Source organism: Streptantibioticus cattleyicolor NRRL 8057 = DSM 46488 (assembly GCF_000240165.1).
In the GTDB taxonomy this organism is placed as follows: Bacteria; Actinomycetota; Actinomycetes; order Streptomycetales; family Streptomycetaceae; genus Streptantibioticus; species Streptantibioticus cattleyicolor.
The window spans coordinates 1,180,558-1,235,697 of record NC_017585.1; the positions used below are offsets into that span (position 1 = coordinate 1,180,558).

General features: G+C 74.3%; 54 protein-coding genes (2 of these 54 cut by a window edge). 27 read left to right on the forward strand and 27 right to left on the reverse strand.

All coding sequences use genetic code 11. The features are described from left to right. The 3 genes from SCATT_RS32925 to SCATT_RS32935 form a co-directional block, all read right to left on the reverse strand. On the reverse strand, nucleotides 1-105 hold the beginning of the coding sequence (locus tag SCATT_RS32925; protein WP_014151021.1) for an amidohydrolase family protein. The gene continues 672 nt to the left of window position 1, outside the view; the window shows 105 of its 777 coding nt (coding positions 1-105); it begins with the start codon at nucleotides 103-105; the stop codon falls past the left edge of the window. Further along, entirely contained in the window at nucleotides 102-1,094 is a 993-nt protein-coding gene (locus SCATT_RS32930; RefSeq protein ID WP_014151020.1) for a DMT family transporter, read from the reverse strand. Before SCATT_RS32930 ends, SCATT_RS32925 begins: the two co-directional genes overlap by 4 nt. Nucleotides 1,095-1,271: 177 nt before the next feature. Continuing rightward, on the reverse strand, nucleotides 1,272-1,763 hold the full coding sequence (locus SCATT_RS32935; protein ID WP_014151019.1) for a YbaK/EbsC family protein: 492 nt from the start codon (nucleotides 1,761-1,763) through the stop codon (nucleotides 1,272-1,274). A 292-nt stretch (nucleotides 1,764-2,055) separates the two neighbouring features. Between SCATT_RS32935 and SCATT_RS32940 the strand changes: the two genes are divergently transcribed. Next, nucleotides 2,056-3,960: a fluorothreonine transaldolase gene (locus SCATT_RS32940; protein ID WP_014151017.1), complete on the forward strand. Its 1,905-nt coding sequence runs from the start codon at nucleotides 2,056-2,058 to the stop codon at nucleotides 3,958-3,960. On the opposite strand, the gene SCATT_RS32945 is transcribed toward SCATT_RS32940, so the two are convergent. Next, complete coding sequence (locus tag SCATT_RS32945; RefSeq protein ID WP_231904897.1) at nucleotides 3,950-4,270, reverse strand: nuclear transport factor 2 family protein; 321 nt, start codon at nucleotides 4,268-4,270, stop codon at nucleotides 3,950-3,952. The two genes, SCATT_RS32940 and SCATT_RS32945, sit on opposite strands and share 11 nt — an antisense overlap. A gap of 159 nt (nucleotides 4,271-4,429) precedes the next feature. Here SCATT_RS32945 and SCATT_RS32950 point away from each other — a divergent pair, with 159 nt between their 5' ends. Genes SCATT_RS32950 through SCATT_RS32960 form a run of 3 tightly spaced genes read left to right on the forward strand, consistent with a single transcriptional unit; the run spans nucleotide 4,430 to nucleotide 6,552 of the window. After that, a complete protein-coding gene (locus SCATT_RS32950; RefSeq protein WP_014151015.1) occupies nucleotides 4,430-4,930 on the forward strand; it encodes a Fur family transcriptional regulator in 501 nt (166 codons plus the stop codon). Further along, a complete protein-coding gene (locus tag SCATT_RS32955) occupies nucleotides 4,911-6,077 on the forward strand; it encodes a VIT1/CCC1 transporter family protein (RefSeq protein WP_014151014.1) in 1,167 nt (388 codons plus the stop codon). Before SCATT_RS32950 ends, SCATT_RS32955 begins: the two co-directional genes overlap by 20 nt. 1 nt (nucleotide 6,078) lies before the next feature. Then, nucleotides 6,079-6,552, forward strand: coding sequence for an AAA family ATPase (locus SCATT_RS32960; RefSeq protein ID WP_014151013.1), 474 nt, complete (start codon nucleotides 6,079-6,081; stop codon nucleotides 6,550-6,552). A 4-nt stretch (nucleotides 6,553-6,556) separates the two neighbouring features. On the opposite strand, the gene thiI is transcribed toward SCATT_RS32960, so the two are convergent. Together thiI and SCATT_RS32970 are read right to left on the reverse strand one after the other, a co-directional pair. Next, nucleotides 6,557-7,756 carry a tRNA uracil 4-sulfurtransferase ThiI gene (gene thiI, locus SCATT_RS32965; protein WP_014151012.1) on the reverse strand — a complete coding sequence of 400 codons (1,200 nt, stop codon included), beginning with the start codon at nucleotides 7,754-7,756 and terminating at the stop codon, nucleotides 6,557-6,559. Nucleotides 7,757-7,824: 68 nt separating this feature from the next. Beyond that, the gene (locus SCATT_RS32970) at nucleotides 7,825-8,289 is read right to left on the reverse strand and encodes an ATP-binding protein (protein WP_106433078.1); all 465 of its coding nucleotides are present in this window, start codon (nucleotides 8,287-8,289) and stop codon (nucleotides 7,825-7,827) included. Nucleotides 8,290-8,869: 580 nt separating this feature from the next. On the opposite strand from SCATT_RS32970, the gene SCATT_RS32975 reads away from it, so the two are divergent. Continuing rightward, a complete protein-coding gene (locus tag SCATT_RS32975; protein WP_014151010.1) occupies nucleotides 8,870-9,292 on the forward strand; it encodes a cysteine/serine endopeptidase inhibitor in 423 nt (140 codons plus the stop codon). Nucleotides 9,293-9,728: 436 nt separating this feature from the next. Here the strand turns inward: SCATT_RS32975 and SCATT_RS32980 are convergent, their stop codons facing one another. Beyond that, the gene (locus SCATT_RS32980; protein ID WP_014151008.1) at nucleotides 9,729-10,424 is read right to left on the reverse strand and encodes a response regulator; all 696 of its coding nucleotides are present in this window, start codon (nucleotides 10,422-10,424) and stop codon (nucleotides 9,729-9,731) included. 347 nt (nucleotides 10,425-10,771) lie between these two features. Between SCATT_RS32980 and SCATT_RS40495 the strand changes: the two genes are divergently transcribed. Then, nucleotides 10,772-11,758, forward strand: coding sequence for a helix-turn-helix domain-containing protein (locus SCATT_RS40495; protein WP_265736672.1), 987 nt, complete (start codon nucleotides 10,772-10,774; stop codon nucleotides 11,756-11,758). Nucleotides 11,759-11,966: 208 nt separating this feature from the next. On the opposite strand, the gene SCATT_RS40500 is transcribed toward SCATT_RS40495, so the two are convergent. The 6 genes from SCATT_RS40500 to SCATT_RS33015 all read right to left on the reverse strand — a co-directional run bounded on the left by SCATT_RS40500 (nucleotide 11,967) and on the right by SCATT_RS33015 (nucleotide 20,186). Then, nucleotides 11,967-13,619 carry a serine/threonine-protein kinase gene (locus SCATT_RS40500; RefSeq protein WP_014627007.1) on the reverse strand — a complete coding sequence of 551 codons (1,653 nt, stop codon included), beginning with the start codon at nucleotides 13,617-13,619 and terminating at the stop codon, nucleotides 11,967-11,969. A gap of 46 nt (nucleotides 13,620-13,665) precedes the next feature. Beyond that, nucleotides 13,666-13,947: a hypothetical protein gene (locus SCATT_RS32995; protein WP_014151005.1), complete on the reverse strand. Its 282-nt coding sequence runs from the start codon at nucleotides 13,945-13,947 to the stop codon at nucleotides 13,666-13,668. Nucleotides 13,948-13,995: 48 nt separating this feature from the next. Next, complete coding sequence (locus SCATT_RS33000; RefSeq protein ID WP_014151004.1) at nucleotides 13,996-14,178, reverse strand: hypothetical protein; 183 nt, start codon at nucleotides 14,176-14,178, stop codon at nucleotides 13,996-13,998. A 41-nt stretch (nucleotides 14,179-14,219) separates the two neighbouring features. Continuing rightward, the gene (locus SCATT_RS33005; protein WP_014151003.1) at nucleotides 14,220-15,548 is read right to left on the reverse strand and encodes a hypothetical protein; all 1,329 of its coding nucleotides are present in this window, start codon (nucleotides 15,546-15,548) and stop codon (nucleotides 14,220-14,222) included. Nucleotides 15,549-15,563: 15 nt separating this feature from the next. Further along, complete coding sequence (locus SCATT_RS33010; protein WP_014151002.1) at nucleotides 15,564-15,851, reverse strand: hypothetical protein; 288 nt, start codon at nucleotides 15,849-15,851, stop codon at nucleotides 15,564-15,566. 117 nt (nucleotides 15,852-15,968) lie between these two features. Next, nucleotides 15,969-20,186, reverse strand: a complete 4,218-nt coding sequence (locus tag SCATT_RS33015) for an FtsK/SpoIIIE domain-containing protein (RefSeq protein WP_014151001.1) — start codon at nucleotides 20,184-20,186, stop codon at nucleotides 15,969-15,971. 248 nt (nucleotides 20,187-20,434) lie between these two features. Here SCATT_RS33015 and SCATT_RS33020 point away from each other — a divergent pair, with 248 nt between their 5' ends. Beyond that, nucleotides 20,435-20,668, forward strand: coding sequence for a hypothetical protein (locus SCATT_RS33020; protein WP_014151000.1), 234 nt, complete (start codon nucleotides 20,435-20,437; stop codon nucleotides 20,666-20,668). 12 nt (nucleotides 20,669-20,680) lie between these two features. Here SCATT_RS33020 and SCATT_RS33025 read toward each other — a convergent pair whose 3' ends face one another. Next, on the reverse strand, nucleotides 20,681-21,877 hold the full coding sequence (locus tag SCATT_RS33025) for a glycosyltransferase (RefSeq protein WP_014150999.1): 1,197 nt from the start codon (nucleotides 21,875-21,877) through the stop codon (nucleotides 20,681-20,683). A gap of 322 nt (nucleotides 21,878-22,199) precedes the next feature. On the opposite strand from SCATT_RS33025, the gene SCATT_RS33030 reads away from it, so the two are divergent. Continuing rightward, entirely contained in the window at nucleotides 22,200-22,718 is a 519-nt protein-coding gene (locus SCATT_RS33030; RefSeq protein ID WP_231904981.1) for a TetR/AcrR family transcriptional regulator, read from the forward strand. A gap of 120 nt (nucleotides 22,719-22,838) precedes the next feature. Beyond that, entirely contained in the window at nucleotides 22,839-23,198 is a 360-nt protein-coding gene (locus SCATT_RS33035) for a 5-carboxymethyl-2-hydroxymuconate Delta-isomerase (protein WP_014150997.1), read from the forward strand. A 61-nt stretch (nucleotides 23,199-23,259) separates the two neighbouring features. On the opposite strand, the gene SCATT_RS33040 is transcribed toward SCATT_RS33035, so the two are convergent. Further along, on the reverse strand, nucleotides 23,260-24,246 hold the full coding sequence (locus SCATT_RS33040; RefSeq protein ID WP_014150996.1) for an aldo/keto reductase: 987 nt from the start codon (nucleotides 24,244-24,246) through the stop codon (nucleotides 23,260-23,262). Nucleotides 24,247-24,357: 111 nt separating this feature from the next. Between SCATT_RS33040 and SCATT_RS33045 the strand changes: the two genes are divergently transcribed. Both SCATT_RS33045 and SCATT_RS33050 read left to right on the forward strand, forming a co-directional pair. After that, nucleotides 24,358-25,260, forward strand: a complete 903-nt coding sequence (locus SCATT_RS33045; RefSeq protein ID WP_014150995.1) for a LysR family transcriptional regulator — start codon at nucleotides 24,358-24,360, stop codon at nucleotides 25,258-25,260. A gap of 151 nt (nucleotides 25,261-25,411) precedes the next feature. Next, nucleotides 25,412-25,780, forward strand: coding sequence for a hypothetical protein (locus SCATT_RS33050; protein WP_014150994.1), 369 nt, complete (start codon nucleotides 25,412-25,414; stop codon nucleotides 25,778-25,780). 234 nt (nucleotides 25,781-26,014) lie between these two features. Here SCATT_RS33050 and SCATT_RS40505 read toward each other — a convergent pair whose 3' ends face one another. The 3 genes from SCATT_RS40505 to SCATT_RS33065 all read right to left on the reverse strand — a co-directional run bounded on the left by SCATT_RS40505 (nucleotide 26,015) and on the right by SCATT_RS33065 (nucleotide 32,826). Beyond that, complete coding sequence (locus SCATT_RS40505; protein WP_014150993.1) at nucleotides 26,015-28,912, reverse strand: helix-turn-helix transcriptional regulator; 2,898 nt, start codon at nucleotides 28,910-28,912, stop codon at nucleotides 26,015-26,017. A 210-nt stretch (nucleotides 28,913-29,122) separates the two neighbouring features. Then, a complete protein-coding gene (locus tag SCATT_RS33060) occupies nucleotides 29,123-30,520 on the reverse strand; it encodes a M1 family metallopeptidase (protein ID WP_407696554.1) in 1,398 nt (465 codons plus the stop codon). Nucleotides 30,521-30,654: 134 nt separating this feature from the next. Further along, nucleotides 30,655-32,826 (reverse strand): M4 family metallopeptidase, encoded by a 2,172-nt coding sequence (locus SCATT_RS33065; protein WP_014150991.1) that lies wholly within the window; start codon nucleotides 32,824-32,826, stop codon nucleotides 30,655-30,657. A 259-nt stretch (nucleotides 32,827-33,085) separates the two neighbouring features. Between SCATT_RS33065 and SCATT_RS35730 the strand changes: the two genes are divergently transcribed. After that, nucleotides 33,086-33,403 (forward strand): hypothetical protein, encoded by a 318-nt coding sequence (locus SCATT_RS35730; RefSeq protein ID WP_014150990.1) that lies wholly within the window; start codon nucleotides 33,086-33,088, stop codon nucleotides 33,401-33,403. A gap of 41 nt (nucleotides 33,404-33,444) precedes the next feature. On the opposite strand, the gene SCATT_RS33075 is transcribed toward SCATT_RS35730, so the two are convergent. Further along, nucleotides 33,445-34,014, reverse strand: coding sequence for a hemerythrin domain-containing protein (locus SCATT_RS33075; RefSeq protein ID WP_014150989.1), 570 nt, complete (start codon nucleotides 34,012-34,014; stop codon nucleotides 33,445-33,447). A 215-nt stretch (nucleotides 34,015-34,229) separates the two neighbouring features. Between SCATT_RS33075 and SCATT_RS33080 the strand changes: the two genes are divergently transcribed. Then, nucleotides 34,230-35,213, forward strand: a complete 984-nt coding sequence (locus SCATT_RS33080; RefSeq protein WP_014150988.1) for an alpha/beta fold hydrolase — start codon at nucleotides 34,230-34,232, stop codon at nucleotides 35,211-35,213. 276 nt (nucleotides 35,214-35,489) lie between these two features. Next, on the forward strand, nucleotides 35,490-37,028 hold the full coding sequence (locus SCATT_RS33085; protein ID WP_014150987.1) for a DEAD/DEAH box helicase: 1,539 nt from the start codon (nucleotides 35,490-35,492) through the stop codon (nucleotides 37,026-37,028). Between the two features lie 64 nt (nucleotides 37,029-37,092). Here the strand turns inward: SCATT_RS33085 and SCATT_RS33090 are convergent, their stop codons facing one another. Further along, entirely contained in the window at nucleotides 37,093-37,296 is a 204-nt protein-coding gene (locus tag SCATT_RS33090; protein WP_014150986.1) for a cold-shock protein, read from the reverse strand. Nucleotides 37,297-37,579: 283 nt separating this feature from the next. Between SCATT_RS33090 and SCATT_RS33095 the strand changes: the two genes are divergently transcribed. The 7 genes from SCATT_RS33095 (at nucleotide 37,580) to SCATT_RS33125 (ending at nucleotide 44,166) form a co-directional block, all read left to right on the forward strand. After that, nucleotides 37,580-38,104, forward strand: a complete 525-nt coding sequence (locus SCATT_RS33095; protein WP_014150985.1) for a PadR family transcriptional regulator — start codon at nucleotides 37,580-37,582, stop codon at nucleotides 38,102-38,104. Continuing rightward, nucleotides 38,101-38,787: an ABC transporter ATP-binding protein gene (locus tag SCATT_RS33100; RefSeq protein ID WP_014150984.1), complete on the forward strand. Its 687-nt coding sequence runs from the start codon at nucleotides 38,101-38,103 to the stop codon at nucleotides 38,785-38,787. Before SCATT_RS33095 ends, SCATT_RS33100 begins: the two co-directional genes overlap by 4 nt. Further along, the gene (locus SCATT_RS33105; RefSeq protein WP_014150983.1) at nucleotides 38,784-41,168 is read left to right on the forward strand and encodes an ABC transporter permease; all 2,385 of its coding nucleotides are present in this window, start codon (nucleotides 38,784-38,786) and stop codon (nucleotides 41,166-41,168) included. Before SCATT_RS33100 ends, SCATT_RS33105 begins: the two co-directional genes overlap by 4 nt. 105 nt (nucleotides 41,169-41,273) lie before the next feature. Further along, entirely contained in the window at nucleotides 41,274-42,689 is a 1,416-nt protein-coding gene (locus SCATT_RS33110; RefSeq protein WP_014150982.1) for an amidase, read from the forward strand. 75 nt (nucleotides 42,690-42,764) lie between these two features. Next, nucleotides 42,765-42,944, forward strand: coding sequence for a hypothetical protein (locus tag SCATT_RS33115; protein WP_014150981.1), 180 nt, complete (start codon nucleotides 42,765-42,767; stop codon nucleotides 42,942-42,944). Nucleotides 42,945-42,946: 2 nt separating this feature from the next. Further along, nucleotides 42,947-43,291: a VOC family protein gene (locus SCATT_RS33120; RefSeq protein ID WP_014150980.1), complete on the forward strand. Its 345-nt coding sequence runs from the start codon at nucleotides 42,947-42,949 to the stop codon at nucleotides 43,289-43,291. Between the two features lie 17 nt (nucleotides 43,292-43,308). Then, a complete protein-coding gene (locus tag SCATT_RS33125; RefSeq protein ID WP_014150979.1) occupies nucleotides 43,309-44,166 on the forward strand; it encodes a class I SAM-dependent methyltransferase in 858 nt (285 codons plus the stop codon). 13 nt (nucleotides 44,167-44,179) lie between these two features. Here SCATT_RS33125 and SCATT_RS33130 read toward each other — a convergent pair whose 3' ends face one another. After that, entirely contained in the window at nucleotides 44,180-45,010 is an 831-nt protein-coding gene (locus SCATT_RS33130) for an alpha/beta fold hydrolase (RefSeq protein ID WP_014150978.1), read from the reverse strand. 213 nt (nucleotides 45,011-45,223) lie between these two features. Between SCATT_RS33130 and SCATT_RS33135 the strand changes: the two genes are divergently transcribed. Beyond that, nucleotides 45,224-46,426 (forward strand): IS110 family RNA-guided transposase, encoded by a 1,203-nt coding sequence (locus tag SCATT_RS33135; RefSeq protein WP_014142124.1) that lies wholly within the window; start codon nucleotides 45,224-45,226, stop codon nucleotides 46,424-46,426. 249 nt (nucleotides 46,427-46,675) lie between these two features. Beyond that, nucleotides 46,676-47,911 (forward strand): IS110 family RNA-guided transposase, encoded by a 1,236-nt coding sequence (locus SCATT_RS33140; RefSeq protein WP_014142125.1) that lies wholly within the window; start codon nucleotides 46,676-46,678, stop codon nucleotides 47,909-47,911. On the opposite strand, the gene SCATT_RS33145 is transcribed toward SCATT_RS33140, so the two are convergent. Beyond that, on the reverse strand, nucleotides 47,878-48,519 hold the full coding sequence (locus SCATT_RS33145; protein ID WP_014150975.1) for a TetR/AcrR family transcriptional regulator: 642 nt from the start codon (nucleotides 48,517-48,519) through the stop codon (nucleotides 47,878-47,880). The two genes, SCATT_RS33140 and SCATT_RS33145, sit on opposite strands and share 34 nt — an antisense overlap. A 64-nt stretch (nucleotides 48,520-48,583) precedes the next feature. Beyond that, entirely contained in the window at nucleotides 48,584-49,138 is a 555-nt protein-coding gene (locus tag SCATT_RS33150; RefSeq protein ID WP_014150974.1) for a DUF488 domain-containing protein, read from the reverse strand. Nucleotides 49,139-49,287: 149 nt separating this feature from the next. Between SCATT_RS33150 and SCATT_RS33155 the strand changes: the two genes are divergently transcribed. Then, nucleotides 49,288-49,926: a maltokinase N-terminal cap-like domain-containing protein gene (locus SCATT_RS33155; protein WP_014150973.1), complete on the forward strand. Its 639-nt coding sequence runs from the start codon at nucleotides 49,288-49,290 to the stop codon at nucleotides 49,924-49,926. A 7-nt stretch (nucleotides 49,927-49,933) separates the two neighbouring features. Here the strand turns inward: SCATT_RS33155 and SCATT_RS33160 are convergent, their stop codons facing one another. Beyond that, complete coding sequence (locus tag SCATT_RS33160; protein ID WP_014150972.1) at nucleotides 49,934-50,671, reverse strand: MDR/zinc-dependent alcohol dehydrogenase-like family protein; 738 nt, start codon at nucleotides 50,669-50,671, stop codon at nucleotides 49,934-49,936. Between the two features lie 234 nt (nucleotides 50,672-50,905). Continuing rightward, nucleotides 50,906-52,399: an MFS transporter gene (locus tag SCATT_RS33165; RefSeq protein ID WP_014150971.1), complete on the reverse strand. Its 1,494-nt coding sequence runs from the start codon at nucleotides 52,397-52,399 to the stop codon at nucleotides 50,906-50,908. Nucleotides 52,400-52,609: 210 nt separating this feature from the next. Between SCATT_RS33165 and SCATT_RS33170 the strand changes: the two genes are divergently transcribed. Both SCATT_RS33170 and SCATT_RS33175 read left to right on the forward strand, forming a co-directional pair. Further along, nucleotides 52,610-53,017, forward strand: a complete 408-nt coding sequence (locus SCATT_RS33170) for a 5-carboxymethyl-2-hydroxymuconate Delta-isomerase (RefSeq protein WP_014150970.1) — start codon at nucleotides 52,610-52,612, stop codon at nucleotides 53,015-53,017. A 59-nt stretch (nucleotides 53,018-53,076) separates the two neighbouring features. Continuing rightward, nucleotides 53,077-53,331: a hypothetical protein gene (locus SCATT_RS33175; RefSeq protein ID WP_014150969.1), complete on the forward strand. Its 255-nt coding sequence runs from the start codon at nucleotides 53,077-53,079 to the stop codon at nucleotides 53,329-53,331. 211 nt (nucleotides 53,332-53,542) lie between these two features. Here SCATT_RS33175 and SCATT_RS33180 read toward each other — a convergent pair whose 3' ends face one another. Next, on the reverse strand, nucleotides 53,543-53,968 hold the full coding sequence (locus SCATT_RS33180; protein ID WP_041823894.1) for a MarR family winged helix-turn-helix transcriptional regulator: 426 nt from the start codon (nucleotides 53,966-53,968) through the stop codon (nucleotides 53,543-53,545). Nucleotides 53,969-54,072: 104 nt separating this feature from the next. Between SCATT_RS33180 and SCATT_RS33185 the strand changes: the two genes are divergently transcribed. Beyond that, nucleotides 54,073-54,933, forward strand: coding sequence for an alpha/beta fold hydrolase (locus SCATT_RS33185; RefSeq protein ID WP_014150966.1), 861 nt, complete (start codon nucleotides 54,073-54,075; stop codon nucleotides 54,931-54,933). A gap of 8 nt (nucleotides 54,934-54,941) precedes the next feature. Here SCATT_RS33185 and SCATT_RS33190 read toward each other — a convergent pair whose 3' ends face one another. Further along, nucleotides 54,942-55,140, reverse strand: partial view of a LysR family transcriptional regulator gene (locus SCATT_RS33190; protein ID WP_014150965.1) — the end only. It continues 749 nt past the right edge of the window; the window shows 199 of its 948 coding nt (coding positions 750-948); its start codon lies beyond the right edge, outside the window — the gene reads right to left on this strand; the stop codon is at nucleotides 54,942-54,944.

The following is a 55,140-nucleotide window of genomic DNA, read 5'->3' on the forward strand; positions in this document are numbered from 1 at the left end:
CTCCGGGCGGTACCCCTGGTTGGCCACGAGCGGGAAGCGGGGGTCGATGATGTGCAGATGGGCGTCGAAGATCCGGGAACCGGTCCCGGCCGTACCGTCGGTCATGCCACGTCCTTCTTCCGGGTGATCGTGCTTTCCGCCTCCACCAAGGGCCGGTCGGCGGCGGGGGCCGGGGCCGGGGCGCGCCCCTCGAACTGCCGGCCGACCACCGCGGCCAGCACGATCAGCGCGCCGCCGAGGCCCTGGAACGCCCCCAGCCCCTCGTGCGCGGCGACCACCGCGAAGAGCGTGGCGAAGAGCGGCTCGGTGGCCAGGATCAGCCCGACCCGGGTGGAGCTCGACTTGCGGGCCGCGCGCAGCTGGACGAAGAACGAGTAGGAGGTGCCCAGCACCCCGAGGTAGCCGATGAGCAGCCAGTTCCCGCCGCTGACGGTGCCTGCGTCCCGCCACACCGGGGAGCCGCCGACCACCGAGGCACCCGTGGCCAGCAGGCAGACCACGCAGAACTCCACCAGCGTGAGGTTGGACAGCGACTGCGGCCGGCCGGAGTTGTGCCGGCCGAACAGGGTGATCTGGGTGGCCCGGACGAAGGCGGCGCCCAGGATGATCAGGTCGCCCGGGTGCGGATGGAGACCGTCGGAGAGGAGCAGCAGCCCGCATCCGATCAGCGCGGTCACGGTGGCCCCGTAGACCACCGGGGACTGCGTGCGGCGGCTGATCACCCGCTCCAGGACGGGCACCAGGATGACCGAAACGGTGATGAGGAAGCCGGAGTTGGCGGCCGAGGTGTGCTTCACCCCGACGGTCTCCAGGATCAGGATGCCGAACAGCAGCGTGCCGAAGCCGATCCCGGAGAGCAGTTCGGAGCGGGTCAGGTTCCGCAGGGTGGGCGCGGCCATCAGGGCGATGGCGGGGATGGCGGTCAGGAACCGCAGGGCCAGGAAGCTCGCGGCCGGGACGGCACGGCCGACGTCCTGCATGACGACGTAGCTCGATCCCCAGATGACCGCGACCACCAGGACCGACAGATCGGTGAGGAGTACGCCGCTCCCGGCGGGACGGGCGCCCGGTACGTGTGACCGCTGCGCTGACACAAGGGTCCTCCGGAGGATGAGGTGGGGGGAGGGACCACCATGCCCATGGTGTCAGCACAGTGGCATCTGCTGCCAGTTTACTGAACACCATGGGCATACCGGGCCACCTCCCGTGACCGACCGATCAGTTCCGGCCTACCGGGACGGGGTGCCCGGGGACCCGCGGAGCCGCGGGGGTCAGCCGGTCGCGGCGATCGGCTCGGTCCGCGGGTCGGTCAGGGTGAGGTAGTCCTTCGTCCGCAGCGCCATGGAACGGTCCAGGCGGGCCGCGTTGAAGTAGATCTCCTCCTTTTCCAGCAGCGACGGATCGACGATGAGTTCGAGGTCGGGGTGGAACGAGAACGGCAGGATCGTGCCGGCCACGCTGCCCGCCAGACGTTCGGCGATCTCCGGCGTGGCGAACGATACGTAAGTGCCGCCGAAAAGGCTCTTGATGCCGTTCAGGTCCACTTTCGCATCACCGGGGACCACGGCCAGCACGTATTTGGTGACCTTCTTTCCGATCTTGACCATGACCACGATGCATTTCGCGGCCTCGGAGACGTCGTTGCCGCGCATCGGGCTGACGATCTCGGTCCGCCCCTCCGGTGGATGGTCGATCAACCGGTACTGGGCGCCGCGACTGTCGAGAAAGTCGATGAGCTTGTCGTATGTGCTCTCGGTTTCCATGAACACCTCTCAGCCGCCGTGCCGGCGGTCGGTGGGAAGCTCGGAGACGGTGAGTGTAGCCGTCCCGGAAGGGGTGTCCGAAAGCGCGTTGTGACGACGGGTCAGACGGTCTACGACTTTTGACGCACCCGTGGTGTGCCGTCGGCTCCATTTCCCTGACCGCCACCTCCACCTAGGGTCGGTCGGACCGGGCCGCCGGTGCCGGAGGAGGAAGTCGCCCACCGCACCGCACCGCGGCCCCGCCGCGCCGGCCGCCGGATCCGTGAGACCGCCATGGGAGGAGCCCAGCCCTATGCCGTCGTCCGTGAACCGCACCAGCCGCACCGAGCCCGCCGGCCACCACCGCGAGTTCCCCCTCTCCCTCGCCGCCATCGACGAACTCGTCGCCGAGGAGGAGGCCGAGGACGCCCGGGTGCTCCATCTGACCGCCAACGAAACCGTGCTCAGCCCCCGCGCGCGAGCCGTGCTCGCCTCCCCGCTCACCTCCCGCTACCTGCTGGAACACCTGGACATGCGCGGACCGTCACCGGCCCGGCTGGGCAACCTGCTGCTGCGCGGGCTGGACCGGATCGGCACCATCGAGGAGTCGGCCACCGAGGTGTGCCGCCGGCTCTTCGGCGCCCGGTACGCCGAGTTCCGCTGCCTGTCCGGACTGCACGCGATGCAGACCACGTTCGCCGCGCTCTCCCGCCCCGGGGACACCGTGATGCGGGTGGCCACCAAGGACGGCGGCCACTTCCTGACCGAGCTGATCTGCCGCTCGTTCGGCCGGCGCAGCTGCACCTACGTCTTCGACGACACCATGACCATCGACCTGGAGCGCACCCGGGAGGTGGTCGAGAAGGAGCGGCCGAGCCTGCTGTTCGTGGACGCGATGAACTACCTGTTCCCCTTCCCGATCGCCGAGTTGAAGGCGATCGCCGGGGACGTCCCGCTGGTCTTCGACGCCTCGCACACCCTCGGCCTCATCGCCGGCGGCCGGTTCCAGGACCCGCTGCGCGAGGGCGCCGACCTGCTCCAGGCCAACACCCACAAGACGTTCTTCGGCCCGCAGAAGGGCATCATCCTCGGCAACGACCGTTCCCTGATGGAGGAGTTGGGGTACACCCTGTCCACCGGGATGGTCAGCAGCCAGCACACCGCCTCCACGGTGGCGCTCCTGATCGCGCTGCACGAGATGTGGTACGACGGCCGGGAGTACGCGGCCCAGGTGATCGACAACGCCCGCCGCCTCGCCGGTGCGCTGCGCGACCGCGGGGTGCCGGTGGTGGCCGAGGAACGCGGGTTCACCGCCAACCACATGTTCTTCGTGGACACCCGGCCGCTCGGCAGCGGTCCGGCGGTCATCCAGCGCCTGGTCCGGGCCGGTGTCTCGGCCAACCGCGCGGTGGCCTTCAACCACCTGGACACCATCCGCTTCGGCGTGCAGGAGATCACCCGGCGCGGATACGACCACGACGACCTGGACGAGGCCGCCGACCTGGTCGCCGCCGTGCTGCTGGAACGTCAGGAGCCGGAGCGGATCCGGCCGCGCGTCGCCGAACTCGTCGGCAGGCGGCGCACGGTGCGGTACACCGGCGACCCGGCGTCCGCCGCCGGCCCCCCGGCGCGCGAGCGGTACGCGCCCCCCACCGCCCCGGCCGGCCACCCCGCGCGGCCCCGCTGGATCGGGGTACGGCTGACCCCGCTGCCCGAGCCGGTCACCGAGGCGGAGTGCGCCGGGGCACAACGGCTCGGCCGGCTGGCCGGAGCCTTCCCGCACCAGATCGACTCGTCCGGCAACGTCAGCTTCACCAGCACCGACGGACGCCTCTTCGTCACCGGCAGCGGCACCTACATCAAGGACCTCGCCCCCGGTGACTTCGTGGAACTCACCGGCGCCGAGGGGTGGACGCTGCACTGCCGCGGCGACGGCCCGCCGTCCGCCGAGGCGTACCTGCACCACCTGCTGCGCGAGCGGGTCGGCGCCCGCTACGTGGTGCACAACCACTGCATCCCCGGCCGGGCGCTGGAGACCTCCGGCGCCCTGGTGATCCCGCCCAAGGAGTACGGCAGCGTCGCGCTGGCCGAGGCGGTCGCCGACGCCTGCCAGGACAGCCAGGTGATGTACGTGCGCCGGCACGGCCTGGTGTTCTGGGCGCACTCCTACGACGAGTGCCTCGCCCTCATCGAGGACGTCCGCCGGATCACCGGCTGACCGCGTCCCCGCCGCGCGCCCCGACCAGGCCGAGACCGTCCATGTAGTCACGGCAGTGGACGACCAGTCCGTCCCGGACCCGCAGCACCAGCAGACCCGGCAGGGTGAGCGCGGCGGGCCGGGACGGCAGCGCGGCCACCACCACGTGCTCCCCGACGACCACCTCCGGGTCGCCGGTGTCGTACACCGCCACCTCCGCGACCTCCGACACCCGCACCGCACTGGCGCCCCGCACCGCGCGGTACCCGGCGCGCACCGCCTCCCGCCCCTCGTACCGCGCGGGGAAGCCGCATGGCCCGGTGGCTGGCACGGGGACTGCGGTACGGGGACGGCTCCGTTCACACGAGGGTGGTCGGCGGCCGGCGCCGGTGATCGGCCGGATGGAGGGCGTCCCCCGGTCGGCGTCGCGTTTCCGCCACCACGGTGCTAGTTTAGACATTGTCCAAACTAGCCGACAGGGGGAGGGCGGATGACCGGCGCGCACCCCACCGACGCCATCGCCGAGCGCCTGCGCGGGGCCGGCCTGCGGGCCACCCGGCCGCGGCTTGCGGTGGCCGGCGCGCTGCGCGCGATGGGCGGCCACCACACCGCCGACGAGGTCCACGCACACCTGGCCGAGCACGGCACCGAACTGCCGAGGACCAGCGTCTACAACGCCCTGGTCGCCCTCGCCGGATCCGGCATCGCGCTCCGCGCCGACGTGGGCCCCGGGGCGGCGGTGTACGAGTTCGCCGACACCTGGCACCACCACTTCGTCTGCCTGCGGTGCGGACAGGTCACCGACGTCACCTGCCTGGTCGGCGCCAAGCCCTGCCTGACCGCCGGGCAGGAGGTGGGCCGGGTCGACGAGGCGCAGGTCATCTTCCGCGGCGTCTGCCGCGACTGCCTCGCCGCCCACGGCCCGGCCGGCGGCCGGACACCGCCATCAGCACCCGCGGGAGCACCACCTCATGAGCACGAAGAACACTGACACCGCCACCACCGGGCCCCGCGATCGGCGCGCCGCCGCCCGGTTCCGCGCCGCCCTCGACTCCGAGCGGCGCAGCGCCGCGCTGTACCGGGGGCTGGCCGACGGCGCCACCGGCGAACGGCAACGCATCTTCCTGGAACTCTCCGCCGTCGAGGAACGGCACGCGCGCCACTGGGCGGACAAGCTCACCGCCCTCGGCGAACCCGTCCCCCGCCCCGGCCGCACCGGGGTCCGCACCCGCGCCCTGTCCTGGCTGGCCCGCCGGTTCTCCGCGGACGCCGTCCTGCCGCTCGTCGAACGCGCCGAGCACGCCGACGCCGGCCTGTACCAGGGCGACCCGGACGCCGCCCCGGGGATGGCCGCCGACGAACGCTCGCACGCCCGCGTCCTGACCCGGCTGCGCGAGCAGACCCCGGCCACCCCGGAACAACTGGGCGGACGCGGCATCGCACAACGGGAGAGATGGCACCGCGGCGACCGCTCCGGAGCGCTGCGCGCCGCGGTCTTCGGCGTCAACGACGGCCTGGTCTCCAACACCGCGCTGGTGATGGGGTTCGCCGGATCCGGCGCCGGCGCCACCACCATCCTCTTCGCCGGCGTCGCCGGACTGCTCGCCGGCGCCTTCTCCATGGCGGCCGGTGAGTACGTCTCCATGCGCAGCCAGCGCGAGGCGTACGAGCGGGAGATCGCCCTGGAGGCCGACGAACTGCGCGACGACCCCGAGGCGGAGGCCGAGGAACTCGCCCTGATCTACCGCGCCAAGGGCCTCCCCGCCGACGAGGCGGAACGGGTCGCGGCCACCATCATGAAGGACCAGGAGACCGCGCTGGAGACCATGGCCCGCGAGGAACTCGGCCTCGACCCCGAGGAACTCGGCTCGCCGTGGTCGGCGGCGCTCTCCAGCCTGATCGCCTTCGCCCTCGGTGCCGTGGTGGTCGTCGTCCCCTACCTGTTCGCCTCCGGCACCGCCGCGTCCGTCGCCGCCGTGGCCCTGGCCGCCGCCGCGCTGTTCACCGTCGGCGCGGTGCTCGGCGCCCTCAACGGCCGCTCCCCGCTGCGCTCCGGGGCCCGGCAACTGCTCGTCGGCGCGGGTGCCGCCGCCGCGGTCTTCGGCATCGGGCACGTGGTCGGCACCGGGGCGGCGTGACATGACGGCGACGCTGGAGCTGGCGGTCCTGGTGGGCCTCCAGGCGGCCGGCAAGTCGACGTTCTACCGGCAGCGACTGGCCGGACGGTACGCGCTGGTCAGCAAGGACCGGTACCCCCGGGCCGCGCGCGGCAAGCAGCGCCGGCAGATGCGCGAGGTGACCGAGGCGCTGGCCGCCGGAACCTGCGTGGCGGTCGACAACACCAACCCCACCCCGGACGAATGGTGGCCGCTGCTGGCCGCCGGACACGCCCACGGAGCCGCCGTCACGGCCTACTGGTTCCCGCCCGACCTCACCGGCTCCCTGCGGCGCAACGCCACCCGCACCGGGCGCGGACGCGTCCCCGACATCGGCGTCCGCGCCACCGCCGCCCGGCTGCGCCGACCGAGCACGGCCGACGGGTTCGACGCCGTGCGCGAGGTCCGGTTCGACGGGCACGGCGGGTTCGAGGTCCGCCCCGCCACACCGCAGTGACGGGTCACGCGGCTGCCCGCCCGGTATCGTCCCGCCCCGGATACACCATCCGGCCGCGCGCCAGCAGCTCCCGCACCGTACGGTCGGGGTCGCAACGGCGTTCCAGCAGGGCGAGCCGGGCGGCGTCGGACCTGGTGGCGACCCGCGGCGGCATGAACAGCCGGCAGCAGTCCTCGTCCGGCAGCTGCGAGATCACCTCGGTGCCGATCCGGGCCGCCTCCGCCATGATCTCCTTCTTGTCCCAGCCGAGCAGCGGACGCAGCACCGGAAGCGGGGCCGCCTCGTCGACCGCGGCGAGGTTGGAGAGCGTCTGGCTCGCCACCTGACCCAGGCTGTCCCCGGTGACCAGGGCCGCCGCGCCCCACCCACGGGCCAGCTCGCCGGCGGCCCGGACCATCAGCCGCCGCTGCGCCACGATCTGCCACCGCCCCGCCCCCGCCGTGGCCAGCGACCGCTGCGCCGCCCCCAGCGGCACGATCAGCAGCCGCGGCCCCGGCTGGTAACGGCCCAGCTCCCGCACGAGCGCGTACGCCTTGTACGCGGAGGCCGGGCCGGTGTACGGGGCACCGGTGAAGTGCACGAAGTCGCAGTGGAGCCCGCGCCGCATCGCCCGGTGAGCGGCCACCGGCGAGTCGTACCCACCCGAGAGCAGCACCACGGCCCGCCCGCTGCACCCCACCGGCAGCCCGCCCTGGCCCCGCAACCGGTCCAGCGACAGGTGGACCGCGCCCCGGTCCACCTCCACCGCCACCTCGACGGCCGGGGTGGTCAGATCGACCGGCAGCCCCAGTTCGTCGTGGACCCGGGCGCCGACCAGGGTGGCCAACTCGTCCGACCGCAACGGGAACGACTTGTCGCGCCGCCGCGCCCGTACCGCGAAACCACCCGCCACCGGGGTCCGCTCCCGCAGCAGATCGACCGCCGCCCGCGCCACCACCTCCGGCGACGGCGCCACCGCGACCGCGGGCTGCACCACGTCGAACCCCATGACGTCCCTCGCCCGCCGCACCAACTCCGTCACCGGAGCCTCCGGCGCCCGCGGCGACGACACCACGGTGACGCTGCCCGCCGTCTCGATCCGTACCGGGGTGCCGACACCCCTCAGCGACGCCCGCAGATTGCGCCGCAGTTGTGCCTCGAACCGGTCGCGGTTGCGGCCCTTGAGGACCACCTCGCCGTGTTTGAGGAGAACGCATCGGCGCATCGTGTCCCACACCTCCCACGTCCGCCGCGCGGCTGCGCGCCGCCCCCGGTGCGGCGGTGGCGCGCGGATCAGGCCGCGGTGGTCAGATCCGCCCAGTGCACCGCGTGGTGGTCCGCCCGCCGCTCGCCGTGCGCGGCGGCGACCTCATCGATGATGCGCAGGCCGCGGCCGTGTTCGGCGGGCATGCCGCTGGCGGCCCAGTCGCCCTGGCGGCGGGCCGGCCCGCCGTCGGCGACCTCCACCCGCACCTGGCCGGTGTCCGGGTCGCGGATCAGCCGCAACGACAGCGGTGGCCTGGCGTGTTCCACCGCGTTGGTCACCAGCTCCGACACCACCAGCAGCACCTTGTCCGCGGTGCGCCGGTCGACCCGCCAGGCGGCGAGCGTCTCCAGCGTGGTGCGACGCGCCTGCCTCGACGCCTCGGGGCGGTGCGGCAGCGAGACCGCACGCACCTGATCCTCCCCGCCCGCCGCGTCCGCGCACCGCGAGCGGGGCTGCCGGTCGTCACTGAAGGCCGTGTCCAATCGGATCATCTCCCGTACCGTAAACACCTCGTCACCGCCGCGGATTCCTCCGCCACACCAGGCGGGCTGCCCCCACGCGAGGCCGGCGGCGGTCGGCACCAGGAAGTCGGGTACCCCGATCCGGCCGGAAGTCACGAGGACGACGGGGCGCCTTCACACCGGGGTCGTCGCCGTTGTGACCCGTCACAACGCCTGGCCGACCGCTCCCTGGACCCACCGAGCGGTTTCGGACGGATCACGGCACCGGAACACGGTGTCTTCACGCGTCGCGCACATCGCCTCCACCGCAGGCGGCGCGGGGTGACGGCGACCGGCCGGGGGCCATATCGACGGGCGCGGGCCCGGCCGAGGTATGCGCATGGTGCGTTGACCGCCGCGCGGCGGCTCACTACAGTCTCGCAGCGCCCGGTCAAGTAAGGAATCTTTCCTTTTCCGCCGGAACCGCCGCTTTCGGAGAGCCGCCGCTCTCGCTGTACCGCCCTCTCGGAGAACCGCCGCGTCACCGCCTCCCGGCCGGCCCCGCCCCGTCCGGCGGGCCCGCCCACCTGATGTCGTCCACCGACCAGGAGACCTCGGAAAGGCAGGACTCATGCACGCCCTGAAGCGATTGGGCCCCCCGGTCGGCGTCGCCCTCGGCGCCGCCGCCCTCGCCGTCCTCACCGCCGGCCCCGCCTTCGCCGGCATCCCCTTCGGCCAGCCGATGAGCGGCCGGGCGACCTGGTACGACGACGCCGGCTACAGCGCGTGCGGCACCCCGATCGACGCCTCGACGCAGCCCATAGTGGCCGTCGGCCCTTCCTGGTGGACCTCCGCCAACCCCAACAACGACCCGCTGTGCGGCGGCGTGTCGGTGAAGGTGACCTACAACGGCACCACCATCACCGTCCCGATCCGGGACAAGTGCTTCTCCTGCGACGCCGGCCACATCGACCTCAGCGTCCCGGCGTTCCGCCAGCTCGCCGACCTGGGGGTGGGCACCATCAACGTGACCTGGCAGTTCGTGCAGGGGTGAGGTGATGGACTGACGTGCCGTCAGCTCCAGATCTACTGGAGCTGACGGCACGTCATATTTGTGTCCGCGTCGGGGCGCTCAGGGCGTTCAAAGTGCCCAGGGTGCGCTCGGCGCCCAGCCAGCGTCGTCGCTCCGGGAGACGGTTGGGGTCGCAAATGTGAGCGCTAACAGCCTGCCCCCGTGCGGGACGGATGAGCCTTGCCCTCGCATCGGCGGCCCGTCTGCGGCGTGTGCCTGTAGTATGCGCGCTCACATTTCCCGAACCGTCACGGGAACCACGGCCGTGCCGTCCCCCCCGCAGCACTTCCGTTCCTGTTCTGCCATGAGACCGGGCCTGGCGGCCTGGCGGTCTGTCGGCCTCGGCCCGTGGCCGCCGGGCTCGTTGTGCGGAACGTTGTCGTCCGGTTCGGGGGTATAACCGGGTTATGGGTGGGGGTCAGGGGTTGGTGGAGGGGCCGGAGGGGCGGACGAGGCCGGTTTCGTAGGCGATGACGACGGCTTGGGCGCGGCTGCTGAGGTCGAGTTTGGTCATGGTGCGGTTGAGGTGGGTCTTGACGGTGGATTCGCTCATCATGAGGCGGTCGGCGATCTCGGCGTTGGTGAGGCCCTTGGCGACCAGGGAGAGGACTTCCGACTCGCGGGCGGTGAGGGGGGCGAGGGTGGGGGAGTGGACGGCGGGCGGGGGGAGCGGGCGGGTGTGGGCTTCCACGAGGCGGCGGGTGATGTGCGGGTCGAGGAGGGTGTTGCCCTCGGCGACCGTGCGGACGGCGGAGAGCAGTCGTTGTGGCGGGATGTCCTTGAGCAGGAAGCCGTCGGCGCCGGCTTTGAGCGCGGAGTAGACGTATTCGTCCAGGTCGAAGGTGGTCAGCACCAGGACGTGGGGACGGTGGGGCGCGTCGTCGGCGAGGAGGCGCCGGGTGGCCTCGACGCCGTCGAGGACCGGCATGCGGATGTCCATGAGCACGACGTCGGGGTGGTGGGCCTGGGCCAGCCGGACCGCTTCGTCGCCGTCGGCGGCCTCGCCGACCACGTCCATCCCCGGGGTGGCCCGGATGAGGGCGGCCACCCCGGCGCGGATGAGGATCTGGTCGTCGGCGACGAGCACCCGGATCGGCGGCTCGTCCTGGTTCACCTGGTGTCTCCTGATCGCATGGCCGGACGGGTCCGCGGTGCGGGGCGCGCCGGGGAGGCGCCGGTGGAAGGCGGTGTGGTGCGGAGCGCGTACCCCGGGTCGCGCACGGCCGCTGGGCCGCCACGGGTACGCCGATGACCGTCTGCCCCATTCATGGGGAGCACTTTACGGTCTGGTCTACCGCGGAGGTTCGACGTTCCGGTTGCGTACCGCGGAAGTTGTAGCGGGCTGTCAGGTCTGTGAGGGACGACTGCGCGGGGGCCGTCCGCCTAACGTCACGGTCACCGGTCGTCGCGGGTCTTGTCGGGCGGGCCGGTGTGAAGGGGCTTACGGGGGAGGCGGTTGTGATGGAACGGGCGGTCGTGGAACGGGAGTCGGGCGTCGGGCGGGGGCTGGGCGGTTTCGGTGACGTGGGGGTGGTCGGGGAAGAGGGCGCGGATGTGCGGGAGTTGGGGGCGCTGCGGTTGTCGGTGCTGAGTTTCGCGGCGGCGCCCCGGGTGCGGGGTGGGGTGTCGGGTGGGGTGCCGGCGTGGCAGGTGGCCATGGTGGCGTGTGGCAGTGTGCTGGTGGCGTCGCGGCGGGGTGCGGCGCGGTTGGAGGCCGGGGACCTGGTGCTGTGGGAGCCCGGTCAGTCGATCGACCGGGCCGTAGCGGCGGTCGAGGGGCCGGCGCCGCGGGTGCTGGTGCTGCATCTGCCCGATCACCTGTTGCCGGTGTCCCCGGCGGCGTTGCGGGAGTTGACCGCGCGGCCGGTGCGGTCGGAACGCGGGGCGGCGGCCTGTCTCGCCCGGGTGCTGGAGGAGTTCGGCCGCCGGGGACGGGAGGTGGCCGCGGCCGAGGAGCCGTGGCTGGCCCGCGCGGCGGCCGACCTGGCGGCGGCGTTCGTGGCCGGCCTGGCCGGAACGCCCACTGTCGGCGACAACGGTCCGGGCCCGGCGGCGGTCCCGGACCGGCAGGGCGCGCTGTTGCGGGACGTCATGGCATACATCGAACGACACCTGTCCGACCCGTTGTTGTCACCCGGAACCATCGCCGCCGCCCACCACATCTCGGTGCGCTATCTGCACCGGCTCTTCCAGCGGGAACGGTCCACGGTGAGCGGCTATGTCCGCGACCGCCGACTGGAGCGCTGCCGTGCCGACCTCGCCGACCCGGCGCTGGCCGCGCACAGCGTGAGCCGGATCCGCACCGGCTGGGGCTTCCGCGACGCGGCGGCGTTCAGCCGGACGTTCAAGAGGACGTACGGGATGGCCCCCAGCGAGTACCGTCGGCTGACCGGGACCGGGACCGGGACCGGGTCGGGGCCGGGAGCCGGGGGACGGCCGGGCCGTTAGCCCGCCGGTGCGGAGGTGTGGGGGAGGGGTTGCGGGGCGGGCGTCGCGGGTCAGGCGTCACGGGCAGCCGTCGCGTACCGGATGTCGCGGGCCATCCGCGACGGGGCTGCCGTCGCGAGCGGACGCGACGCCGACGACCGGGCGGCCAACCCCTCCGCCGCTCGCGCTCACCGCGTCGGCGGGACAACCCCCCATCCCACACGGCCCCTCAACCCCGCAGCGCCGGCCACGTCTTCACCCCCACCTGGCCGTCGACCTGGAGGTGGTGGTCGCGTTGGAAGGCGCGGACGGCGGCGCGGGTGTCGGTGCCGAACTGGCCGTCGATGCCGCTGGGGCCGAGGGGGTAGCCGTGGGCGGCGAGGAGGCATTGGGCCTCGCGGACCCGGTCGCCCTGGTCGCCGTACCGGGTGAGGGCGGTGCCGGAGTAGTAGGGGCAGTTGGGCCGTGGCTGGGACGGGGGCGGGGCCGGGCGGGGGTTCCGGGGGCGGCGGTGACGGTGATGGTGGCGGGGCGGGCTGGTCGGGGCGGGCGGGGCGTCGGCAGGTTGGGGCTGGGCGGGGGCGCCGGGGTTCGCGGCGGGGCCGGTGGGGACGAGTACGACGGTGGTGCGCGGCGAGGGCGCGGCGGGTGCCGGATCCGACGGGGCCGACGTGGCGGGGTGGGCCCGGGAGGCCACGGGGGCGGCGGAGGACGGTCGCGTACCGGGCAGGACGAGCAGCAGTGCCGCCGTGGCGGCAGCGGCCACCGTGACGGCGGCGGTGAGGACGGGGAGCGGGACGCGGCGGCGCCGGGGCGGGGACTGTGCGGGCGGCGGGGGAGCCGGGCCGCGGCGGGCGACGGTGGAACGGTCCAGTGGTGAGCGGCTGGTGGCCCGGCCGGACCAGTTGGCGCGTGCCGTGATCTCGGTGGCGAGGGGGTGCGGCCACTGGTCGGCCGGGGGGTGGCGCCGGGCGGTGTCGGCCACGTCCTGTGGGGTGGGCCGGGCGGCCGGGTCCTTGTCGAGGCAGCGGCGGACGAGGTCGGCGAGGGCCGGGTCCGCGCGGGTGAGGAGGGTGAGCGCCGCGGCGCTGGGCGGGGCGTGGACGACGCGGTGGACGACCTCGGAGGTGGAGCCCTCGCCGAACGGCGGCAGCGCGGTGGCGGCGTGCACGAGGAGGGAGCCGAGGGAGAAGACGTCGGAGGCCGTGGTGACGTCGCGGCCCTCCGCCTGCTCCGGTGACATGAACGCGGGGGTCCCCACCTGCTGGCCGGTCGTGGTCAGCAGGCTCGCCCCGGCGGTGTGGGCGACCCCGAAGTCGATGACCCGTACCCCGTCCGGGCCCAGCAGGACGTTGGAGGGCTTGAGGTCGCGGTGGACGATGCCGGTGGCCGCGATGGTGGCCAGCGCGGCGCCGACCTCGGCGGCGAGCCGCCGGACCACCGGCGCGGGCAGCGGGCCGTGGCGGTCCACCGCGTCCCCGAGGCTGGGCCCGGGGACGTACGCGGTGGCCAGCCACAGGTGCTCGGCGTCGTCGAAACCGGAGCCGAGCAGCGCGGCGGTGTATCTGCCGTGCACCCGGCCCACGGCGTCCACCTCGCGTTCGAAACGGCGCCGGAAGCGGGGGTCCTCGGCGTACTCGGGGCGGATGACCTTGACGGCCACCAGCGCGTCGGCCCGGTAGCCCGGGTCCCCGCCCGCCTCGAGGTCGGTCCGCCGCCCGAGGAAGAGCCGGCCCATCCCGCCCCCGCCGAGCCGGGCGAGCAGCCGGTAGGGCCCGATGGCGATCGGGTCCGCGGGGCGCAGCGGCCGGGCGCCGAGCCGTTCCAGATCGGCGGCGGTCAGCTCGGCGGCCCACGGGTGGGCCGGGTCCTTCTCGGGCATGCGGGGTTCCTTCACGAGGTACGGCGGGGTGACCCTGGGGGGCCGGTCAGCCGTTGCCGCCGGCCTGCGAGATGTTCTTGAGCACCGCGTCGAACCGCTTCTGGAACTCGTCGAGCGAGTGCTTGATCTTGTTGAGGTCCGCCTGGGCGCCGTGCCAGGCGGACCGGAACTCGGCGGCGTGCTTGCCGTCCCAGTGGCTCTGGTCGCTGAGCACGTTGCCGGCGGCCGACAACTGGCTGATGGACTGCTGGAACCCCCCGTCGATGATGCCGAGGAACTTCCGGCTCGCGGCGTGCGCGGCGTCGTCGACCTTGACCGTGCCTGACATGGTGTCTCTCCTGTCGTGTCGTGCGGTGTGGTTGACCGGTGAAGTCGGTCAGTTCTGCAGGGACTTCATGGCCGGGTCCTTCTCGCTGTCGCCCAGCAGGGCCACCAGCAGCCGGATGGAGATCGGCTTGTGGCCCGCCGGGTCCTGGCGGCCCACCTCGTAGTCGTCCGGGTGGTTCAGGATCCGGGCGGCCAGCGCGAGGCGGGAGTTGAGGTCGCCGCCGCCGGGCACCGGCCGGTCGGAGCCGAGCGGGTGGACGTGGTCGGCCGAGATCAGGGTGAGCAGTGTGCTAGGGACCCCTGGGCGAGGATCTGCCGGTTGAGCGGCACCGGGTCCTGCGTCGTGCCGGGCGGGATCAGCCCCGGGAAGGCCTCGTCCTTGGTGGCCATGAGGGATTCCAGCGCGCCGACGGCCGCGTCGAAGGTGATCTTGGCGGCGCCCGCCTCCGGGGCGATGAAGAACTCCATCCCGGCCCAGACGTTGATGGCCGCGCCCTGGAGCATGTTGCGCAGCAGCGTGTGGTCGAGGTCGGCGGAGTTGACCGCGTGCAGGAACGGTGCGATGGCGTCGCCCATCTGCCGTCCCGTGCTCTGCAGCCACTTCTCGATGTCGACGGGGGAGGCCCCGGGGCCCGGCGGGGCGGGGACGATGCGGGCCGCGCCGGCCGCGTAGAAGCGGGCGGCCGGGCCGGCCAGGCTCGGCCAGTCGTGGCGCACCATGTGCGGGGCGCCGGGTCCGAAGAACGCCGCGCTGACCCGGTCCATCAGATCGCGGGCGTGCGCCTGGTCCGGCTCCTGGCCCACCGCCGAGGTGAGCACGCCGAACAGGTGGGCGCGGAACGCCGGGTTGAGCGCGGCCGGCCCGTGGAAGAGGTCGCGCAGTTGCCCCTTGGAGAGCGAGTCGGCGAAGGCACGGGCGGCGATCGGGTTGGCGGCGAGCGCGTCGAGGAGCGCCGTCTGCTGCTGCGGGGAGATGTGGTAGTGGTCGACGTGGACGGGGAACTGGGGTCCGATCACCACCCATCCGAGGCCCTGGGCGACGTCGTCGGTGACGTTCTTGCTCAGCTGCCCGCCGGCGTACGCGGTGACCAGCGCCTGGACGCCGGTGGCGTCGCTCATCATGCGTTCGATCTGGAAGCGGGTGAGGTTGTCGAAGAACCCCGCGGTGAAGTACGGGTCGTTGACGTGTTGGGCGAGGACGCGGTCGATCGTCGCGAGGTTGTCGCTGCCGGGGTTGGGCTCCAGCTGGCCGGCCAGCTTCGCCCCGGCGTCGGTCCGGGCCTGGTTGCGCAACTGCTCGACGGCGCGGTCCACGGCGCCGTCCGGCACGGTGATCGGGGAGCCCTGGGCGCGGACGGTGACGCCTCCGGCGCGCAGGAAGGCCTGGGCGACCAGGGCGACGTTCTTGTCGGTGTCGTGGGCCCGGGCCAGTTCCGCCGTCACCTGGCTGTCCAGCGGATTGCACAGGCCGCCGCCGTTCTGGTAGGCGAGGACGGCCGAGGTCAAGGTGGTGCGTACCCAGGTCTGCAACTGCTCGATGGCAGCGGTGCAGTCCTTGGAATACTGGTAGAGGTTCTCCGGTATCGCGGATACCAGGGCCATGTCTGCGCGGTGTCCCTACTGTCCGTTCCTGTGTGCGGCGCGTGCCTGTGCGGTGGCCCGGTCCACGCCGGCCTTGAGGCTGCGGGCGGCGGCCAGCAGGTCTTTGAGGGCCGCCTGTTCGCGGGCGAACTCGCCCTCGAAGGCCCGGCGTTTGCCGCCCTGCCAGTTGTCGCTCGTCGGGGCGGCCAGGAGAGCCTGGCGCCGGCCGGCCCGCCGGCCGATCAACGCGTCGAGTCTGGCGGCCAGTTGGCTCAGTTCCTTGCTGAGCCGGTCGGCGGCGTGCACGTCGTACGTGGGTGGCATCCTTGAGTCCGTTTCCCGCTGGGCCGAGGCACGGAACGATTCTCGGCCGGGTACGAGGCGGTGTCATCGGCCCTGAGCGCAGTGGTGTTGACCCTGCGCGCAAGGTGTGGGCGCGGTTCAGCCGGCCAGTTGGACGCCGCCGGCGACGCCGTCGGTCACCAGGTAGCCGCGCCCCGGCAGCGGTGCCATCCGGTCGTACCGGGGGAGTTCGGTGCCGAGCAGGTCGCCGTCGAGGTCGTGGTCGGGGGTGAGCAGTACACCGCAGCGGCTGTCGCGGGCCCGTTGCGTCCAGTGGCCGTAGAGGCGGCGCAGGGCGTCGGAGCGGCCGGCCGCGATCAGGTGGCGGCGGTGGACGCCGGAGGAGGCGAGCCACCGTTCCAGCACGCCGAGTTCGTCGTCCACCGTGTCGGCGTCGTCCACCAGCAGCAGGACGGGGCCGTCCGGCGCGGGCGGGAAGAGGGCGGCCTCCAGGTGGTGGTAGCCGGTGACCACGACGGCCGGCGCGGGCAGGTCGCGCAGCGGGGAGCGGCGCGGGGCGAAGGCGATCACGCCCGGCGGGGTGCCGGGGGCGGCCATGGCGAGCCGGGCGACGGTGTCCAGCGCCGTGCTGCGCCCCGACCGCTGCGGACCGGCCACCAGCGCGTGCTCGTTCTCGTACAGCCGCAGCCCGGCGCACCCCAGGGTGTCGGCGTCCAGCCCGACCGGCAGCCACCAGGGGTCCGCGCCGACCGACGCGGAGGCGGACAGGCCCGCGAGCGGGACGCGGGTGGGAAGCAGGCCGACCTCCGGCGCGACGCGGACCGCGCCGGGGTGGCGGTCGGCGGCGCGGACGACGGCCTCGGGCAGGTCACCGCCGGGCCGGGCGATCTGGATCACCTGGCGGCTCGCGGTCACCACCGCGCGGCCGGGTACGGGGGCGGGGACGGCGCCGCGCGGCACGTCGAAGTAGCCGTACTCGCCCGGGTCGGCCAGGCGCAGCAGCAGCTTGGTGGCGGTCAGCGCCGACCAGGCGGCCGGCACCGCGCCGGAGCGGTCGGCGCCGACCGCGAACCGGATGCCCACGGCGGGGCCGTCGGCGTAGACGCGGGCCAGTTCGTCCATGAGGTTCAGGCCGGCCACGTCCTTGTCGAAGTCGCCGAGGAGCGCGCCGAGGTTGTCGATCAGCACCAGCCAGTCGGGGGCGTCGGCGGCGCCCTGGGACTTGCGGCGGTCGAGTTCGCGGCGGAGCAGCTTGACGAGGCGGATCTGGCGTTCGCGTTCCGCGGCGCCGACGTGGGCGCCGGTGTGCGGCAGTCCGGCGAGCGGGGCCAGGTCGCCGGCGCCCATGTCGAGGACGAACAGGTGGCAGCGGTCGGGCGGGGCCGCCTCGGCGACGGTCAGCGCCAGGGAGGCGAGCGCGGTGGTGGTCCCGGCGCCCACGCCGCCGTGGATCAGCAGGTTGCCGGCGGCCGGGTCCCAGCCGACCGGGTACTGCCGCTGCTGGTCGGGGTCGTCGGCGAGGGCCCAGGAGGGCAGGCCGCAGGTGGCGGTGTGCAGCCCGCGTTCCGCCAGCGGCGGCAGCGCGGCGCGGTCCACCACGGCGGGCAGCGGAACGGGCCAGGGGCGCCGGGGCGGGGCGAGGCCGGCGAGAGCGGCGGCCTCCCGGGCGGCGCGCACCAGCCGCCGCAGATCGCTCTCCTCCTCCCCGGCCGGGGAGGCCGGGGCCTCGGCGGGGCGGCCGAGCCGGAACGGCTCCGCGGTCACCGGAGCGGTGACCGCGGCCCGCGGGGTGACCCCGGTGGACAGCGCGGTCTGCACCGGAAGCACCTCGCGGGCGCTGAGCCGGTAGTAGGCGCGGCCCCACTGCCGGGTGCCGATGCCGGCCGCGGCCGGGTCGTCGATCACGTCCTGCGAGTCGCTCGCGCTCTCCAGGCGCAGCGCGATGCGCAGCTTGACGTTGTTCTTGATGGCGTCGTTGACCGACCCGGCCGGGCGCTGGGTGGCCATCACCAGGTGCACCCCGAGGGTCCGGCCGCGCTGCGCGACGGAGACCAGCGAGTCGACGAAGTCGGGGAGCGCCTTGACCAGTGTGGCGAACTCGTCGATGACCACGACGAGCCGGGGCATCGGCTCCAGGTCGCCGCGTCCGGTGTCGCGGAGCCGCTGGTAGTCGCGGATGTGGCCGAGGCCCACCGCACGCAACAGGCGCTCGCGGTGGCGCACTTCGGCGTCCAGGCAGCGCAGGGCGCGTTCGCCGAGTCGCTCGTCGAGGTCGGTGACGAGGCCGACGGTGTGCGGGAGCGCGGCGCATTCGTCCAGCGCGCCGCCGCCCTTGTAGTCGATGAGCGCGAACGTCAGGTGCTCGGGGCCGGCGTCCACGGCCATGCCGACGATCAGGGTGCGCAGCAGTTCGCTCTTGCCCGATCCGGTGGTCCCGGCGATGAGGGCGTGCGGTCCGTCGTCGTCCAGGTCGACGGTGAACAGGTCGCGTTCGCTCACCCCGAGGACGGCGCCGACGCGCAGCCCGGGGGCGCGGTGCCGCCAGCGTTCGGCGACGGCCGCGCCGGTCACCGAGGGCAGGCCCAGCAGCGGCAGCAGCGGGACCCGGTCGGGCAGCCCGGCGCCGTCGGCCCGCAGCTCGGGGTCCTCGAAACGGGCCAGGGCCCGTGCGGTGCGCCGCGCCTCGCCGAGCGGTACGCCGGTGAGCAGCACGTCCTCGGTCACCTCGGCGCGGGCCACGTCGCGTACCCGTCCGACGCCGGCGGCGGGGACGGTGATCACCGAGGTGCACAGGGCGGGCAGCCGGGTGGTGAGCACAAGTCCCGCGCAGCGCGGGGCGGACGAGGAGAGCAGATCGCGCAGCGGGCAGGGGCGCCCCTCCAGCAGCGCCGCGCCGTCCACCACCGCGAGCAGCACCGGCCCGGTGCCTTCCTCGGCGGCTCGCGGGGCCGAGGCGAGCAGGGCGCGGGCGAGCGATTCGCACTGCTCGGGGCCGGACGCCACCAGATGGCCGGCGGCGCCCCGCGGATCGGCGCCGTGCGGCAGCCACTTGGTCCACTCCCAGTCCGCCAGCCGGTCCGCGTCGGTGAAGAGCGCCACCGTCACATCGGCCGGGCCGCTGCCCACCACCGCCTGGCACAGCAGCGAACGCGCCACCGCCAGCGCCGCCGCCCGGTCCCCCTCCAGCCCCACCGCCCGCCCCGCCGACAACTCCACCGGCACCGGCACCAACGGCAGCACGGCCCGCGCCGCCAGCACGGCCGCCGCCTCCGGGGCCGCCTCCGGACCCCCGGCGCCCAGCGGCGGCGACCACGGCAGCGCGGCGTGTCCGGCCACCGCGGTGAGGAAGTCCGCCATCCCCGGCCGCCGTTCCCACAGCGCCACGCCCGGTGCGGTGGCCCGGTGCACCACCTCGGCGGGGTCGGGGTGGGCGGCGCGCCGGGCCCGTACCTCGGCGGCGTGGCACCCGGCCACCACCCGCTCGAACGCGGCCAGCCGGGCGGCGTGCTCCCGCATGCCCCGGCGGAACGTGAACCGTCCGCGCAGCCGATCCTCCACGAAGTTGGCGGCGAACATCATCGGCGTCAGGGCGGCGATCGCCGCGTAGCGCACATCGTGCGTGAGGACCACGATCACCGCCGCCAGCGCCAGCGGCCCGAGCATGCTGGAGACGCTGAACGGGGCCTTGTCGGCACGCGGCGGACGGGCGGGCGGCGACAGTGCCGGAACCGGCGGTGAACCCCCGTCCCGGGGCGCCCGGTTGAACGGCAGCGTGCCGCCCGGCCCCGCCTCGCGCACCGGGTCGACGTGCTGCACCGCGGAGAGCCGCGCGGCCGGAACCACCTGGAGCAGCACCTCACCGCCGAGCGAGACGAGATCGTCCGGCCCGACGGCGACCGGCCCCGCGATCCGCTCCGCGTTCACATCGGTGCCGTTGGCCGAGGCCAGGTCGTCCACGGTCACCCGGCCGTCGGCGCCGACCTCCACCACGGCGTGGCGGCGCGACACCCCGTCCGCAGTGACCCGGACGTTCGCCTCGGCGCCGCGGCCGACCACCGTGCGCCCCGGCCGCAGCGGGTACGCGCGTCCGGCCTCCAGGCCGCCGACCACCCGCAGCACGGCCACGGTGCCGCGCGCCCGGGGCACGGTGAGCCGGTCGGCCGGCCCCACCAGCGAACCGTGGACCAGCCCGGAACCGTACAGACCGGTGTCCGGCGGCGCCACCCGGCCGTCCACGCTCAGCGCGCCGGCGGCCACCCCCAGCACCCCCGCCAGATCCGCCAGGCACGCGTCCGGTCTGCCGACGCGCAGCCGGAGTTCGCGCTCACATCCGCCGTCCGCGAAGACGATCCGCACCGTGCCGTCCCTCCCCGCCGCTACCCGCTCCGCCCCGGCGAGTCTGACGGGGCGCCGGGCGGACGGCATCGGCCGGGAGCGCAGAACCGTTGACCAGGAGCGCCCTTCGCCGGACGGGCCGGACGGCGCGGTGCCGGTGCGCTCGACGTGCCACCGTGCGCCGCGCCGTGCGCCCGGGTACGGCTCCGGCGGGCCCGGCGCGGGGATAGATTCTCCTCGCGAGGGCAGGTACCCCGGGGAGGCGACAGGTGGGGATCACGGTCCGGCCGGGGTGGCGCCGTTACTCGCCGCGGCTCTACCGGTCCTGGGACGAGGACGGCGGCCCGCTGTGGTCGGTCTACGACCGGCAGATGGGGGCCGACTGCGCCCTGCCCGGCACCGACGGGGGCCTGCGGCTGCTGCTGTTCCCCGTCCCCGAACAGGCCGACCGGTGGCTGGAGATGTGCTACCGCGCCTGGGGCCGCATCCCGGTGGCCGAGTAACCGGGCGGCCGTTCAGTCCGCCAGGGTCCGCAGGTCCGCCACGATGCCGGAGAGCGGCGGCAGGGCGTCGATACGGCGCTGCAACCCCTTGGCACGGTGCCGGAACCCCGGATCGTCCAGCACCGCGCGCACCGCCGTGCTCAGCGACTCCTCGGTGACGTCCTCCACGTTCAACCGCCGTGCCACGCCCAGCTCTTCGAGCCGGGAGGCGTTGGCGGACTGCTCGGCGAACATCGGCACGGCCACCATCGGCACGCCGGCGCCGAGGGATTCGCGCACCCCGTTGAAGCCGGCGTGGGTGATGAACAGGTCGCAGGAGCGCAGCAGCAGCTCCTGCGGCGCGAACGACACCAGGTGCACGTTGCCGGCCCGCGTCCCGGTCCACTCCAGCGGGCTCACCCCGGGGCCGAGGGCGACCACGGCGGTGACCGGCAGCCCGGCGAGGGCGCGGACGATGACGTCGAGCAGGCCGGAGGCGGCGGAGCCGGGCAGCCGGGAGGCGTTGGAACCGAGAGTGGCCAGCACCAGCGGACGGTCGTCGGGCAGCTCGGCGAGGTGCGGGTCGAGCGGCGCGGCGGCCGGAGCCGTGGTGCGGTAGTGGCGGGTGTGCGGCAGCCGGTCCGACGCCGGGTAGAACGCCTCGGGGACCACGGCGGCCCGCAGGCCGCGCATCGGGTGCCAGGGGTCGGCGACCGGGGCCAGATCCAGCTCGGCGCGCTGCCGGTTGACCTCCTCGGCGACCAGCGGGTGGGCGTAGGGGGCCATGGGCGCGATGTCCAGGGCGCCGTGCGCCAGCCCGAGACGTTCGGCGGCGAGGTAGCCGCCGTACTCGGTGGACTCGCGCAACAGCAGGTCCGGCTTCCACGACTCGGCCGCCGTCAGCAGGTCACGGGCGCTGCGCCCGGCGAGCAGTCCGGCGAACCCCCGGGCGAAGAAGGCCGGATCCAGCTCCACCGTGACCCGGCCGATCCGGTCCAGCGGCAGCTCGATCCCGGCCCCGGCGACCTGCGCCTCCCGGACCGCCTCGGCCAGCGAGCGCATGCCCGGCAGCGGAAGCGCGGTCAGCCCCCGCTCCTCGATCACCCCGGTCAGGTCGGGGCCGGTCGCCACCGCCACCTCGTGGCCGGCCTCCCGTGCCGCGAGCGCGACGGGGAGCACCACGGGTGCCAGATGCGAGTAACTGGGGTGAGCGGTGAAGAGGATGCGCATGTCCCTCATTTCCCAGGTCGTGGCGGAGCCCCACGGATCGTGGCGGGCCGGGGTGGACCGGGGTGGACCGGCGGAAAAAATGTACAGCCGTTGAGATCCGTGCCGAAGTCCGGGCGAACGGATCCGGCCAGCCTCCGCGACCCGCAAGAGCCCCGGTACGGACGGGGTACGGACGGCGAGGGCGCTTGTAGCATCGGGGCGACCACGGTCGGGAGAGGAGATCGCTGTGACCGCCGCCGAAGCCGGGCGCCCGGCAGCGACACGGGAGCGGACCTGCGGCGCGGCCACCCCGGAACGCAAGGGCGAACGCACCCGCCGCCGGATCCTGGCGGCGGCCCGCCGCAAGTTCGCCGAGGTCGGCTACGAACGCGCCACGATCCGGGCGATAGCCGCCGAGGCGGACGTCGACAAGTCCTCCGTGATCCAGTACTTCGGCACCAAGCAGGACCTGTTCCGGGAGGCCGTCCACTGGCACATCCCCATCGAGGAGCTGACCTCGACGGACCCGGCCCGCACGGTGGAGAACTACCTGCGCGGCATGCTCGGCGCCTGGGCCGCCGACCCGGACAGCCCCATGGCCGTCCTGCTGCGGACCGCCCTGACCAGCGAGGAGGCCGCCGAGACGCTGCGCCGCCACATCACCGCGGAGGCCGTCACCCCGCTGGCCGCCACCGTGGCCGCCCCCGACGCCCGGCTGCGGGCCGCGTTGAGCGGCGCCATGATGATGGGCATCGCCAGCCATCGCTACCTGCTGCGGATGCCGGACCTCGCCGAGGCCGACCTGGAGGACGTGCTGCGCGTCGCCGCCCCCCTCTTCCGCGCCCTGATCGCCCCGGACTGACGGTACGTCAGGAGCGGGTGCGTCCGCTGTTGCACACCCGTGCGAGGATCGCTGTGGCCGACCGCGTGCGCGGCGGCCGTGTGCTCAACGACCGTGTGCTTCAGCGAAGGGAAACCACCGGTGCCGCAGATCAGCGTGGACCACTCCGCCGACCTCGCCTTCGACCGGCGGGGCTTCGCCCTGGCCGCCCATGCCGTGGCCGCCGAGATCATCGGCTGCCGCGTCGAGGACTGCAAGACCCGGTTCCGTACCGTGGCGGAGACCGTCGTCGCCGACGGCGGGGGCGAACACGCCGTCGTCGTCGGCGAGATGCGCATCATGCCGGGCCGCACCCAGCAGGCCAAGGCAGCGCTGAGCGAGGCCCTGGTGGCCAAGCTCGCCGAATACGTCAAGCCCGAGCCGGGCCGCCGCGTCCATCTGGCCTGGACCGTGCTGGACCAGACGCCGGAGACCTACCGGCGCGCTGAACTGCGCGGCTGACCCGCGCCACGACGCGGTACGCCGCCGGACCCGCGGCCCGGCGGCGTACCCGGCATCGTCCTCAGGCCAGGATCGCGTCGATCTCCGCCAACTCCTCGTCGCCCAGCGCCAGTTGGCTGGCCGCGGCGACGTTCTGCTCCAGCTGGCGGACACTGCTGGCGCCGATCACCGCGGAGGCCACCGTGTCGTCCCGCAGCACCCAGGCCAGCGCGAACTGGGCCAGGGTCTGGCCGCGCCGCCGGGCGAGGGCGTTCAGCTCGCGCAGCCGGGCCAGCAGCTGCGGGGTGATGGAGTCCGGGGTGAGGAACGGGCTGGCGCCCGCGGCCCGGGAGGTGGCCGGAACGCCGTCGAGGTAGCGGTCGGTGAGCAGGCCCTGCTCCAGCGGAGAGTAGACGATGGCCCCGGCGCCGGCCTCCCGCAGCGCCGGCCACAACCCGGTCTCCGGCCCGCGGTCCAGCATCGAGTACCTGGGCTGGTGGATCAGCAGCGGGGTGCCCAGCTCGCGCAGGATGCGGGCGGCCTGCCGGGTCTGCTCCGCCGGGTAGTTGGAGATCCCGGCGTACAGCGCCTTGCCCTGCCGCACCGCGGAGTCCAGCGCGCCCATGGTCTCCTCCAGGGGCGTGTCCGGGTCGTAGCGGTGCGAGTAGAAGACGTCGACGTACTCCAGGCCGGTCCGCTCCAGGCTCTGGTCGAGGGAGGCCAGCAGATACTTGCGGGAACCCCACTCGCCGTACGGACCGGGCCACATCAGATAGCCGGCCTTGGTGGAGACCACGATCTCGTCCCGGTACGGGCGCAGGTCCTGGCGCAGCACGCGGCCGAACGCGCTCTCCGCGGCGCCCGGCGGCGGACCGTAGTTGTTGGCCAGGTCGAAGTGGGTCACCCCGAGGTCGAAGGCCCGGGTGACGATGGCCCGTTGCGTCTCCAGCGGCCGGTCGGTGCCGAAGTTGTGCCACAACCCCAGGGAGAGCACGGGGAGCTTGAGACCGCTGCGTCCGACACGCCGGTAGAGCATGCCGTCGTAGCGGCCGGGGTCTGCTGTGTACACGGTGCGTTCTCTTCCGTTCACGGTGGTGGTGCGGTGACCACCCTCTCGCGCGGCCCGGGGCGGCGTCCAACAGGAGAACGCGAACGGATTGTGCGGTTAGGCTGCTGAATCATGGAACTGCGCCACCTGGAGTACTTCGTCGCCGTCGCCGAGGAACGGCACTTCACCCGGGCCGCCGTGCGGTTGCAGGTGTCGCAGTCCGGGCTCTCCGCGTCGATCCGGTCGCTGGAACGGGAGCTGGGCGCCGCGCTGTTCGTCCGCAGCACCCGCAGCGTGGCGCTGACCGAGGCGGGCCGGGCGCTGCTGGACGAGGCGTCGCGGACGCTGGCGAGCGCCCGGGCCGCCCGGGAGGCGGTGGCCGCCACCCAGGGGCTGCTGCGCGGCGCGCTGACCGTCGGCACCGAGCAGTGCGTCGCCGGCGTCCACCCGCCGTCCCTGCTCGCCGCCTTCCACCAGCGCCACCCCCGGGTGGAGATACGGCTGCGCCAGGCCGGCTCGCTCCAGCTCGTCGAGGAGGTCGCGGCCGGCCGGATCGACGTGGCCTTCGTGGTCTCCCCGGACGCCCCCTCGTCCCGGGTCCGGATGCTGCCGCTGACCGGCGAACCGATGACGCTGCTGTGCCACCGCGGTCACCACCTCGCCGGGAACGGCCCGGTGGAGCTCGGCGCGCTCGGCCGGGAGCGGTTCGTGGACCTCCACCCCTCGTGGGGCCCGCGCCGCATCACCGACCGGGCGTTCACCACGGCCGGGGTGCGCCGGCAGGTGGCCTTCGAGGTCAACGACGTGCACAGCCTGCTCGAACTCGTCCAGGAGGGCCTCGGCGTCGCCGTCGCCCCCGCCCACTTCGCCGCCAAGCCGCAGGCCGCCGGGCTGGTCGCCGTCCCGCTCGCCGACACCCCGGCCGGCCCCCGCCCCCGTTACCTCTCCTCGGCCGCCGCCCCGGCCGACACCACGGGCAACCCGGCGGCGCACGCGCTCCTCGCCCTGCTGGAGGCCACGGCGCCCCCGGCCTGAACCTCGCGGACGGAACCGGCGTCAGGGCGCGTGCCACCCGTCGTACCTCATCCGTGGGAATGCGGCGTAGTTCGGCGCGGGTCGGCGGGCCCGGGGCTGGGAGCCTGCTGGCGTCGGCAGGTGTCCGGCACAGTTGAGAAGGAGTTGAGCGATGACGGTTTCCAGCGGTCGCAACGGGGTGCGCAAGGTTGCGGTGGCGTTGGCCATGGGCGGCGGACTGGTGCTGCTGCCCGTGGGCATGGCACAGGCCGACACCAGCGTGTCCACCAACGCCGGCTCGGTCGCGCAGCGGGTGACCTCGGACGTCGCCCACGTGGCCACCGAGGGCGCCGAGGGCCTGCTCAGCCCGGACGACGCCGCCGGCGGCAAGGGCGGCGCGGCCAAGGGCAAGGGCCACCCCTCCGACGCCCACGGCAAGGGCAAGGCCGGCGACGGCCACGGCAAGGGCCGCGGCAAGGGCAAGGGCGGCGACGGCCACGGCAAGGGCTCAGGAGGAAAGGGCGGCGACAAGCGGTCCTGACCACCGCCCCCACCGGTGGCCGCCGACCTCCCCGGCGGCCACCCCCGCGTCCCGGCACCCGACACGGGGCCGCCGCGCGTCAACGGTGCGCGCGCCCGGGCCGGTTCGCCGGGCGCTTCCCGGCCGGGCCGGGCGACCGTGCGCGGCCGGTGGTGACCGTTCGTGGTGCCTCCGCGCCGACGGGCCGGCGGTCCGCCGCGCGTCAACGGGGCGGTCCCCGGCGACGGGGCGGGGTCACGCCGTGCCGCGCATCACCACCCGGGCCACCTCGACCCGGGAGCGCACGCCGAGTTTGCGGTAGGCGCGGGTGAGCGCGGCTTCGACGGTCTTGACGCTCACCACGAGGCCCGCCGCGATCTCGCGGTTGCTGGCGCCTTCGGCGACCCGGGCCACCACGGCCCGTTCGGTACCGGTGAGGCGGTCGGCCCAGGACGGGTCGCAGGGCGGAGCGGGGGAGGGGGCGCGGAGGGCGAGGCGGTCGCGTTCGGCGCGGGTGAGCAGCGCCCAGGGGCGGGCCCCGGCGCGGGTGAAGAGGTGGAGCGCGTCGGTGAGGGCGGCGTGGGCGTAAGCGGCCTCGGCACGGCGGACGTCGAGCCGGCCCAGCGCCAGTCGGGCGCGGCCCTCCTCCAGCGGGTAGCGCAGCCGGGCCAGCGAACCGGCCGCCCGCTCCAGACCGGTCGCCGCCGCCTCCAGGTCACCGCGGGCCTCGGCCACCAGGGCCGCCGAACGTTCCAGCAGCGCCAGGACACCGGGGCGGCGCAGCCGGACCGCCTGGGCCCGGGCCCGGCCGATCACCTCGGCCGCCTCGTCGGCGGCGCCGGTACGCGCCAGCGCCTCGGCGAGGTCGGGGTGCCAGCGCCGGGCGGCCGGATCGCCCTGGCCCTGCGCGGTCTCCAGCACGGCCACCCGCCGCAGCAGGCTCGCCGCGGCCTCGTACTCGCCGAGGAACAACCGCAGTTGGCCCTCGGCGTGCAGCGCGCGCGGCAGGAAGAGCAGGTCGCCGTCGTCCTCGCTGTGCCGGCGGGCCGCCTCCGCCGCGGCGAGCGCCCGGCCGGGGTCGCCGCCCGCCGCCTCGGCCAGCGCCACCGCGTACCAGGCGGGCCCCGGGCTCAGTCCGGCCCGTTCGGCGATCCGCAGGCTCTGCCGGGCCAGGTCGAGGGCCTGACCGCAGCGGCCCCGGTGGATCTCGACCTGGGCCAGCGCGCACAGGCACTGGCCCAGGCTCTCCGCCGAGCCGCGCTGCCGCAACGTGTAGACCAGCGCGCGCAGTTCGGTGCGTGCCTCGTCGAGCCGGTCGTGCACCAGGTGGAGGCGGTGCTTGAGGAAGACCGGGCCGTTGTGGTCGGTCATGGCCCGGGCGTCGTGCGGTTCGGCGAGGGCGGCGGCCAGGGTGCGTTCCGCCTCGGGACGGCCGAGGAAGAACTCCAGGGCGGCCTGCTGGGTACGGGCCAGCACCTCGGTGTGCCGGTCGCCGCCGCACGCGGCCAGCGTCGCGGCGCGCACCGCGTGGACGTGGGCGGCGGTGGCGGTGCCCTCGACCACCCAGGCCCGCCAGCTGAGCCGGTAGTGCAACGGGGCCAGCAGCGCCGGGTCGTCCCGGGCGTCCCGCAGCGCCTGCGGGAAGACGTCGGCGACCTCGGCCATCGCCTGGCCGCTGGAGTCGACCACGGCGTTCCAGGCGCGGACCCGGTGCGCGGGGTGGCGGGAGGCGCCCAGCACCTCGTGGGCGAGCCGCCGGGCCAGCGCGTACTCCCCGGCGGCCACCGCGTCCTCGGCCGCGGTGAGACGGCGGTCGGCGGCGACGTCCGGCTCCCACGCGGGGGTGTGGTCGGCGGCGAGCCGGCCGAGCCGGGCGGCGGTGGCCGGGGCGCCCCGGCGGCGGGCGGAACAGGCGGCCTCGGCGAGCCGGGCGGCCACCCCGGCGTCCGAGCCGGGGGTCAACAGCGCCTGGTGGTGGGCGCGTTCGACGGGGTCGTCGGCGGCGTCGGCGAGCGCGGTGTGCAACCGCACCTTCTGCTCGTGCGGGGCCTGCTCGTACAGCACCACCGGCAGCAGCGGATCGGTGAACCGGACGAGTCCGTGCGCGGGCGGCTCCACGACACCGTGGCGCACCGCCTCGTCGATGTCGTCGGCGGCGCCCGCGCAACCGGCCAGGCGCAGCAGCCGTACCGTGGGGCGCAGCGCGGTGCCGGCGGTGAGCAGGGTGTGCCGGGCGCGGGCGGGGAGCCCGTCGAGGCGGGCCAGGAGCGCGTGCCGCAGGGTGTCGGTGACCGGCAGCGGCTCGTCCGGGGCGGGTGGCCGGCCGCCGTCCGGCCGGACGCGTTCGGCGACCGCCCGGGCCAGCTCGCCGACGGTGAACGGGTTGCCGCCGCCGGCCCGGTGCACCCGGTCCACCAGGGCGTGCGGCGGACGCGGGGCGTCGGGGTCGGCGCCCTGGAGCAGCGCGGCGGTCTCCCGTACCGTCATCGGCGGCACCCGCAGCGTCAACGCCGGGGCGGGGCAGACCCGTTCGGGGTGGTTGTCCGGAACGGGGGCGCGGACGGCGGCGATCGCGGCGAGCCGCAGCCCGTGCGCGCGGCGGGCGACGAAGGCGAGCGCGTCGGCGCTGGGCCGGTCGAGCCACTGGACGTCGTCCACCACGAGGAGCACCGGTCCCCGGGCGCACAGCGCGCTGAAGGCCGCGCGTAACGCCATGTGGACGGTGAGCAGGGTGCGGCCGTCGGTGAGGTCGGTGCCGTCCGGCAGCGGTGCGCGCAGCAGGGCGGCGCGCAGGACGGCCCGTTGGTGCGGCGCGAGGCGGCCGAGGACGTCCTCGCCGGTGGCGGAGAACAGGTCGATCAGGCCGAGGAAGGGGCGGTCGCGTTCGGACCGGGCCGGTGCGCAGCGCAGCAGGTGGTGGCCGTGCGCGGCCTGCTCGTCGGCGAGCACGCTGAGCAGGTGGGTTCTGCCGATGCCGGCCGGTCCGGTGAGCACCACGCTGCCGCCGGCGGCGAGTTGGGCGCGGGCGGCGGCCAGCAGCGCGGCGCGGCCGGCGGCCGGTCCGGTGCGCGGGGCCCGGGCGGGGGAGGGGCCGGTCGGCCGCCCGGCGGGGGTCGGGGCGGCGTCGGCGGTCGGGGCGGTCGCGTGTGCCATCGCGCGGGCCTTCCGGATGCGGCCTTGGTCGGGGGCCGGCTCGGATCACAGGGGATCACGGAGACAAGTGGATCATGGACACGTCAAATTGCCATGCGGAATATATGTCCGCCCCAAGTACCGGTCAACACCTGGTATCGGCCGCGTCGGCGGCATGCGGGCGGGCCCGCCGTGACGTCACCACGGCGGGCCCGCGACCGGCCGGAACGGTCAGCCGGCGATCCGGTGCGCGGTCCAGAACGAGGTCAGATCGGTGCCGGCCACCGCCTGCGCGGCGGCCTTGAACTCCGCGGTGGTGGAGACGCCGTACCAGTGCGACCGCGCGTAGTCACGCAGCAGCCGGGACATCGCGGTGTCACCCAGCAGACGCCGCAGATCGTGCAGGGCGCACTTGCCGTATCCGTACACCACCGTCGAGTAGCGGTAGGGGTGGGCGTCCCAGTACGCCATCGAGTCGGTGATCCGTTCGTCCGGCGCGGCCCACGAGACGTCGTTCCAGCACCCGTTGCCGGACCTGCCGAGCGCCAGGTCGGTGGCGTAGTCGGCGAACGCCTCGTCCAGCCACGGGCTGTTGTACTCGTCGTCGCCGACGATGCCGTACCACCACTGGTGGGCCAGCTCGTGGGTGAGGGCGGTGGGATCGACCAGGTCGAGGACGAACCCGGGGTACTCCATGCCGCCGAACCAGAAGTCGTTGTCGAGGACCGCGTCCACCTCGCCGTACGGATACGCGCCGAACCGGGCGGCGTGGGCGTCGATCGCCGACTCGGCGGTGGACAGCATCCGGGAGGAGTCGGCCGTACCGATGCCGCTCACCGCGTAGACGTCGACCTTCACCCCGCCCGGTGAGGTGCCGGAGACCTCGCTGAACGGCCCGGCCGCCCAGGCGAAGTCGCGGACCTGGCTCGCCGTCGCCCGGGTCACCGTACGCCCGGCGGCCCCCGGGGTGTCCACCGAGGTGCCGGTGGCGGGCACCAGCAGCTTCGACGGGTGGTCCAGGGTGACGGAGAAGTCGGCGGCCGAGGAGTAGAACGCCTCGCCGTTGTCGGTGTACGGGTCCAGGTGCCATCCGGCGGCGTCCCGCAGCGCCAGCACCGGAAGCGCGTTGCCCAGGAAGGCGAAGGCGCCGTCGTGACCGAACCGGTCGGCGCCGCTGGGCACCGTTATCCCCAGGTCGAAGCCGACGGTGGCGCTGCCGCCCCGGCCCAGCGGGGCGGGCAGGGTGACCTCCAGCGCCGTGCAGTCCACCGTGAGATCGCCCGCCGTCCCGCCGGTCACCCCGGTCACCGTGATCGGGGTGGTCCCCGGGCAGTCGCCGTGGGCGTTGTCCCACAGCCGCAGGTAGACCTCGGTCAGCGGGGTCGCCGAGGCGTTGGTGAAGGTGACGCTCTCGTGGCCGTTCCACACGGTGCCGGTGGCGTCGCTGGCCAGGGTGACGGTGTAGGCGGGGGAGGCCGGGGTGCGGGTGGGGTCGGAGGCGGCGGCCGGGGCCGGCCCGGCCGCGTGGGCCGGGGGCGCGGTGGCCGCGGTGACGGTGCCGGCGGCCAGCAGCACGGCCGCGGCGGCGGCCCGAAGAGCGCCGCGCACACGGGGGTTGCCTCGTCTCATGGGATCCTCCCGGGTCCGGGTGGGGTCGCGCGATGTGGGGGGAGTGCGGCCCGCCCGCGGGTGGGCGGGCGGGCCGCGGTCACGCGTGGGGGCGGCCGGGGCTCACCCGCGGGCGGGGCTCCGGCCGCCGGGGCTCAGCAGGCGCCCTCGTCCTCCCAGACGGCCCAGGACGCCGGGGCGCCCGGCTCGGCACCGGTGGAGTACCAGGTGGCGAGCCACTTGTGGCCGTTGTGGGAGACCTCGTCGCCGGGCGCGTAACCCGAACCGGCGCTCCAGGCCGGCACGTTGCCGCAGCCGGTCGGCGGCGGGGTGCCGCCGCCGCTGATCGTCCAGGTGAAGGTGGCCGATCCGCTGCGGTTGTCGGTGTTCGTCGCGGTGACGGTGACCGACGAGGTGCCGGCGGTGGTCGGGGTGCCGGAGACCACACCGGTGGCCGGGTCGATGGCGAGGCCGGCCGGCAGCCCGGTCGCGCTGTAGCGCAGCGTCTCGCCCGCCGGGTCGGTCGCCTTGATCGGCAGGTTCACCGCGGTGCCGACGGTGCCGGTCTGGTTGCCGGGGCCGGTCACCACCGGGCTGCCCGGCTGGCTGTTGCAGGTGCCGGGCACCGGGTCGGAACCGGTCACCGAGACCGCCGCCCACGCCGCGTCGACGGTGTTGTACTCCGCGCAGTGCGCCCCGTACAGGTCGGCGGCGGCACGCAGCGAGTCCACCCGGGCCTGCGCGTAGTTCTCGTTGCTGTTGGCGTACGAGGCCAGCGCCTTGTACCAGATCTTGCCGGCCTTGTCGTTGCCGATCCCGGTCACCGTGGAGTTGTTGCACGTCGGGCTGTTGCCGTAGCCGTGGTCCCCGCTGCCGACGGCGGTGAGGAAGAACCAGTGGCTGAGCGGGCCGAGCGAGTAGTGCGGGTCGAGGTTGCCGTTGCCGCTGTCGTAGCAGTCCGGGGACTGCCCGTCGAGCGACGGCTGGTACATGTAACGCAGCGGCTTGCCGTCGCCGTTGATGTTGATCAGCTCACCCATGGTGTAGTCGGGCTTGTCCACGGGGTTGTTGGCGTAGAACTCCACCAGCGTGCCGAAGATGTCGCTGGTGCCCTCGTTCATGCCGCCGGTCTCGCCGTTCTCCTCCCAGCCGACGAGGGCGCCGCTGACGCCGTGGCTCATCTCGTGGCCGGCGACGTCGATCTCGACCAGCGGACGGGCGTCGTTCTGGCCGTCGCCGTAGGTCATCTGCTGGCCGTCCCAGAAGGCGTTGACGTAGGCGTTGCCGTAGTGGGTGCGGGACGGCACCCCCCGCCCGTCACCGAAGATGCCGTTGCGGCCCTGCACGTTCTTGTAGTAGTCGAACGTCTCGGCCGCGCCGTAGTGGGCGTCCACCCCGGCCGAGGCCGGGTCGTCGGTGGCGCCGTCGCCGAAGGAGCCGGTGGAGTTGGTGAAGACCGACCCGGTGCCGCTGGTGGCGTGGTCGAGGTTGGTGGTGTAGCCGTTGCCGTGCGACGGGTCCCGCATCGACCACGAGCCGCCGGACTGGGTCAGGTCCAGGGAGACCGTGCCGCTGTAGATGGACCTGCCGGTGCCCGCGGTGGCCGGGGCGACGGAGCGGTGGCCCGCGGTCGTCCCCGCCGGGTGCGTGGTGGCCGGCGCGAAGGTGTCCACCTCGTCGCTGGTGGCCAGGACGGTGCCGTGGTGGGCGTCGACGAAGACGTGCAGCGCGCTCGGGGTCTGGTCCGGGCGCACCCCGCGGACCACGGTCTCCCACACCAGCGTGGCCGAGTGGCCGGACATGCGCACCGCCAGCCGGGGCGCGGCCACGGAGGCGATCGTGCCGTGGAAGCGCGCCCTGGACAGCGCGGCGGCCCGGCCCGCGGTCAGCGTCGGCGTGGTCGATATCGCGCCGGTGGTCTGCGCACCCGTGGTCAGCGAACGGTAACCGCCGTCCGGGCCCAGGTGCACCACGACGTCCCCGCCGTAGGTGGGCAGACCCTTGTAGGTGCGGTCGTACCGGACGTCGGCGGCGCCGTTGGCGTCGACCACCATGTTGCGCACGGTGAACGCGTCACCGTCGGCCCGGTGCGCCTGCGCGGCGTGCGCGGCCAGCGCCTTTCCGGCCTGGTCCGCGACGCGCTTGCGGACGTCCGGCGCCGGGTGGGTGGTGAACGGGGCGGCGGTGAAGGCCGCGTGGCCCGCGGGCAGCGGGTGCGGATGCGCCTGGGGGGACGGCGGAGCCGCCGCCGCGGGGAGGGCGACGGCCACGGCGGTCGCGCAGGCGAGCGCGACCGAGGACACCCTCGCGGTTCTTCGTATGCGCATGGGGGAGGTTTCCTTTCACCTCACGCAGGGGCCGCCGCCCAACGGCACGGCGGCGAACGGGAAGGGCGACGTGCGTCTTCCGTCCGCCGGCGCCGGCCGGCAGGACCGGGCGACGGGGACCCATGGAGTGTGGGAAACCTCGGATGGACCGAAGAAGGCTGACGACGGTCGGATAGGGAAATCCCTAAGCCCCGTGGCCGGGACGGGGCGGGGCGCCGGGCACGACACGGCGGCCGGCGCAGCGGGTACGCTGCCTGTCATGCGTGCCGACAAGCCCGAGCCCGAGCAGGCGAAGTCCCAACCGGCGGAGAACGACGCCCCGTTGGGCGCGGACATGGAGCCGTGGTGGGCCGGACTCGGGCCGGTCGCCGCCGTGCTGCTCATCGTGGTCGGCGTCGCCCTGCTGGTGTGGCTCCACCTCACCTCGTCCGACACCCCGGGCGACGGCGCCGTCACCGGCTACCAGATCTCCAGGCTCGTGGTGATCGGCATGGTGGTCGCCGGTGGCGGGATCCTCGCCCGCCACCGTGCCAGGAACGCCAAGCGGGCCGCGCCGCACGGGGCCGACGAGGACTGAGGACCCCGTAGGCGCCCCGACCGCCCGGCGCGGCGCCGGGGTCAGTCCTCCTTGCCCATGACCTTGCGGACCGCGTCGCGGGTGCGGTCCATCAGGGCGGCGAACGGGCCGACGGTGAGGTTGGCGGCCATCGACTCCACACCCGGGTGGGGATGGGTGGGCGCCATCTTCTCGGCGGCCCGCACCGCCTTGGCCATCCGGGCCAGCCGGTCGGCCGGCATCCCCTCGCTCAGCAGCGGGAACTCCAGCCGCTCCTCGGCGTCCGCGTGGTCGAGCACGGCCTGCCGCAGGGCGGTCAACTGCGGCGCGAAGTCCGGGTCGTCGATGTCCATGCGGTCGAGCCTGCTGAGCATCTCCTTGGCCGACCGTTCTTCCACCAGTCGGGCGTCGACCACCTGGGGGCCCTGCTCGAAGGCGCGCCGCGCGGCGGGGTGGACGACCTCCTCCTCGGCCGTCTCGTGCATCGCCAGCATCCGCACCAGCTCCCGGAAGACCACCCGCCGCCGCTCACCGGTGGCCGACGTCATCTCGTCGAACAGCTCCCGGATCCGGACGTGCTGCCGCTTGAGCAGGGTGACGACGTCGTCCTCCGTGCCGGTGTGCTGCGTCATGGCTCATCCCTTCCGTCGCTCGGCTCCTGGGGGGGATACGCGTACCCGCCCGCCGGGGCCGGTACGCCCCGGCAGGGCCGAACGGCTGCCGCCCGCGGGGACCGCCGGTTTTGCCGCCCTGGCAACAACCCTCGCGGCCGGCGCCGGCCACCGCGCATGATCGGCGGCAGGTCGACGGCTCCCCGGCCGCGACCCGAACCGACCTGGAGGACCCCATGGCGCACCCCGTGGCCACCGAACCCGTACACCGTCTCGTCCCCTCCCCGGCCGGCCGGATCCACCTGGTCGAACAGGGCCGTGGACCGCTGGTGCTGCTGGTGCACGGGTTCCCCGAGTCCTGGTACTCCTGGCGCCACCAGCTGCCGGTGCTGGCGGCGGCCGGATACCGGGCGGTCGCCGTCGACGTCCGCGGGTACGGCCGCTCGTCCCGGCCGGAGGGGGCCGACGCCTACCGGCTGCTGGAACTGGTCGAGGACAACGTCGCCGTGGTGCGGGCGCTCGGCGAGGAATCCGCGGTGATCGTCGGCCACGACTGGGGTTCGACCATCGCCGCCACCTCCGCGCTGGTCCGGCCCGAGGTGTTCCGCGCGGTGGGCCTGCTGAGCGTGGCCTACGCCCCGCCCGGCGGGCCGCGTCCCAGCGAGGTCTTCGCGGGGACGCCCGGCCCGGAGGAGTTCTACGTCTCGTACTTCCAGCAGCCGGGGCGCGCCGAGGCGGAGATCGAACCCGATGTACGCGGCTGGCTGGCCGGTTTCTACGCGGCGCTCTCCGCCGACACCATGCCCGGCGCCGACGCCCCGGACCCCCATTTCGTCGCCCCCGGCGGCACGTTGCGCGAGCGCTTCCCGTCCGGCCGGCGGCCCGGCTGGCTCGGCGAGGCCGAACTCGACGTCTACGCCGCGGAGTTCGAGCGCACCGGGCTGACCGGGGCGCTGGGCCGCTACCGCGCCATGGACCGCGACTGGGCCGACCTCGCCCCCTACAACGGCGCCCCCGTCACCTGCCCGTCGCTCTTCGTCGGCGGCGCGCTGGACGCCTCCACCACCTGGCTGGCCGACGCCATCGCCGCCTACCCCACCACGCTGCCGGCCCTCCACGGCTCCCATCTGCTCGACGGCTGCGGCCACTGGATCCAGCAGGAACGGCCCGAGACCGTGAACCGCCTGCTGACCGAATGGCTCGCCGCGCTGCCGTCCTGACCGGCGGCCCGTGACCGGGATCACGGGCCGGAGGGGTGATCACCTTGTGTGGTACGGTTACCGGTCTCCTTCGACGCCGTCCAGGGCCTCGAGGGCCCGCAGACCGAGAACATCGTCCCGGTCTGAACCGACGACGTCCACCGCGCAGCCGCGGGTCCGCACCGTGACGGGTGCGGACCGCGACCTCGCCCGACCGCGAGGTCCGGGACGCCGAGGAACCCCCGCCCGACGACGGCGGTTCCGTGGTGTCCGGCGCGCCCAGGAAGGTAATCCCCCATGCCCCGATCCGAACCCCCCACCCGCAAGCGCCCGGGCCGTTCCCGTGGCGGCTCCGGCGCGCGCCGCGCCGGCCGGCCGCAGGCCGCCCCCGCCGCGCCGCAACGGGAGTTCGCGCTGCCGGAAACCGTCACGCCCGCGCTGCCCGCCGCCGACGCCTTCGACGCGCTCGACATGCCGGCCGTGCTCGTCAAGACGCTGGCGGAGCAAGGGGTGACCGAGCCCTTCCCGATCCAGGCGGCCACGCTGCCCAACGCGCTCGCCGGCCGCGACATCCTGGGCCGCGGGCGCACCGGCTCCGGCAAGACCCTCGCCTTCGGGCTGGCGCTCCTCGCCCGGCTCGCCGGACGCCGGGCCGAGCCGAAGGCACCGCTCGCCCTGGTGCTGGTGCCCACCCGGGAGCTGGCCCAGCAGGTCACCACCGCCCTCACCCCGTACGCGGCGGCCGTCGGGCTGCGCCTGGCCACCGTCGTCGGCGGCCTGTCCATCGGCCGGCAGGCCGACGCGCTGCGGCGCGGCGCCGAGGTGCTGGTGGCGACCCCCGGGCGGCTGCACGACCTGATACAGCGCGGCGACTGCTTGCTGGGCCGGGTCTCGGTCACCGTGCTCGACGAGGCCGACCAGATGGCCGACATGGGCTTCCTGCCGCAGGTCACCGCGCTGCTCGACCAGGTCGCGCCGGACGGGCAGCGGCTGCTGTTCTCCGCCACGCTGGACCGGAACATCGACCGCCTGGTGCGCGGCTACCTGTCCGACCCCGTGGTGCACTCCGTCGACCCGTCCGCGGGCGCGGTGACCACCATGGAGCACCATGTGCTGCACGTCATGGACGAGACCGACAAGAAGGCCGTGGCCGTGCGCATCGCGGCCCGCGACGGCCGGGTGATCATGTTCGTGGACACCAAGCGCGGCGCCGACCGCTTCGCCAAGCGCCTGCTGTCCAACGGCGTCCGCGCCGCCGCCCTGCACGGCGGACGCACCCAGCCGCAACGCACCCGTACCCTCGACCAGTTCAAGAACGGACAGGTCACCGCGCTGGTGGCGACCAACGTGGCGGCCCGCGGCATCCATGTCGACGACCTCGACCTGGTGGTCAACGTCGACCCGCCCACCGACCACAAGGACTACCTCCACCGCGGCGGGCGCACCGCCCGCGCCGGGGCCACCGGCAGCGTGGTGACGCTGGTGCTGCCCGAGCAGAAGAAGGAGATGGCCCAGCTGATGTCGGACGCGGGGATCCGTCCCCGTACCACCCGGATCAGCTCCGGCGACCCGGAACTGGCGCGGCTGACCGGGGCCCGCGAGCCGTCCGGGGTGGCCGTCACCGTCGAGGCGCCGCCGGCCGAGCGGCCCGCCCCGCGGCAGCGGGCGAAGGCGAAGAGCCCGGCCCGGGCCAAGCCGGCCACCGGGACCCGGCCCGAGGGGCGGCAGCCGCGTACCGACGCCGCCGCCGGGAACGGCGCCGGGGCCGGCCGCTCCGGCGGCGGGCGTTCCGGTGCCCGCCGACGCCCCCGCCGTCCGGCGCGTCCCGCCAACTGAACGCGGAAACGGCCCGGGGCCCGCACCTGTCAGGTGCGGGCCCCGGGCCGTGCCGTGCCGGAGGTCAGGCGGGCATGATGTTCTCGGCCTGCGGGCCCTTCTGGCCCTGCGTGACGTCGAAGGTCACCTTCTGGCCTTCCTGGAGCTCACGGAAGCCCTGGGTGATGATGTTGGAGTAGTGGGCGAAGACGTCGGCGCCGCCGCCGTCCTGCGCGATGAAGCCGTAGCCCTTTTCCGAGTTGAACCACTTCACGATGCCGCTGGCCATGTCGATCTCCTGGGGAAAGTTGGCGAAGCCCGCACTGTGCGGGCCCCCGTCGCCGCGATGACCCATCCGGAGTGGCCGGAAAAACAAAATGCGCCGGAGTTTCGTCCGGCGCACATAAAGTCAATGGGTACCAAAACCGCAACCCGTCTATTGTAGCACGCCGGTCACGGCGACGGAGGAAGCCGCTACGGAACGTCGCCGTCCGGGTACCGCGTCGGCCGACGGGGCCGGGGCCGGGGACCGCTATGCATGCGGTGTATACGGAATCAGTACAGTCGGGGGTATGTCCATCGGCCACACCCTTCTCGGTCTCCTGGAGTCCGGCCCGCGCCACGGTTACGACCTCAAGCGCGCCTTCGACGAAAAGTTCGGCCACGACCGTGCGCTCCCGTACGGCCAGGTCTACGCGACCATGTCCCGCCTGCTCAAGAACGGGCTCGTCGAAGTCGACGGCATCGAGCAGGGCTCCGGCCCCGACCGCAAGCGGTACGCGATCACCGCGGCCGGCGTCACCGACGTCGAGCAGTGGCTGGCCCAGCCCGAGAAACCCGAGCCGTACCTCCAGTCCACCCTGTACACCAAGGTCGTCCTGGCGCTGCTCACCGGCCGTGACGCCACCGAACTGCTGGACGTGCAGCGCTCCGAGCACCTGCGGCTGATGCGCGACCTGACCCGCCGCAAGAGCACCGGGGACCTGGCCGACCAACTCATCTGCGACCACGCCCTGTTCCACCTCGAAGCCGATCTGCGCTGGCTGGAGCTGACCGCCGCCCGCCTCGACCAACTCGCCACGGCGGTGCGCGGATGACCGCCGGCGAACCGCTCCTGCTCGCCTCCGGGCTGCGCAAGTCCTTCGGCCCCACCGTCGCCCTCGACGGCGCCGGCATCGCCATCGGCGCCGGTGAGGTGGTGGCCGTCATGGGGCCCTCCGGCTCCGGGAAGTCCACGCTGCTGCACTGCCTGGCCGGGATCGTGCGCCCGGACGCCGGTACCGTCCGCTACGCCGGCCGCGAGCTGTCCGCGCTGCCCGACCGCGAACGCAGCGCGCTGCGCCGCCGGGACTTCGGCTTCGTCTTCCAGTTCGGCCAGCTCGTCCCCGAGCTGACCTGCCTGGAGAACGTGGCGCTGCCGCTGCGGCTGACCGGCGTGCGCCGCAAGGAGGCCCGCGACCGCGCGCTCGCCTGGCTGGAGCGGCTGGAGGTCACCGAGGTGGCCGGCCAGCGCCCCGGCGAGGTCTCCGGCGGCCAGGGACAGCGCGTCGCCGTCGCCCGCGCCCTGGTCACCCGGGCCCGCGTGGTCTTCGCCGACGAACCCACCGGCGCCCTCGACTCGCTCAACGGGGAACGCGTCCTGCAACTGCTCACCGGGGCCGCCCGCGAGACCGGCGCCGCCGTCGTCCTCGTCACCCACGAGGCACGGGTGGCCGCCTACTGCGACCGCGAGGTGGTCGTACGGGACGGCCGCCCCCGCGACCTGGCGGCGGTGACATGACCGGCCCCGGCACCGCCCGCGGCGGCCCGGGGCGGCTCTCCGGCTGGGCCCGCGACCTGGGCCTGGGCATCCGGATCGCCGCCACCGGAGGACGCCAGGGACGGCTGCGCACCGCGCTGACCGCGATCGGCGTCGGCCTGGGCGTGGCGCTGCTGCTCGCCGCCGCCTCCATACCGTCCCTGCTCGACGGCCGGCAGCAGCGGGACGCCGCCCGCTCGCTCACCGCGCCGGACGGCGGCCACCGGCCCGTGCACCGCTCGGACCACTCCTTCGTCCACGCCACCGTCGACACCACCTTCCGCGGCGACGCCGTCGGCGGCACGCTGCTGCGCCCCGACGGCCCGCACGCCCCCGCGCCGCCGGGCGTGGCCACCTACCCCGGTCCCGGCCGGATGGTCGTCTCGCCCGCCCTCGCCGCCCTGCTGAAGTCCCCCGAGGGCGCGCTGCTGCGCGGCAGGCTGCCCTACCGCACGGTCGGCACCATCGCCCGGGACGGTCTGCTCGGCCCCGGCGAACTGCGCTACTACGCGGGCAGCGCCACGCTCACCACCGCCAACGGCGGCCATCGCGCCGACCACTTCGGACCGGGCACCGCCGGTGTCCCGCCCGAGCCGGTGAACCCGGTGCTCAGGCTCGTGGTCGCGGTCGCCTTCGTGGTGCTGCTGCTGCCGGTGGCGGTCTTCATCGCCACCGCCGCCCGCTTCGGCGGCGACCGGCGCGACCGGCGGCTGGCCGCGCTGCGGCTGGTCGGCGCCGACCGGGGCACCACCCACCGGATCGCGGCCGGCGAAGTGCTCTTCGGCGCGGTCGCCGGGCTGGTGGTGGGCGCGCTCCTGTTCCTGGCGGCCCGCCCGTTCGCCGGATCCGTCACCATCTGGAACGTCGACGTCTTCCCCGCCGACGTCACCCCGTCCCCGGGGCTCGCCGTGCTGGTGGCCCTCGCGGTGCCGGTGTGTGCCGTCGGGGTCACCCTGCTGGCGTTGCGCGGTGTGGTCATCGAGCCGCTGGGCGTCGTACGGGGCGGGGCGGCGCGGCGGCGGCGCCTGTGGTGGCGGGTCGCGCTGCCGCCGCTCGGGCTGGCGCTGCTGCTCCCCGCGATGACCGGCGGCGCGCTGGACGACCCGGTCCACGCCTACCAGGCCGCGGCCGGCGCCCTGCTGGTGCTGCTGGGGCTGGCCGCGTTGCTGCCCTGGCTGGTCGGGGCCGTGGTGGCGCGGCTGGGCCGGGGCCCGGTCTCCTGGCAGCTGGCCGTCCGCGGGCTCCAGGCCGACGGCGGCGCCGCCGCCCGTACGGTCGGCGGCATCACCGTCGCGGTGGCCGGCGCCATCGCGCTGCAGATGCTCTTCGGCGCGATCCAGGCCGACTTCACCCGGATGACCGGCAAGGACTCCGACCGCGCCCAGCTCACCGCGACCGCGACCGCCACCGGCCGCGACGACGCCCGGCGGATGGCCGACCGGTTCGCCGCCACCACGGGGGTGCGCCAGGTGGCCGCCACCCTGGAAGCCTGGGCCCGCCGCCCCGGCCCGCCGCGCGACGGGGAGACCTTCGCGCCGATCACCTCCTTCTCGGTCGGCGACTGCGCGACGCTGGTCCGGCTGGCCGCCGTCCGCTCCTGCCGCGACGGCGAGGTGTTCACCGTGCTCACCGGGGACGACCGGGAACAGGACGCCTACGTCCGCCGCACCGCCCGGCCCGGCGCCGACGTCCTGCTCGGCGGGGACGACGACGCGCGGGGCCGACGCTGGCGGCTGCCCGCCGGCACCCGTACCGTCGTCGCCCGCCCCGACCCGCACGGGGAGAAGCACTTCGGGATCTTCGCCACCCCGGGCGCCGTCCGCTCGGTGCCGCTGCCCGAGATGCGGGCGCAGGCCGTGATCGAGGTGGACCCGCGGCTGCCGGACGCCGCCGAGTACGTGCGCAACACGGCCGCGCGGATCAGCCCGATGATCCGGATCGGCACCGTGGAGGACACCGAACGCGACAAGCGGTACACCAGCGTGCGCCACGGGGTGTTCGCCGCCGCGACGGCCACCATGATGCTGATCGCGGCCGGTCTGCTCGTCGCCGTGCTGGAGCAACTGCGGGAACGCAAGCGGCAGTTGGCCGTCCTGGTCGCCTTCGGCATCCGCCGCGGCACGCTCGGCTGGTCGGTGCTGTGGCAGACCGCGGTGCCGGTGGTGCTCGGCCTCGCCCTGGCCACCGCGGGCGGGATGGGGCTGGGCGCCGTGCTGCTGCGGGTGGTCCGCGAGCCGGTGGCCGACTGGTGGGTCTTCGCGCCGATGAGCGGGGTGGGCGCGGTGGTCGTCGCGCTGGTCACGCTGGTGAGCCTGCCGGTGTTGTGGCGGGTGATGCGTCCGGACGGGCTGCGCACGGAGTGACCCCGGCCGGGACGTCCTTCCCTTCCGGCACGGTGCCCGGAGATGATGGCGGCGCAGGGCCCGACCGGCGGGCCCGCACCGGAGAACGGCAGGCGGGAGGCGGGAGTGACGCAGTCGCGGCAGGACACCGTGGTGCACACCTACGGTGACGACGCGCTCGGGGAGCACGACGCGGTGGGCCTGGCCCGGCTGATCCGCCGGCGGGAGATCTCCGCGGCCGAGGCACACCGGGCCGCGGCCGACCGGGTGCGCCGCGCCGCCGCCCGGCTGGACGCCGTCGAGGTGTACGCGGACGAGCACACCGCCACCGAGCGCGACGGTGTCTTCGCCGGGGTCCCCAGCCTCGTCAAGGACAACACCGACTACCAGGGGCTGCCCACCGGCCACGGCAGCGCCGCCTTCACCGCCCGCCCGGCCCGGCGCCACGCCCCGTTCACCCGGCAGTTCCTCAGCACCGGGGTGACGGTCCTGGGCAAGACCCGGTTGCCGGAGTTCGGCTTCAACGCCACCACCGAGTACGAGGACGCGCCGCCGGTGCGCAACCCGTGGCACACCGGTTTCTCCTCCGGCGGCTCCTCCGGCGGCAGCGCCGCGCTGGTGGCCTCCGGCGCCGTGCCGATCGCCCACGCCAACGACGGCGGCGGTTCCATCCGCATCCCGGCCGCCTGCTGCGGGCTGGTCGGGCTCAAGGCGACCCGGGGCCGGGTGATCCCCAACGCCGACGGCCGTACGCTGCCGATCAACCTCATCAGCGACGGGGTCCTCAGCCGTTCCGTGCGGGACACCGCCGCCTTCTTCGCCGCCGCCGAACGCTACTGGCGCAACCCGAAGCTGCCGCCGCTGGGCCTCGTCGAGGGCCCCGCCGAGCGGCGGATGCGGATCGGGCTCCTGCTCGAATCGCCCTCCGGCGTCCCCACCGACGCCGCCACCCGGGCCGCCGTCACCGACGCGGCGACCGCGCTGGAGAAGATGGGCCACACCGTGGAACTGGTGGCCATCGGGCTGGACGGCCGCTTCGCGCAGGACTTCATCACCTACTGGGGCATGCTGTCGTTCCTGGCCGGTGCCTTCGGCAAGCGGCTGGACCGGGGCTTCGACCGGCGCCGCATGGACGGCCTGAGCCAGGGGCTGCGCGCCCACTACCTGCGCAACCTGCGCGCCACCCCCGACGTGCTGCGCAGGCTGCGGCGCTCCCGGGACGCCTACGCCGCCGCCCACCGCGGCCTGGACGCCGTCCTCTCCCCGGTCCTCGCCCACACCACCCCGCCGCTGGGCAGGCTCAGCCCCGACGTCCCCTACGCGACCTTGATCGAACGCCTCAGCTCCTACGTCGCCTTCACCCCGCTGGACAACGTGGTGGGCACCCCGTCCATCTCCCTCCCGGCCCGCACCACGACCGCCGACGGCCTCCCCGTCGGCCTGATGTTCTCCGCCCGCCCCGGCGCCGAACGCACCCTGCTGGAGCTCGCCTTCGCCTGGGAGGCGGAGCACCCCTGGCCGCTGGTGCCGGCCCCGCGCTGAACGGTCCGGACGCCGGACGGCACGCCCGTCCGGCGTTCCTTGGCTTTCGCGTGGCTAGATTGCTAGCATGCTCGCGTGGGTGATGAGGACGTCAAGCAGTTCAACGTGTATCTGCCGATCGGGCTGATCAAACAGGTCAAGCACCGTGCCGTCGAAGCGGAGCTGTCGTTGTCGGCGCTGGTGGCCGAGGCGCTGCGCGCGTACCTCGACGACACCCGACCGCAACGGCGGCGACCGCCGGGGAACGAGGAGTGAGCATGACGACCGAGGGCATCGAGGCGGTCTTCCTGGAGACCCACAACTGGGGGAAGGCGGCCAAGTTCTACCAAGGGCTCGGCTACCAGCTGGACTTCGCCACCGACCACAACTCCGGGCAGCTGCGCAACGGCGACGGCCCCTACCTGTTCATCGCCGAGGTGCCGGCGGACCGGGAACCGCGGACGCTGATGGTGCTGAAGGTCTCCGACGAGGAGGCGTTCCGCCCCGGCCCCGGCATCGAGGTGGTCTCCCCGTTCGAGGACACCCACTACGGCACCCGGGAGGCCACCGTCCGCGACCCCGACGGGCGGCTGTGGATCGTCCAGGCACCGGGCAGGAACTGACCACGAAAGGCACGGCCATGCCGGAACAGCACACCGAGATCCCCGACAACACGGCGGTACGGGTCGCCCTGTGGCGGGCGCTGCACATCGAGGCCGATCCGCCGCCGCACGTCCTGACGGACGAGGTCGGGCTGCGGCTGGCGGACCCGGGGGACGACTGGCGGCGGCGTCCGGACATGGAGCCGCGCTCCACCGCCCGCTACCGCGCGGGCGTGGTGGCCCGGGCGCGGTTCGTCGAGGACCTCGTCATGGAGCAGGCCGCCCGTGGCGTCGGCCAGTACGTGATCCTGGGGGCCGGCCTGGACACCTTCGCCCAGCGCCGTCCGGACGTCGCCGGACGCCTGCGGGTCTTCGAGGTCGACCAGCCCGCCACCCAGGAGTGGAAGCGCGGCCGGCTGGAGGCGCTGGGGTTGGGTGTGCCCGACCGGCTGCGGCTGGTCCCGGTGGACTTCGAGGCGGGCGATTCCTGGCCGGACCGGCTGGCGGGCGCCGGGTTCGACCCCGGCCGGCCCGCCGTGGTGGCCTCCACCGGGGTCAGCATGTACCTCACCGAGGAGGCCAACGCGGCCACCTTGCGCCAGGTCGCCTCGCTCGCCCCGGGCACCACCTTGGCCATGACGTTCCAGGCGCCGCTGGACCACGTGGTGGAGGAGGACCGCCTGGCACGCCAGGCCGCGCAGGACGGTGCCCGGACGTCGGGTACCCCCTTCATCAGCTTCTTCACCCCGCCGCAGATGCTGGCCATGGCCCGCGACGCCGGGTTCTCCGAGGTCCGCCACGTCTCGGCGGACGTCCTCAACGACCGTTACTTCACCGGGCGGACGGACGGCCTGCACACCTCCAACGCGGAGGAGTTCCTGGTGGCCACCGTCTGAATCTGACGCAACGTCAGTCGAGGACGGCCAGCAGCCGCTCGGCGAACTCCCGGGGACGCTCGGTGGCCCCCACGTGGCCGCCCGGGAACTCGGCGACCTCGGTGCCGAGCAGCTCCGCGAGCCTCGCCACCGGTCCGTACAGGGGGAGTTGACCGCGGGAGTCGCGTCCGGCGGCCGGCACCAGCCGGTCGCCGGCCCGGCGCAGCCCCGCCAGGTCGGGGACGGAGAACGCGAACGGGCACAGCACGCGCTCCAGGAAGACCGGCAGGTTGGCGTGCATGCGCGGCGCCATCTCCCGGATCTCCGGGGCCAGTTCGGTGGCCCGCTCCGCCTCCGCCCCGCCCCCGCCCAGCGCCTCGGCGAAGCGCGCCATGGCCGGGCCGGGACCGTCGGTGCGGCACAACTGCCGTACCTCGGCGAAGAGCGCCTTGTACGGTTCCGGGTCGGGCAGCAGCTCCAGCAGCGGCGGCTCGTGGGCGACCACGGTACGCAGTCGCTCGGGGTGCCGGGCCAGCAGCGCGAGGGCGGTGATCGCACCGGAGCTGCAACCGAGCACGCGCACCTCCTCGTCGGGTGCGAGGAGGTCCAGCAGCCGGAAGGCGTCGTCGCTCCACTCCTCGACGCTCTGGTCGGTCAGGGGGCCGTCGAGCCGGCTGCGGGACATCCCGCGCGGGTCGTAGGAGACCACGGTGTAACGGGTGGCGAGGTGCGGCGCCAGGCCCGCGTACAGCCCGGCGTCGGCGGCACCGCCGGGTATCAGCAGCAGCGGCGGACCACTGCCGCGCCGTTCGTGATGGAGGACGGCGCCGGGTACGCGCAGGGTGCCGGTCGTCGGCTCGGTCATCGGGTGCTCCGTAAGTTGTTAGGCGGCCCGGGAGGGCCGGATGTGGCTGATCGGGTCTTGCCAGTCGTGGCTCGAAGGGAGTGGCCGTCCGGTTCTCCGGGGCGCCCTGGCTGCTGATTGAGATGCGCGCGCCTTGCGCGGTCGCTGTTTACGGAGATGACAGCGGGGTGTTCCTCGGGCCGACGGCAGTTCACGCGGAACGAGGAGGGGCGAGTGAGCGAGCGGCGAGCCCAGGTCTGGGCCGGCATCGACGCCGGCAAGGGCCATCACTGGGCGGCGGTGGTCGACGAGAGCGGCCCGACCGTGTGGTCGAAGAAAATCGACAACGACGAGACGGCGATCCTGGCCGCGCTCGGTGAGATCCTCGACCTGGCCGAGAAGGTCCACTGGGCAGTGGACATCTCCGGTACCTCCTCCGCGCTGCTGCTGGCTCTGCTCGCGGCCCACGGCCAGCAGGCCGTCTACGTGCCCGGACGGACCGTCAACCGCATGTCCGGCGCCTACCGGGGCGAGGCCAAGACCGACGCCCGCGACGCCTACGTCATCGCCGAAACCGCCCGTCACCGCCGGGACTTGGCCGCCATCGACGTGCCCGTCCAGCTCGCGGCCCACCTCGCGCTGCTGACCGGCCACCGCACGGACCTGGTCGCCGACCGCGTACGGATGATCAATCGGCTCCGCGACGTGCTGACCGGCATCTTTCCCGCCCTGGAACGAGCCTTCGACTACTCGGCCCACAAGGGCGCCCTGGTCCTGCTGACCGGCTACCAGACCCCGGCCGCGATCCGCCGCCGAGGACGGACCCGCCTGACGGCCTGGCTGGCCAACCGCGGTGTCCGCGGCGCCGACGCGGTGGCCGCCACCGCACTGGAAGCCGCTGAGGCCCAGCACACCGCGCTGCCCGGCGAGGACATCGCCGCAGCGATCGTCGCCGACCTGGCTGCGCAGATCCTGGCCCTGGACGACCGCCTCAAGCGCATCGACAAGCAGATCCGCGACACCTTCCGCGCCCATCCTCAGGCCGAGATCATCGAGTCCCTGCCCGGCATGGGGCCGATCCTCGGGGCGGAGTTCGTCGTCGCGGCGGGCGACCTCACGGCTTACGCCGACGCCGGCCACCTCGCCTCGGCGGCCGGGCTGGTGCCCGTCCCGCGTGACTCGGGCCGGCGGACCGGCAACCTGCACCGGCCCAAGCGCTACAGCCGCCGCCTGCGCAGGGTTTTCTACCTGTCCGCGCAGACCAGCATCATCCGCGAGGGTCCTAACCGGGACTTCTACCTCAAGAAGCGCGGCGAAGGCTGCAAGCACGTCCAGGCGATCATTGCGCTCGCCCGCCGACGGGCCAGCGTCCTGTGGGCACTCCTGCGCGACGGACGGGCCTTCACCTCCGCCCCGCCTGCCGCGCAGGCGGCTTGACTCAGTCATTGAGTGATCCGATCTCCTGACGGCGACTCCCCAAAGGGGAGAAAATCGGGTTACGGCCGTCCGGCTGACGTCGCGGAATCTTGGTGCCACCGGAACCCGACATTGAGTAGGACGCCGGGGACCCGTCGTCAGGCACCCGGAAGTGTTGCTTCGAGCATGTGCATCAGATTCTTTTGCCTGCTTGGTCCCCGCCGGACGGCTGCTGCACAACAGCACACCGCGCGAGGGGAGGACCGGGGCATGGACGTTGTCCACGAACGATGCGCCGGGATCGATATCGGCAAGGCGGACGTGAAGGTCTGCGTCCGCGTTCCAGGGCCGGGCAAACGGCGCCGGAAAGAGGTACGCACCTTCTCCACCATGACCCGTGACCTGCTGGCGATGCGGGACTGGCTGATCGCCGAGGGCATCACCGTGGTCGGCATGGAGGCCACCGGCTCGTACTGGAAGCCGGTGTTCTACCTGCTGGAGAACGACATCGGGACCTGGCTGCTCAACGCCCGGCACATGAAGAACGTCCCCGGCCGCACCGACGTCGCCGATTCCGAGTGGATCTGCAAGATGGTCGAACACGGCCTGGTCCGGCCCTCGTTCGTCCCGCCGCCGGAGATCCGGCAGCTGCGGGACCTGACCCGCTACCGCACCGAGGTCATCCGCGAACGCACCCGCGAGGCCCAGCGGCTGGAGAAGCTTCTCGAAGACGCCGGGATCAAGCTCTCCGCCGTCGTCTCCGACCTGCTGGGCAAGTCGTCCCGCGCGATGCTGGAGGCCCTGATCGCCGGAGAACGCGACCCGCTGGTCCTGGCGGAGATGGCCAAGGCCAGCATGCGAGCCAAACGCGCGGTCCTGGCCCAGGCGCTGACCGGCCGGTTCACCGACCACCACGCGTTCCTGGCCCGCACCATGCTCGACCGCATCGGCGCGGTAACCGCGACCGAGGCCCGGCTGAGCGAGGAGATCACCCGCCAGCTCGCCCCCTTTCGCCGACAGGTCGAGCTGCTGACGACGATCCCGGGCGTCAACGCCAAGTCCGCCGAGGTGATCCTCGCCGAGATCGGCGTGGACATGAGCCGTTTCCCCACGGCTGCCCACCTGGCCTCGTGGGCCGGGATGTGTCCGGGCAACCACGAGTCCGCCGGCAAGCACACCTCCGGCAAGTCCCGCCCCGGCGACCCCTGGCTCAAGGGCGCCCTCGGGCTCGCCGCAACAGCAGCCGCCCGCACCAAGGGCACCTACCTTGCCGCCCGCTACAAACGCATCGCAGTCCGCCGCGGCAAGAAACGCGCACTGGTCGCCATCGGCCACACCATCCTGACCCCGATCTGGCACATGCTCACCAACGACGCCGAATACGCTGAACTCGGAGGCGACTACTTCGTCCAACGAACCGGCCGGGCCAGGCAGACGCGGCGCCTGGTCAGCCAGCTCAACATGCTCGGCTATCAAGTGTCCCTCCAATCAGCGGAAGCGGTCTGACCTGCGGGGGTGGTTGATTTTCGAATCAGACTCCCGTCGGGTTGGGACGGCCAGTGCTCCAGCGTGATGTGCAGCGCTTCGAGCACGCGCGACCAGGACCGCCGTACGTCGCGCGGATGCCCGAAGCCGCCGCCGAGTTCCAGCTGGATGTAGCCGTGGAAGGTGCTGCGCAGCAGGCGGGCGGCGTCGGTGAGGTCGGGGTCGGTGAGGCCGTAGGCGCGCAGCATGCCGTGGGTCAGCTCGACGCTGCGGCGCAGCGCGACCGAACCGGCGATCTCCTCGGGTTCGAGACGTGTCTGGGACGCCGCGTAGCGGCCGGGGTGTTCGAGCGCGTAGTCGCGGTAGGCGTCGGCGAAGGCGATCAGCGCGTCCTTGCCGGCCCGGCCGGCCACCGCCGTGGCGATGCGGTCGGTCAGCTCCTCGCCGGACAGCAGCGCGATCCGGACGCGCAGCTCCCGCAGGTTCTTGATGTGCGAGTACAGACTCGCGTCCTTGACGCCGAACTGCCGGGCGAGCGCCGAGATCGTGACCTTCTCGATCCCGACCTCGTCCGCCATCCGCGCCGCCGCCTCCGTCAGCCGGGCCACCGTCAGTCCTGCCCGCACCATGCCGTCGGCCACCTCCTCAAAGCTAGGGCTCCTAGGATTGAGCCTAGCGTCCCAAGCTTGCGGCTCACACCCGGTCGTAGACGAGCAGCCCGTCCTCGCGCAGCCGCGCACCCGCCGTGACCGGATGCTCCGTGCGGCGGCCGTCGAGCGCCAGGTGGAACACCGGCGTACCGCGCGCGAGCACCGCGAAGTCGGCGATGATCCGCCGATGGCAGCGCCACCACACCGCCTCGCCGCACATCACCGCGGTGTCCACGTCGGCCGCCTGACGCAGCAACTCGTCCATGGCGGCGAGGAATTCGGGGTGGCGGGTGTACCCGGCGTAGCCGCGGAACGAGGCGTTCTCCCAGAAGACGTCCGGGGAGTCGGGGGCCGCCTTGCGGAAGCCGCCGAGGCGTTTGTCCCAGCGGTAGCCGAACCCCGCACGCGGTATCCACCGGGCCAGCTCCTCCCGGCCGGCGTCCGGGTTGCGCCGGCTGCCGGGGGCCGTGCGCACGTCCACCACGGCGGTCACGCCCGCGCCGCGCAGCAGCTCGGTGAGGGCTTCCCGGCCGGCGGTGCCGTGCCCGAACGTCAGCAGCGGCCGAGGCCGGCCGTCGGTCACCGTGGTCTTCGCCATGCCCGGAGTCTGCCGACGCCGCGCCCCCGGACGGCGACGCCCCGCCGCGTGATCTGCCGAACGGGCGCCACCGGAGCGGAAGATGCGCCTCCCCCGCGCGGATGGGAAGGTATGACCGCCCGTACCCGCATCCGAGGAGGCCGCACGGCATGGCCGTCATCCACCAGACCACGCTCAGACCCACCAAGGGCGAACTGCTCACCGCATGGCTGCCCACCCGGCCGTGGTACCGGGGCACCGCGGACGGGCCGCGGCTGGAAGCGGCCGGGGGCTTCCGGCTGGACGACCCGGACGGCGCGGTCGGCATCGAGTTCATCCTGGTCACCGATGTCGCCGGGGCCGAGCCGGTGACCTACCTGGTGCCGCTGTCCTACCGGGGCGCGCCGCTGGACGGGGCCGACCACGCCCTCGTCGGCACCATGGAACACGGCGTGCTCGGGCGGCGCTGGGTCTACGACGGCTGCCACGACCCGGTGGTGGTCGCCCAGTTGCTCGCGCTGATCGAGGGGCGCGCCCAGGCCCAGGACCAGAACGTCAGCGACGCCCCGGACCCCACCGTCGTCCGTGCCTTCACCGGCGATCCGGCCACCCCGGCACGGCCGGCCGGCACCGCCGTCGACGGCGCCGACCACACCGAGGTGCCCACCTCGCCCGGCACGGCGCTGCGCCTGATCCGCGTGGTGCGCCCCGGCACCGAGGCCCCCGCCGCCCTCGGCCACGTCTCCGGCCCCTGGCGCCGCCCGGACGGCGACCGCGTCCAGGGCGTCCTCGCCTACCTGTCCGCCTGACGTGGCGTCAGTCGGCGGGGTGCACCAACTGCCGGACGGCCCGGCCGCCGGCGAGGTCCTCCAGCGCCCGGTCGAGGCCGTCCAACGGCACCGTGCCGGAGTGCAGCCACTCCACCGGCATCGCCCCGGAGCGCCACAGACCGAGGTAACGGGGGATGTCCCGGCGGGGAACCGAATCGCCCATGTACGAGCCGATGAGCGACTTGCCCTCGCCGGCGAAGGCGAGCGCCGGCACCGCACCGAGCGTGCGGTCCGGCGCCGGCAGCCCCACCGGGACCACCCGGCCGCCACAGTCCACCGCGCTCAGGCACCCCCCGATCACCGCGGCGCTGCCGACGGCCTCCACCGCCACTCCGCCCCGCCGACGGTCAGCGAAGGCACCGCCGCCACCGCCTCGTCGGGCGGGAAGGCGTGGTGGGCGCCGAGCCGCAGCGCCGACTCCCGCTTGGCCGCCACCGGGTCCACCGCGACGATCGGCCAGGCCCCGGCCGCCGAGCACCGCCGACAGCCCGACCCCGCCGAGCCCGTACACCACCACCGACTCACCGGGACGCACGGCCGCCGTGTCGACCACCGCGCCCGCCCCGGTCAGCACCGCGCAGCCGAACACGTTGGAGTAGGCGTCGAGGAAGAGACCGCCGAAGACCAGGAACCACACGAACCGCGAGCGGCCGGTGAGTCTTCCCAACGTGTCGACGAGCGCCGCGACGTCACCGACGCCGCGCACCACGGGCTGTTGTGCCATGCGACCTGCCTTCGGGAAAGACCCGTCGGAGGCACGACAGCGTGAAGGGCACGGCGAAGCCACCGACAGGTGGTCCTCGTCTGTGCCTGTCGAACAATGCAACGGACCCTGACGACGGGCCGAGCGGGGCGTCAAGGGTCGACCGCCGGTGACCACACGGTGCCGTCCCCCTCGCCGGACCGCCCGACGGAGCGGAAAGCCGGCGTGAATGCCGGGAAGACCCTGCTGCCGGCCTCAGTCGCCGCGGTGCTCGCGGCGGCCCTGAGCGCCTGAGCGGCGTCCGGCGCCGTTCCCCGCGGAGGCGTCCGCCGGGGCGACGTGGCGCAGCCCGTGGTCGAGGAGCGTGGCGAGCAGGAACAGCGCGCCGGCGCCCAGCATGAACCACGCCAGGTGGTGCAGTCCGCCGGTGCCGGCGTGGTCGCCGAAGGCCGCCGCGGTGGCCGCGGAGGCGATCATCGAGCCGACGTAGGAGAAGGTGCGCAGCAGCCCGGAGGAGGCGCCGACGCGTTCCGGATCGGCCTGGTGGTAGACCGAGTTCTGCAGGGCGAGGCTGTTGAGCCCCTGCGGTATACCGGAGACCAGCCCGACCGCGAGCAGCAGCCACACCGGGCTGCCCGCGCCCAGGGTGAGCAGCAGGCCGCACGCGGCGAGCTGGGCGATCGCGCCGGCCACGAGTTTGCCGCGGACGCCGCTCCGCCGTCCGGTGAGCGTCGTGACCCCGATCGCCGTGAGGAACACCGGCAGTTGGACCAGCCCGGTCTGCGACGGCGTGAGCCCGCGGCCCTCCTCCACCCACTGCGTGAAGCCGTACAGGAAGCAGTAGGAGACCACGTACGCCGGCACGGCGCGGCCGTAGGTGGCCAGCAGCGGTACGTTCCCGGCCAGCACCCGCAGGTCGATGAAGGGTACGGAGGCGCGCAGTTCACGCAGCGCGAAGGCGCCCCCGGCGGCCACGGCGATCACCGGCAGGTACCAGCCGGCCGGACGCGGATCCATCAGGAACAGCAGCGCGGTGACGAGCATGGCGGCGAACAACGCCACGCCGGGCAGGTCGAGTTGGGAGACCACGGACACCGTGCCGGTACGCCGCGGGCCGGTGCGCTTCGGCAGCCGCATAGCGCCGAGCAGCCACGCGGCTGCCGCCAGGGGCACGTTGAGGGCGAAGGTGGCCCGCCAGCCGCCCACCCCGATGAGCAGGCCGCCGAGCGGGGGGCCGATGACGGCGACGGTCTGGTTGGCCGCCGCCAGCACGGTGAGCACCGCGTTGGGGCTGTCGTGGCCGGTGCGCCGGGCCTCGCCGCGCAGCAGGGACATCGCCGCCGGGTAGCCGGCGCAGGTGCCGAGGCCGAGCAGCACGCGGGCCCCGACGAGGGTGGCCAGGTCCGGCGCCAGGGTGCCGGCGACCCCGGCGAGCCCGACCAGCGACGTGCTGATCAGGAAGAGCCGGCGGGGGCCGAAGAGGTCGATGAGGCGGCCGACGACCGGCTGGCCCAGCGCGGTGGCCAGGTAGAGCGCCGAGATCAGCCAGGCGGTCCGGGACGGCGGCGCCCCGAACGCGGCGCCGATGGGCACCAGGGCGACGGCGATGATCGAGGAGTTGACCGGGTTGAGGATCGACCCGATGACCATCGGCGGGACGAGACCGCGGTCGAAGCGGTCCGCCGGGGCGGCGCGGTCGCCGCCGGACGCCGCCCCGGTGGCGGACGGTATCCCTCCGGGGTCGCTCACGGCCGGGTCCCCCGGACGGCGCGGGGCGCCGGCGGCGACACGGTCTCGACGTTCTCGTTCACCCCTCCACGGTAGGTTCGGCACACGACTCTGTCCAGCTCAAGCTGATCAGTTTTAACTGACTAAATGGCTCCGAGTGGGGAGGCCCCGGGGGGCGGCGTGGAGGCGTCGGGGAAGATATGTGTACGAGCCAACATTGCCGGAGTCCGCATGCCACACATCACCGTTGACTACTCAGCCCGCCTGGACGCCGTCTTCGACCGGCGGGCCTTCGTGCGGGAGCTGCACCCGCTCGTCGTGGAGACGGCCGGTTCGCGGGGCGTGTGCAAGACGTTCTTCCGCGCCGCGGCCGAGACGTACGCCGGTGACCTGCCGTCGGCCGAGACCGCCTTCGTCCACGTGGAGATCGGCCTGCTGCCCGGGCGCGGCGACGCGCTCAAGGCCCGGCTCTCCGAGGCCGTGCTCGACCTGCTCGACCGGCACCTGCCCGCCGACCCCGGCGAACGCTGGGCGCACTCGGTGGAGGTCCGCGACCTCGCGCCCTCCTACCGCCTCTCCGACGACCGCCGGGCCGCCCGGCGCCACTCCGCGCCCGCGGCGGCCGGCTGCACGGGATAGGACACCGGCCGCGCGGGCAGGATGAGGACGGTGCCCGGTGTTCCGACGAAGGAGGGCCCGTGCCGCTGTCACGTCCGCGCCGTACGTGGCGCGTCCGCCTCACCCTGCTCGCCGTGTCGGCCCTCGCCGCCACCGCACCCCACGTGCCGGCCTCCAGCCGCGCCGCCCCGGACGGCCCCCCGCGCCCCGCCGCCGTGGTCACCGCCGACAGCCCCCGTCCCGCCGTGGCCTCGCCCCACGACAAACCGGTGTGGCCGGCCCCGGACGGGGAGCCGGAACGGTACAACGCCGGCTCGGCGGAGGGCGGATCCTAGGGCCGTGTCGGCCCGGGTTCGCCCCGCCGCGACGCCCGGCACGGCGCCTCGCGGCGCTGCCGGACCAGCCGAGCAGGCTCAGGGAACAGGCCCCGGGACGCCTCGGGGTCCCCGGCGCGGATCCGGGCACGCGGTGAACGGTCCACGCCGGTGTGCGTCCGTACCCCCGGCCGGGTTCCTGTGACGTGCCGCACCACGCCCCGGGTGGCCGTCAGCCACCGGTGGCGCGGGCGAGGACCGCGGTGAGGTAGCGCCGCACCGCGTCGAGTTCGTCAGGGGTGAACTCCCCGGCGACCTCGACGAGTTGGCCGATGAGCGGGCCGAAGAAGGACCAGCCCAGCTCGACCGCCTCGGGGGTGACCGTCAGCAGGACCCGGCGCCGGTCCCGCCGGTCGCGGTCGCGGCGCACCAGCCCGAGCCGTTCCAGCCGGTCGACCAGGGCCGTCACCCCGGCCGAGTTGAGCCGCAGCGCCTCGCCCAGGCGCCCCGGGGTGACCGCGGTGCCCGCCCGGTCGGCGTCGAGAAGGCGGATGAGCGCCCGCAGATCCGTCGGGTGCAGCCCGTTGCGGGCCGCGAACTCCGCGCCGCGAAGGTCCAGTTCCACGGTGACCGCGCGCAGCAGGTGCACCAGGCGCATGGCGGTGGGGGTGCCGTCGTCGTCACTCACCCGGCTAGTATCTCGATGAGCGAGAAGAACGGTCAACGAGAGATTCAACCGGACGACCTCGAACGGGAGTTGCCGTGCCCGACCCCGCCCAGGAGTTCCACGCCGCCTACGACGCCCTGCTCGCCCGCTGGCCGGCCGGCACCGCCGAGGTGGACGTGGCCACCCCCTACGGCTCCACCCGCGTCCACGCCTACGGCCCCGAGGACGCCACCCCGCTCCTGCTGCTCCACGGCGGCGGCGCCACCGGCACCGTCTGGTACGGCCAGGCGGCGGAGTTGGGCCGCTGCCACCGGGTGCTGGCGGTCGACATCCTCGGCGAGGCCGGCCGCGGCGTCCCCGATGGACGTCCGCTGCGCACCACCGCCGACCTGATGGGGTGGCTCGACGCCCTGCTCGACGGGCTCGGCGTCGCCCGGGTGCGGCTGCTGGGCCACTCCTACGGCGCGTGGGTGGCGCTGACGTACGCGTTGCACGCCCCGGAACGGACCGACCGGCTGGTGCTGCTCGACCCGACGCAGTGCTTCGCCGGGTTCCGTCCGGCCTTCCTGCTGCGCGCGCTGCCGATGCTGGTGCGTCCGACCGTCCCCCGCGCCCTCGCCCTCCTGTCCCGCGAGACGGCCGGCACCGGTGTCGATCCGCAGTGGACGCGGCTGTACGCGCTGGCGGTCGCCGCCTTCCCGGGGCGGCGGCCGGTGACCGGCCGCCGCCCGGACCCCACCGCGCTGCGCTGCCCGCTGCTGGTCCTCCTCGCCGGCCGCAGCGGCACCCACGACGCCGGGAAGGTCGCGGCCCGCGCCCGCGCGGCGGTGCCCCACGCCGACGTGGAGATCCTGACCGGAAGCAGCCACTTCTCACTCCCCACCGCGCTGCCGCCTGCCACCACCCGGCGGATCACCGACTTCCTCGGCGCCGAGGACCGTACGGCCTCCGCCTAGCCACGGGGTCAGGCCCCGGAACGGCGCGGCTGCGGCACCCGCGCGTCCAGCGCCGCCGCGGCCTCCCGCACCAGCTCCACCACCTGCCGCAGATCCGGGTGGCGGGACGTACCGGCCCGGCTGACGGTGAAGACGGTACGGGAGACCGGGCGCACGAGCGGGTGGAGGCTGAGCCCCGCCGTGCTCTCCGGCAACGCCATCCGGGGC

Excerpts from the sequence above, each read along its gene's own strand:
- SCATT_RS32935 (WP_014151019.1), bottom strand. The coding sequence starts at position 1,763 with ATGGAAACCGAGAGCACATACGACAAGCTCATCGACTTTCTCGACAGT.
- SCATT_RS32940 (WP_014151017.1), top strand. The coding sequence starts at position 2,056 with ATGCCGTCGTCCGTGAACCGCACCAGCCGCACCGAGCCCGCCGGCCAC.
- SCATT_RS32950 (WP_014151015.1), top strand. The coding sequence starts at position 4,430 with ATGACCGGCGCGCACCCCACCGACGCCATCGCCGAGCGCCTGCGCGGG.
- SCATT_RS32955 (WP_014151014.1), top strand. The coding sequence starts at position 4,911 with ATGAGCACGAAGAACACTGACACCGCCACCACCGGGCCCCGCGATCGG.
- SCATT_RS32960 (WP_014151013.1), top strand. The coding sequence starts at position 6,079 with ATGACGGCGACGCTGGAGCTGGCGGTCCTGGTGGGCCTCCAGGCGGCC.
- thiI (WP_014151012.1), bottom strand. The coding sequence starts at position 7,756 with ATGCGCCGATGCGTTCTCCTCAAACACGGCGAGGTGGTCCTCAAGGGC.
- SCATT_RS32970 (WP_106433078.1), bottom strand. The coding sequence starts at position 8,289 with ATGATCCGATTGGACACGGCCTTCAGTGACGACCGGCAGCCCCGCTCG.
- SCATT_RS32975 (WP_014151010.1), top strand. The coding sequence starts at position 8,870 with ATGCACGCCCTGAAGCGATTGGGCCCCCCGGTCGGCGTCGCCCTCGGC.
- SCATT_RS40495 (WP_265736672.1), top strand. The coding sequence starts at position 10,772 with ATGGAACGGGCGGTCGTGGAACGGGAGTCGGGCGTCGGGCGGGGGCTG.
- SCATT_RS40500 (WP_014627007.1), bottom strand. The coding sequence starts at position 13,619 with ATGCCCGAGAAGGACCCGGCCCACCCGTGGGCCGCCGAGCTGACCGCC.
- SCATT_RS32995 (WP_014151005.1), bottom strand. The coding sequence starts at position 13,947 with ATGTCAGGCACGGTCAAGGTCGACGACGCCGCGCACGCCGCGAGCCGG.
- SCATT_RS33005 (WP_014151003.1), bottom strand. The coding sequence starts at position 15,548 with ATGGCCCTGGTATCCGCGATACCGGAGAACCTCTACCAGTATTCCAAG.
- SCATT_RS33010 (WP_014151002.1), bottom strand. The coding sequence starts at position 15,851 with ATGCCACCCACGTACGACGTGCACGCCGCCGACCGGCTCAGCAAGGAA.
- SCATT_RS33025 (WP_014150999.1), bottom strand. The coding sequence starts at position 21,877 with ATGCGCATCCTCTTCACCGCTCACCCCAGTTACTCGCATCTGGCACCC.
- SCATT_RS33045 (WP_014150995.1), top strand. The coding sequence starts at position 24,358 with ATGGAACTGCGCCACCTGGAGTACTTCGTCGCCGTCGCCGAGGAACGG.
- SCATT_RS33050 (WP_014150994.1), top strand. The coding sequence starts at position 25,412 with ATGACGGTTTCCAGCGGTCGCAACGGGGTGCGCAAGGTTGCGGTGGCG.
- SCATT_RS40505 (WP_014150993.1), bottom strand. The coding sequence starts at position 28,912 with ATGGCACACGCGACCGCCCCGACCGCCGACGCCGCCCCGACCCCCGCC.
- SCATT_RS33060 (WP_407696554.1), bottom strand. The coding sequence starts at position 30,520 with ATGAGACGAGGCAACCCCCGTGTGCGCGGCGCTCTTCGGGCCGCCGCC.
- SCATT_RS33065 (WP_014150991.1), bottom strand. The coding sequence starts at position 32,826 with ATGCGCATACGAAGAACCGCGAGGGTGTCCTCGGTCGCGCTCGCCTGC.
- SCATT_RS35730 (WP_014150990.1), top strand. The coding sequence starts at position 33,086 with ATGCGTGCCGACAAGCCCGAGCCCGAGCAGGCGAAGTCCCAACCGGCG.
- SCATT_RS33075 (WP_014150989.1), bottom strand. The coding sequence starts at position 34,014 with ATGACGCAGCACACCGGCACGGAGGACGACGTCGTCACCCTGCTCAAG.
- SCATT_RS33080 (WP_014150988.1), top strand. The coding sequence starts at position 34,230 with ATGGCGCACCCCGTGGCCACCGAACCCGTACACCGTCTCGTCCCCTCC.
- SCATT_RS33085 (WP_014150987.1), top strand. The coding sequence starts at position 35,490 with ATGCCCCGATCCGAACCCCCCACCCGCAAGCGCCCGGGCCGTTCCCGT.
- SCATT_RS33090 (WP_014150986.1), bottom strand. The coding sequence starts at position 37,296 with ATGGCCAGCGGCATCGTGAAGTGGTTCAACTCGGAAAAGGGCTACGGC.
- SCATT_RS33095 (WP_014150985.1), top strand. The coding sequence starts at position 37,580 with ATGTCCATCGGCCACACCCTTCTCGGTCTCCTGGAGTCCGGCCCGCGC.
- SCATT_RS33100 (WP_014150984.1), top strand. The coding sequence starts at position 38,101 with ATGACCGCCGGCGAACCGCTCCTGCTCGCCTCCGGGCTGCGCAAGTCC.
- SCATT_RS33105 (WP_014150983.1), top strand. The coding sequence starts at position 38,784 with ATGACCGGCCCCGGCACCGCCCGCGGCGGCCCGGGGCGGCTCTCCGGC.
- SCATT_RS33120 (WP_014150980.1), top strand. The coding sequence starts at position 42,947 with ATGACGACCGAGGGCATCGAGGCGGTCTTCCTGGAGACCCACAACTGG.
- SCATT_RS33125 (WP_014150979.1), top strand. The coding sequence starts at position 43,309 with ATGCCGGAACAGCACACCGAGATCCCCGACAACACGGCGGTACGGGTC.
- SCATT_RS33130 (WP_014150978.1), bottom strand. The coding sequence starts at position 45,010 with ATGACCGAGCCGACGACCGGCACCCTGCGCGTACCCGGCGCCGTCCTC.
- SCATT_RS33140 (WP_014142125.1), top strand. The coding sequence starts at position 46,676 with ATGGACGTTGTCCACGAACGATGCGCCGGGATCGATATCGGCAAGGCG.
- SCATT_RS33145 (WP_014150975.1), bottom strand. The coding sequence starts at position 48,519 with ATGGTGCGGGCAGGACTGACGGTGGCCCGGCTGACGGAGGCGGCGGCG.
- SCATT_RS33150 (WP_014150974.1), bottom strand. The coding sequence starts at position 49,138 with ATGGCGAAGACCACGGTGACCGACGGCCGGCCTCGGCCGCTGCTGACG.
- SCATT_RS33155 (WP_014150973.1), top strand. The coding sequence starts at position 49,288 with ATGGCCGTCATCCACCAGACCACGCTCAGACCCACCAAGGGCGAACTG.
- SCATT_RS33160 (WP_014150972.1), bottom strand. The coding sequence starts at position 50,671 with ATGGCACAACAGCCCGTGGTGCGCGGCGTCGGTGACGTCGCGGCGCTC.
- SCATT_RS33170 (WP_014150970.1), top strand. The coding sequence starts at position 52,610 with ATGCCACACATCACCGTTGACTACTCAGCCCGCCTGGACGCCGTCTTC.
- SCATT_RS33180 (WP_041823894.1), bottom strand. The coding sequence starts at position 53,968 with ATGCGCCTGGTGCACCTGCTGCGCGCGGTCACCGTGGAACTGGACCTT.